At 68.8% G+C, this 54,992-nt stretch carries 56 protein-coding genes, 1 tRNA gene and 1 pseudogene (2 of these 58 running past the window's edge); 17 read left to right on the forward strand and 41 right to left on the reverse strand.

All coding sequences use genetic code 11. The features are described 5' to 3' along the window. A protein-coding gene (locus FMM06_RS07510) for an AAA family ATPase (RefSeq protein ID WP_144236653.1) crosses the window boundary here: on the reverse strand, positions 1-301 show its start. It extends 1,094 nt beyond the left edge of the window; 301 of the gene's 1,395 nt are visible here — the first part of the coding sequence; its start codon is at positions 299-301; the stop codon falls past the left edge of the window. 173 nt (positions 302-474) lie between these two features. Between FMM06_RS07510 and FMM06_RS07515 the strand changes: the two genes are divergently transcribed. The 6 genes from FMM06_RS07515 (at position 475) to epsI (ending at position 6,590) form a co-directional block, all read left to right on the forward strand. After that, a complete protein-coding gene (locus FMM06_RS07515) occupies positions 475-1,848 on the forward strand; it encodes an outer membrane beta-barrel protein (RefSeq protein ID WP_144236654.1) in 1,374 nt (457 codons plus the stop codon). Then, positions 1,848-2,621: an SLBB domain-containing protein gene (locus tag FMM06_RS07520; protein ID WP_144236655.1), complete on the forward strand. Its 774-nt coding sequence runs from the start codon at positions 1,848-1,850 to the stop codon at positions 2,619-2,621. The genes FMM06_RS07515 and FMM06_RS07520 overlap by 1 nt, the downstream gene beginning before the upstream one ends. Positions 2,622-2,717: 96 nt before the next feature. Further along, entirely contained in the window at positions 2,718-4,109 is a 1,392-nt protein-coding gene (locus tag FMM06_RS07525) for an exopolysaccharide biosynthesis protein EpsF (protein WP_144236656.1), read from the forward strand. Further along, positions 4,106-5,005, forward strand: coding sequence for a protein tyrosine kinase (locus FMM06_RS07530; protein ID WP_144236657.1), 900 nt, complete (start codon positions 4,106-4,108; stop codon positions 5,003-5,005). Before FMM06_RS07525 ends, FMM06_RS07530 begins: the two co-directional genes overlap by 4 nt. A gap of 2 nt (positions 5,006-5,007) precedes the next feature. After that, positions 5,008-5,901 carry an exosortase V gene (gene xrtV, locus FMM06_RS07535; RefSeq protein ID WP_144236658.1) on the forward strand — a complete coding sequence of 298 codons (894 nt, stop codon included), beginning with the start codon at positions 5,008-5,010 and terminating at the stop codon, positions 5,899-5,901. Further along, positions 5,898-6,590, forward strand: coding sequence for an exosortase-associated protein EpsI, V-type (gene epsI, locus FMM06_RS07540; protein WP_144236659.1), 693 nt, complete (start codon positions 5,898-5,900; stop codon positions 6,588-6,590). Before xrtV ends, epsI begins: the two co-directional genes overlap by 4 nt. Here the strand turns inward: epsI and FMM06_RS16740 are convergent. The 4 genes from FMM06_RS16740 to FMM06_RS07555 all read right to left on the reverse strand — a co-directional run bounded on the left by FMM06_RS16740 (position 6,587) and on the right by FMM06_RS07555 (position 9,600). After that, a complete protein-coding gene (locus FMM06_RS16740; protein WP_185965084.1) occupies positions 6,587-6,739 on the reverse strand; it encodes a hypothetical protein in 153 nt (50 codons plus the stop codon). The two genes, epsI and FMM06_RS16740, sit on opposite strands and share 4 nt — an antisense overlap. Before the next feature lie 138 nt (positions 6,740-6,877). Next, on the reverse strand, positions 6,878-7,642 hold the full coding sequence (gene truA, locus FMM06_RS07545; RefSeq protein WP_144236660.1) for a tRNA pseudouridine(38-40) synthase TruA: 765 nt from the start codon (positions 7,640-7,642) through the stop codon (positions 6,878-6,880). Beyond that, positions 7,639-8,544 (reverse strand): methionyl-tRNA formyltransferase, encoded by a 906-nt coding sequence (gene fmt, locus FMM06_RS07550; RefSeq protein ID WP_144236661.1) that lies wholly within the window; start codon positions 8,542-8,544, stop codon positions 7,639-7,641. Before fmt ends, truA begins: the two co-directional genes overlap by 4 nt. 9 nt (positions 8,545-8,553) lie before the next feature. Next, a complete protein-coding gene (locus FMM06_RS07555; RefSeq protein WP_144236662.1) occupies positions 8,554-9,600 on the reverse strand; it encodes a competence protein CoiA in 1,047 nt (348 codons plus the stop codon). Positions 9,601-9,664: 64 nt separating this feature from the next. Here FMM06_RS07555 and recR point away from each other — a divergent pair, with 64 nt between their 5' ends. Further along, the gene (gene recR / locus FMM06_RS07560) at positions 9,665-10,258 is read left to right on the forward strand and encodes a recombination mediator RecR (RefSeq protein WP_144236663.1); all 594 of its coding nucleotides are present in this window, start codon (positions 9,665-9,667) and stop codon (positions 10,256-10,258) included. Positions 10,259-10,289: 31 nt separating this feature from the next. Further along, positions 10,290-10,835 carry a peptide deformylase gene (gene def, locus FMM06_RS07565; RefSeq protein ID WP_144236664.1) on the forward strand — a complete coding sequence of 182 codons (546 nt, stop codon included), beginning with the start codon at positions 10,290-10,292 and terminating at the stop codon, positions 10,833-10,835. 3 nt (positions 10,836-10,838) lie between these two features. On the opposite strand, the gene FMM06_RS07570 is transcribed toward def, so the two are convergent. The 3 genes from FMM06_RS07570 to purF are packed head-to-tail and all read right to left on the reverse strand — an operon-like array spanning position 10,839 to position 13,325. Next, entirely contained in the window at positions 10,839-11,138 is a 300-nt protein-coding gene (locus FMM06_RS07570) for an alkylphosphonate utilization protein (protein WP_144236665.1), read from the reverse strand. Positions 11,139-11,141: 3 nt separating this feature from the next. Continuing rightward, positions 11,142-11,849, reverse strand: a complete 708-nt coding sequence (locus FMM06_RS07575; protein WP_144236666.1) for an SDR family NAD(P)-dependent oxidoreductase — start codon at positions 11,847-11,849, stop codon at positions 11,142-11,144. A gap of 18 nt (positions 11,850-11,867) precedes the next feature. Beyond that, positions 11,868-13,325: an amidophosphoribosyltransferase gene (purF, locus tag FMM06_RS07580; protein ID WP_144237135.1), complete on the reverse strand. Its 1,458-nt coding sequence runs from the start codon at positions 13,323-13,325 to the stop codon at positions 11,868-11,870. Positions 13,326-13,417: 92 nt separating this feature from the next. Between purF and hisI the strand changes: the two genes are divergently transcribed. Then, entirely contained in the window at positions 13,418-13,789 is a 372-nt protein-coding gene (gene hisI / locus FMM06_RS07585; protein ID WP_144236667.1) for a phosphoribosyl-AMP cyclohydrolase, read from the forward strand. On the opposite strand, the gene FMM06_RS07590 is transcribed toward hisI, so the two are convergent. From FMM06_RS07590 to FMM06_RS07630, 9 genes are all read right to left on the reverse strand, one after another. Next, on the reverse strand, positions 13,773-14,135 hold the full coding sequence (locus FMM06_RS07590; protein WP_144236668.1) for a VOC family protein: 363 nt from the start codon (positions 14,133-14,135) through the stop codon (positions 13,773-13,775). The genes hisI and FMM06_RS07590 overlap by 17 nt on opposite strands. A 10-nt stretch (positions 14,136-14,145) precedes the next feature. Next, the gene (locus FMM06_RS07595; protein ID WP_144236669.1) at positions 14,146-15,018 is read right to left on the reverse strand and encodes a DMT family transporter; all 873 of its coding nucleotides are present in this window, start codon (positions 15,016-15,018) and stop codon (positions 14,146-14,148) included. A 54-nt stretch (positions 15,019-15,072) separates the two neighbouring features. Then, positions 15,073-15,642: a hemerythrin domain-containing protein gene (locus tag FMM06_RS07600; protein WP_144236670.1), complete on the reverse strand. Its 570-nt coding sequence runs from the start codon at positions 15,640-15,642 to the stop codon at positions 15,073-15,075. A 74-nt stretch (positions 15,643-15,716) separates the two neighbouring features. Next, entirely contained in the window at positions 15,717-16,883 is a 1,167-nt protein-coding gene (locus FMM06_RS07605; RefSeq protein ID WP_144236671.1) for an isovaleryl-CoA dehydrogenase, read from the reverse strand. Then, complete coding sequence (locus FMM06_RS07610; RefSeq protein ID WP_144236672.1) at positions 16,880-17,293, reverse strand: hypothetical protein; 414 nt, start codon at positions 17,291-17,293, stop codon at positions 16,880-16,882. The genes FMM06_RS07605 and FMM06_RS07610 overlap by 4 nt, the downstream gene beginning before the upstream one ends. Continuing rightward, entirely contained in the window at positions 17,290-19,266 is a 1,977-nt protein-coding gene (locus FMM06_RS07615; RefSeq protein WP_144236673.1) for an acetyl/propionyl/methylcrotonyl-CoA carboxylase subunit alpha, read from the reverse strand. Before FMM06_RS07615 ends, FMM06_RS07610 begins: the two co-directional genes overlap by 4 nt. A 39-nt stretch (positions 19,267-19,305) precedes the next feature. Beyond that, positions 19,306-20,079: an enoyl-CoA hydratase-related protein gene (locus FMM06_RS07620; protein ID WP_144236674.1), complete on the reverse strand. Its 774-nt coding sequence runs from the start codon at positions 20,077-20,079 to the stop codon at positions 19,306-19,308. A gap of 5 nt (positions 20,080-20,084) precedes the next feature. Continuing rightward, a complete protein-coding gene (locus tag FMM06_RS07625; protein ID WP_144236675.1) occupies positions 20,085-21,668 on the reverse strand; it encodes a carboxyl transferase domain-containing protein in 1,584 nt (527 codons plus the stop codon). Between the two features lie 43 nt (positions 21,669-21,711). Then, entirely contained in the window at positions 21,712-22,494 is a 783-nt protein-coding gene (locus FMM06_RS07630) for a hypothetical protein (protein ID WP_144236676.1), read from the reverse strand. A 161-nt stretch (positions 22,495-22,655) separates the two neighbouring features. Here FMM06_RS07630 and rpmE point away from each other — a divergent pair, with 161 nt between their 5' ends. Further along, positions 22,656-22,889 carry a 50S ribosomal protein L31 gene (gene rpmE, locus FMM06_RS07635; protein WP_144236677.1) on the forward strand — a complete coding sequence of 78 codons (234 nt, stop codon included), beginning with the start codon at positions 22,656-22,658 and terminating at the stop codon, positions 22,887-22,889. Here rpmE and FMM06_RS07640 read toward each other — a convergent pair. Beyond that, entirely contained in the window at positions 22,886-24,436 is a 1,551-nt protein-coding gene (locus FMM06_RS07640; protein ID WP_144236678.1) for an AMP-binding protein, read from the reverse strand. The two genes, rpmE and FMM06_RS07640, sit on opposite strands and share 4 nt — an antisense overlap. A gap of 61 nt (positions 24,437-24,497) precedes the next feature. On the opposite strand from FMM06_RS07640, the gene FMM06_RS07645 reads away from it, so the two are divergent. Continuing rightward, on the forward strand, positions 24,498-25,454 hold the full coding sequence (locus FMM06_RS07645) for an alcohol dehydrogenase catalytic domain-containing protein (protein WP_144236679.1): 957 nt from the start codon (positions 24,498-24,500) through the stop codon (positions 25,452-25,454). Here the strand turns inward: FMM06_RS07645 and mazG are convergent. The 8 genes from mazG to FMM06_RS07675 all read right to left on the reverse strand — a co-directional run bounded on the left by mazG (position 25,451) and on the right by FMM06_RS07675 (position 32,243). Continuing rightward, a complete protein-coding gene (gene mazG, locus FMM06_RS17165; RefSeq protein WP_268900666.1) occupies positions 25,451-26,203 on the reverse strand; it encodes a nucleoside triphosphate pyrophosphohydrolase in 753 nt (250 codons plus the stop codon). The two genes, FMM06_RS07645 and mazG, sit on opposite strands and share 4 nt — an antisense overlap. After that, positions 26,200-26,787 carry a class I SAM-dependent methyltransferase gene (locus FMM06_RS17170; RefSeq protein ID WP_235889142.1) on the reverse strand — a complete coding sequence of 196 codons (588 nt, stop codon included), beginning with the start codon at positions 26,785-26,787 and terminating at the stop codon, positions 26,200-26,202. Before FMM06_RS17170 ends, mazG begins: the two co-directional genes overlap by 4 nt. An 85-nt stretch (positions 26,788-26,872) precedes the next feature. Then, complete coding sequence (locus tag FMM06_RS07655; RefSeq protein ID WP_144236681.1) at positions 26,873-28,252, reverse strand: M20/M25/M40 family metallo-hydrolase; 1,380 nt, start codon at positions 28,250-28,252, stop codon at positions 26,873-26,875. Positions 28,253-28,260: 8 nt separating this feature from the next. After that, positions 28,261-29,031: an MBL fold metallo-hydrolase gene (locus FMM06_RS16745; RefSeq protein WP_185965085.1), complete on the reverse strand. Its 771-nt coding sequence runs from the start codon at positions 29,029-29,031 to the stop codon at positions 28,261-28,263. Next, a complete protein-coding gene (locus FMM06_RS16750; protein WP_185965086.1) occupies positions 29,022-29,807 on the reverse strand; it encodes a TatD family hydrolase in 786 nt (261 codons plus the stop codon). The genes FMM06_RS16745 and FMM06_RS16750 overlap by 10 nt, the downstream gene beginning before the upstream one ends. An 8-nt stretch (positions 29,808-29,815) precedes the next feature. Then, positions 29,816-30,307, reverse strand: a complete 492-nt coding sequence (locus FMM06_RS07665; protein ID WP_144237137.1) for a GNAT family N-acetyltransferase — start codon at positions 30,305-30,307, stop codon at positions 29,816-29,818. Positions 30,308-30,354: 47 nt separating this feature from the next. Next, the gene (metG, locus tag FMM06_RS07670) at positions 30,355-31,869 is read right to left on the reverse strand and encodes a methionine--tRNA ligase (protein ID WP_144236682.1); all 1,515 of its coding nucleotides are present in this window, start codon (positions 31,867-31,869) and stop codon (positions 30,355-30,357) included. A gap of 77 nt (positions 31,870-31,946) precedes the next feature. Then, entirely contained in the window at positions 31,947-32,243 is a 297-nt protein-coding gene (locus tag FMM06_RS07675; RefSeq protein ID WP_144236683.1) for a hypothetical protein, read from the reverse strand. A gap of 127 nt (positions 32,244-32,370) precedes the next feature. On the opposite strand from FMM06_RS07675, the gene FMM06_RS07680 reads away from it, so the two are divergent. After that, a complete protein-coding gene (locus tag FMM06_RS07680; RefSeq protein WP_235889143.1) occupies positions 32,371-33,093 on the forward strand; it encodes a Crp/Fnr family transcriptional regulator in 723 nt (240 codons plus the stop codon). Here FMM06_RS07680 and FMM06_RS16755 read toward each other — a convergent pair. From FMM06_RS16755 to FMM06_RS07705, 6 genes are all read right to left on the reverse strand, one after another. Continuing rightward, positions 33,090-33,263, reverse strand: a complete 174-nt coding sequence (locus tag FMM06_RS16755; protein WP_185965087.1) for a hypothetical protein — start codon at positions 33,261-33,263, stop codon at positions 33,090-33,092. The genes FMM06_RS07680 and FMM06_RS16755 overlap by 4 nt on opposite strands. A gap of 90 nt (positions 33,264-33,353) precedes the next feature. Next, positions 33,354-34,370, reverse strand: a complete 1,017-nt coding sequence (locus FMM06_RS07685) for an AAA family ATPase (RefSeq protein ID WP_235889144.1) — start codon at positions 34,368-34,370, stop codon at positions 33,354-33,356. Further along, positions 34,370-35,074, reverse strand: coding sequence for a dTMP kinase (gene tmk, locus FMM06_RS07690; RefSeq protein ID WP_144236684.1), 705 nt, complete (start codon positions 35,072-35,074; stop codon positions 34,370-34,372). The genes FMM06_RS07685 and tmk overlap by 1 nt, the downstream gene beginning before the upstream one ends. Then, complete coding sequence (locus FMM06_RS07695) at positions 35,071-36,225, reverse strand: D-alanyl-D-alanine carboxypeptidase family protein (protein ID WP_144236685.1); 1,155 nt, start codon at positions 36,223-36,225, stop codon at positions 35,071-35,073. Before FMM06_RS07695 ends, tmk begins: the two co-directional genes overlap by 4 nt. Before the next feature lie 3 nt (positions 36,226-36,228). Then, positions 36,229-36,999: a septal ring lytic transglycosylase RlpA family protein gene (locus FMM06_RS07700; RefSeq protein ID WP_144236686.1), complete on the reverse strand. Its 771-nt coding sequence runs from the start codon at positions 36,997-36,999 to the stop codon at positions 36,229-36,231. Continuing rightward, positions 36,986-38,038: a lytic murein transglycosylase gene (locus FMM06_RS07705; protein ID WP_235889145.1), complete on the reverse strand. Its 1,053-nt coding sequence runs from the start codon at positions 38,036-38,038 to the stop codon at positions 36,986-36,988. The genes FMM06_RS07700 and FMM06_RS07705 overlap by 14 nt, the downstream gene beginning before the upstream one ends. A gap of 69 nt (positions 38,039-38,107) precedes the next feature. Here FMM06_RS07705 and FMM06_RS07710 point away from each other — a divergent pair. Further along, positions 38,108-38,197: transfer RNA gene (locus FMM06_RS07710), tRNA-Ser, on the forward strand. A 61-nt stretch (positions 38,198-38,258) separates the two neighbouring features. On the opposite strand, the gene FMM06_RS07715 is transcribed toward FMM06_RS07710, so the two are convergent. Further along, entirely contained in the window at positions 38,259-38,441 is a 183-nt protein-coding gene (locus FMM06_RS07715; RefSeq protein WP_207790254.1) for a CsbD family protein, read from the reverse strand. Between the two features lie 174 nt (positions 38,442-38,615). Between FMM06_RS07715 and FMM06_RS07720 the strand changes: the two genes are divergently transcribed. Beyond that, positions 38,616-42,347 carry an Ig-like domain-containing protein gene (locus FMM06_RS07720; RefSeq protein ID WP_144236687.1) on the forward strand — a complete coding sequence of 1,244 codons (3,732 nt, stop codon included), beginning with the start codon at positions 38,616-38,618 and terminating at the stop codon, positions 42,345-42,347. A gap of 36 nt (positions 42,348-42,383) precedes the next feature. On the opposite strand, the gene hflX is transcribed toward FMM06_RS07720, so the two are convergent. The 5 genes and pseudogenes from hflX to FMM06_RS07745 all read right to left on the reverse strand — a co-directional run bounded on the left by hflX (position 42,384) and on the right by FMM06_RS07745 (position 48,551). Beyond that, a complete protein-coding gene (gene hflX / locus FMM06_RS07725) occupies positions 42,384-43,700 on the reverse strand; it encodes a GTPase HflX (protein ID WP_407925189.1) in 1,317 nt (438 codons plus the stop codon). A gap of 20 nt (positions 43,701-43,720) precedes the next feature. Further along, positions 43,721-43,954: pseudogene (gene hfq, locus FMM06_RS07730) on the reverse strand (RNA chaperone Hfq); the annotation flags it as partial. A gap of 135 nt (positions 43,955-44,089) precedes the next feature. Continuing rightward, on the reverse strand, positions 44,090-44,854 hold the full coding sequence (locus FMM06_RS07735; protein WP_144236689.1) for a M15 family metallopeptidase: 765 nt from the start codon (positions 44,852-44,854) through the stop codon (positions 44,090-44,092). Between the two features lie 62 nt (positions 44,855-44,916). Beyond that, positions 44,917-46,311, reverse strand: a complete 1,395-nt coding sequence (gene ntrX, locus FMM06_RS07740) for a nitrogen assimilation response regulator NtrX (protein ID WP_144236690.1) — start codon at positions 46,309-46,311, stop codon at positions 44,917-44,919. A 2-nt stretch (positions 46,312-46,313) separates the two neighbouring features. Continuing rightward, positions 46,314-48,551, reverse strand: a complete 2,238-nt coding sequence (locus tag FMM06_RS07745) for a sensor histidine kinase (protein ID WP_144236691.1) — start codon at positions 48,549-48,551, stop codon at positions 46,314-46,316. A 346-nt stretch (positions 48,552-48,897) separates the two neighbouring features. On the opposite strand from FMM06_RS07745, the gene FMM06_RS07750 reads away from it, so the two are divergent. Then, the gene (locus FMM06_RS07750; protein WP_144236692.1) at positions 48,898-49,773 is read left to right on the forward strand and encodes a LysR substrate-binding domain-containing protein; all 876 of its coding nucleotides are present in this window, start codon (positions 48,898-48,900) and stop codon (positions 49,771-49,773) included. On the opposite strand, the gene ntrC is transcribed toward FMM06_RS07750, so the two are convergent. The 3 genes from ntrC to dusB are packed head-to-tail and all read right to left on the reverse strand — an operon-like array spanning position 49,770 to position 53,292. Then, on the reverse strand, positions 49,770-51,197 hold the full coding sequence (gene ntrC, locus FMM06_RS07755) for a nitrogen regulation protein NR(I) (RefSeq protein ID WP_144236693.1): 1,428 nt from the start codon (positions 51,195-51,197) through the stop codon (positions 49,770-49,772). The genes FMM06_RS07750 and ntrC overlap by 4 nt on opposite strands. Next, positions 51,194-52,288: a two-component system sensor histidine kinase NtrB gene (locus FMM06_RS07760; RefSeq protein WP_235889146.1), complete on the reverse strand. Its 1,095-nt coding sequence runs from the start codon at positions 52,286-52,288 to the stop codon at positions 51,194-51,196. The genes ntrC and FMM06_RS07760 overlap by 4 nt, the downstream gene beginning before the upstream one ends. Beyond that, positions 52,285-53,292 carry a tRNA dihydrouridine synthase DusB gene (dusB, locus tag FMM06_RS07765; RefSeq protein ID WP_144236694.1) on the reverse strand — a complete coding sequence of 336 codons (1,008 nt, stop codon included), beginning with the start codon at positions 53,290-53,292 and terminating at the stop codon, positions 52,285-52,287. Before dusB ends, FMM06_RS07760 begins: the two co-directional genes overlap by 4 nt. An 82-nt stretch (positions 53,293-53,374) precedes the next feature. Between dusB and FMM06_RS07770 the strand changes: the two genes are divergently transcribed. Beyond that, positions 53,375-54,514, forward strand: a complete 1,140-nt coding sequence (locus tag FMM06_RS07770) for a bifunctional 2-C-methyl-D-erythritol 4-phosphate cytidylyltransferase/2-C-methyl-D-erythritol 2,4-cyclodiphosphate synthase (RefSeq protein ID WP_144236695.1) — start codon at positions 53,375-53,377, stop codon at positions 54,512-54,514. Further along, positions 54,511-54,992, forward strand: the 5' portion of a protein-coding gene (locus FMM06_RS07775) for a hypothetical protein (RefSeq protein WP_144236696.1). It continues 25 nt past the right edge of the window; only the first 482 of its 507 coding nucleotides appear in the window; it begins with the start codon at positions 54,511-54,513; its stop codon lies beyond the right edge, outside the window. The genes FMM06_RS07770 and FMM06_RS07775 overlap by 4 nt, the downstream gene beginning before the upstream one ends.

The raw sequence follows: 54,992 nt of genomic DNA on the forward strand, positions 1-54,992 counted from the left end.
GCGCGATCACCGGCTGCGAGGCACCGAGTGCATCGCGCAGCGCCAGCCGCTTGCGCGCCAGGTTTGGATCGTCGCCGGTGCTCGCGACGTCGTCCGAGGCGGTGGCGGAGAAGCGCGGCAACTCGGGGCTGTCGTCGGTTTCGACCGGACCGCGCCACAGCGTATCGAGGAAGGCGGGGCGCTGGCGCAGGCGGGCATCGATCGTCGAGAAAGCGGGGGAGGGGCGCGTCGCCACCTCACCATCGTCGGTCGCGGTGTCGGCTTCCTGCCGGTCGCCACGTGACCAAAACTTCCAGCTCATGCATCGATTCCCTAGTGCCTACGGGGCTTCGTCGGCCTCTTGCCACGGCGATAACCCAAAAGACACGGCGAACGCCACAATAAAGCCCCGGCGGGGTTGCCGGTTGCCGCAGCGCTGCACGCCATGCTAGGCGGCAGGGGCTGGCAGTGTTGGCGTACAGGGCGGGAGCGGGCGTGACGAAAACCAAAGCATACGTGCGCGTCGCGACAATGCTGCTCGCCTGCGGGCTGACGGCTCCGGCGGTCGCACAACGTGCTGCGGGCGACGACGATCCGATCATCAACACCGCAGCACCGGCGACCGACGGGATCGGCTCGGTACTCGGCGGCGTCGGCGGGATCCTGCTGCGGGGCCTGAGCATCAGTGCCCAGCTGCAGACGACGTACGACGGCGATATCCGCCGGCTCGGCGAAGGCCTGCGCGACGACGACGACGAGCTCGCGGATTTCCGCATCTCGCCGTCGGTCAAGGTGTCGAACGTGATGTCGGTCGGCCGGCAGCAGCTTTACGTCGAGGGCGAGTACGGGCGCGACTTCTACGTCCGCAATACCGATCTCAACCGCGACCGCTACGGCATCGCCGGCGGGATCAACGCGCAGGCCGGCAGCTTCTGCAAGGGCAATCTCGCGGGCTATTTCCGCAGCCGGCAGCAGCTCAACTCGGAAGCGACGATCGGCATCAGCAATCTGGTCGAGACGACCAATTTCTCCGCGAGCGCGAACTGCCAGCGCCCGGTCGGCATCGGCTTCGGCCTCAGCGCCTCGCACAACAAGCAGGACAACAAGGACCTGGCGCGCGAGTTCTTCGATTCCAGGTCGAACACGATCGGCGGTAACGTCAGCTATTCGCGGCCGCTGCTGGGCACCTTCAGCCTGGGCGGCAGCTATTCCGACGTCAAATATCCCAGCCGCTCGCAGATCATCGGCGGGACCTTCTTCGCGCCGATTACGTCGGACGATGGCGTCGGCATCTATTCGGGCAATCTCAGCTATCGGCGCTCCATCGGGCCGCGGCTGACCGTCAACATCGGTGGCTCCTACTTCGTCGCCAAGTCCAAGCCGCGAGACGTGTTCCTGCAGGTCATCTCGCCCACCCAGGGCTTCATCCTGCAGCCCCAGCGTCGCGAGAATTTCAGCGGCGCCGGCTATATCTTCGGCCTTGCCTATCGGCCCGGCGCGCGCCTGACCATCGACGTGTCGGCCGCGCGCGACATCAGCGAATCGTCGAACGTCGGTGCGCTGTTCACCGTGCGGGACAATTTCGGCGTCGATCTCGGCTACCGGGTCGGGCCGTCGATCACTGCGGGGATCGGTGCAACCTTCGACGTCCGGCGCTATCGCAACCCGTTCTCGTCGCCTGAAGAGATCCAGCCGCGCGTCCGTGACGACATCGGCCGCGTATACGGCCGGGTGACCTACGCGCCGCGACGCCTGTTCAACGTGGACTTCGAACTCGCGCACCAGCGGCGTAATTCGAATCCGTCGATCTATGATTATGCAAGCACCTCCGCGGCGTTGACGCTGCGGGTGAATTTCGGGAGAGGTTGATGCGCCGTCTGATGCTATTCATCGCTGCGTTGTTTGCGGTGGCGACGTCGCCCGCCGCGGCGCAGACGACGCGCGGCTATGTGCTGGGTGTCGACGATGCGATCGTGGTGTCGGTCTATGGCCAGCCCGACGCCGGCACGACGCAGCGCATCAAGGCCGACGGGTCGATCGTCGTGCCGCTGATCGGCAAGGTCGAAGCGGCCGGCGAGACGGTGCTCAGCCTCGCCTCGACGATCGAGAAGAAGTTCGTCGCGGGCGGGTTCTTCAAGGCGCCCGTCGTCAACGTCGAGATCGGCACCTACGTCAGCCGCACCGTCAACGTCGCGGGCAAGATCACGCAGCCGGGCGTCTACCCGCTCGACCGCACCTACCGCGTGCTCGAGGTCCTGCTGAAGGCCGGCTGGGTCAAGGATGCGGGCGCGAACTACGTCTATCTGCGCCGCGCCGACGGCAAGGAGCAGCGTCTCGAGACCGAGGCACTGGTTCGCGGCAGCGCCGACAAGGACCCCGTCCTCGCGCCGGGCGACACGCTGTACGTTCCCGATGCCGACATGTTCTACGTCTATGGCCAGATCAACCGCCCGGGGACCTTCCCGGTGCTGCCGGGGATGTCGGTGCGGCAGGCGATTGCGATCGCCGGTGGCGTGACCGCCTCGGGATCGGACCGCAAGGTCGGTCTCTACCGTGCCGGCGCGAAGGAGAAGGATGAGGTCGATCTCGATCAACCCATTCAAAAGAATGACGTTATCGTCGTGAAAGAACGCCTGTTCTGATAATGTTACGGGCGGGGTGACGACGCCCCGCTTGCCGTGTATGCGCGCTGTTCCTGAACGACTGGCCCTGCGGGGCGGCACCGGAGACGTGAAGCGATGAGTTTCATCCAGTTCCTGCGGATCCTGATGGCCCGACGGTGGATCATCCTGGGGACGCTGGTGGGCTGCACGGTGCTGGCGCTCGCAGTGGCGTCGCGCCTGCCCGAGCGCTACCCCGCCAAGACCCGCGTCATGCTCGACGTCATCAAGCCCGACCCCGTCACCGGTGCGGTCATCGCGACGCAGTTCGTCCGCGGCTACACCAGGACGCAGATCGAGCTGATCCAGGACTATCGCGTCGCGGGCGACGTGGTCGACCGGCGCGGCGACGCGACAAAGCCGAGCGTCATCGCGATGTGGCAGGACGAGACCGGCGGCGCCATCGACATCCGCCGCTGGCTCGCCGAGCGCATCATCAAGCACACCGACGCCAACCTGGTCGAGGGCAGCAACATCCTCGAGATCAGCTACGAGGCGCCGAACCCCGAGGTGGCGCGCAGCGTCGTCGGGATGATCCGCGACGCCTATATCGATGCGTCGCTGCGTTTCCGGACCGATTCCGCGGGCCGTACCGCCGACTGGTATCGTCAGCAGGCCGACAAGGCGCAGCTGGCACTGGTCGCTGCCGAGACCGCAAAGTCGAACTTCGAGCGCGCCAACGGCCTCGTCATGGGTGCCGGCGGCGTCGATGCCGAGACCACCAAGCTGCAGGGCCTGCAGGCGGCGCTGCTGACCGCACGTGGTGCGGCGGGCCAGCAGGAGGTCAGCGCATTGCAGACCGCCGATACCTCGGGCATGGTCTCCAACCTCAAGATGCAGCTCGCCACCGCTGAGGACCAGCTCCAGCAGGCGGGCGAGCGGCTCGGCACGTCGCATCCGACCTATCAGGCGCTGGTTCAGCGCCGGCAGCTGCTGCAGCGCCAGCTGGCGACCGAGACCGCCGCGGCGCGCTCGAGCGGCGGCGGCGGTGCCGCAGCGTCGCGTCGCTCGATCGCCGAGCTCGATGCCGAGTATCGCGCGCAGAAGGCGCTGGTGCTGGGCATGAAGGACAAGCTCGACCAGCTCGGTGCGCTCCAGCGCGAAGTCGAGCTGCGCCGGTCGCAGTACGAGAAGGCGGCGGCGCGCACCGCCGACCTGAAGCTCGAGGCCGACGTCAACGAGACCGGCCTGGTGCCGCTCGGCGATCCGGTCGGCACGGGCACGCCGTCCTTCCCCAACATGCCGCTGATCGCCACGATGGCGGTGGCGGGGGGCCTAGTCCTCGGGCTCATCCTCGCGATCGGTGTCGAGCTTCTCGGCCGTCGCGTGCGCGGCAGTGAGGATCTTGCAGCCGCGGCGCGCGTGCCGGTGCTGGCGGTGATCGCGGGCAATCGCCCGTCACCCATACGCGAGTGGTTTAGACGCCGGTTGTCGCGGAACAGCGACGTCGGCATGGTGCCCGCACAATGAGCGGCCCCGATCTCAACACGACCGCCGATGCCACGCGCGTCGACGACGGCACCCTCGACGCCGATGCGCCGATCCGCGACGCTCTCCAGCGTCTCGGCCTGCTGACCGACGAGGAAGTCGCACGCGTCGCCGAGCACCAGGCCGAGCGTGGCCTCGACTTCGACCAGGCAGCGATCGAGCTCGGCTTCATCGGTCCCGACGAGCTCGACAGGGCGCGTGAGCAGCTGATCAACAGCCTCGCGCTGCAGTCGGGCGACCGGCGCGACGTGTCGGACGAGCTGATCGTCATCAGCGACCCGCAGGGCGTCAAGGCCGAGGCGATCCGCCTGTTGCGGACCCAGGTCATCGCGCAGCACATCAAGCCCGGCCGCCGCGCGCTCACCATGATCGCGCCGGTCGAAGGTGCGGGCTGCAGCTATCTGACCGCGAACCTCGCCGCCGCTCTGTCGCAGATCGGTACCAAGACGCTGCTCGTCGACGCCAACATGCGCAGCCCGCGCATCGACCAGATCTTCGGTATCGATCCCGGCGCGCCGGGCCTGTCGAGCTATCTGACGCTGGCTGCGGCGCGCCCTGAGCGTGTCGTCCACGCCAATGTGCTGCCCAACCTGTCGGTGATGACCGCCGGTCCGCCGGTGCAGCGTCCGCAGGAGTTGCTGTCGAGCACGCGCTTCCGCGACGGCATGAACATGCTGCTGCGCGAATACGACATCGCGCTGTTCGACACCCCGCCGGCGAACACCAGCGCCGACGCGCTCACCGTCGCTGCGGCAGTCGGGCACTGCATGATCGTCGCGCGCCGCAACGCGACCTTCGTCAGCGATGTCGCGACGCTTGCCGACCAGCTGAAGGCGGCACGCTGCGCGATCATCGGATCGGTTCTGAGCGAGTTCTGACCATGGCGACGCTCGCATCTTCGCCACCGGCGGTTCGCTGGCCACAGGTCGCGGCGCGGCACTGGGTGCTGCTGCTCGGTCTCGCGGGCGTCATCATCCCGTCGATCCTGTCGCTCGGCGCCGGCCCCTGGTCCGAGGAATCGGGCGTCCATGGTCCGCTCGTCGTGGCCACGGGGATCTGGCTGGTCATCCGCCGCATGCCGCAGATCCGCGCGCTGGCGGAGCCCGGCAGCCTGCCGCTGGCGCTCGGCGTCCTGGTCCCGGCAATCCTGCTCTACATCTTCGGCCGCGCGTATGACTTCATCAGCGTCGAAATCGGCGCGCTGCTGCTCGCGCTGCTGGCGGTCGCCTATGCCTATGTCGGGCCGAAGGTGCTGCGCCTGATGTGGTTCCCGATCTTCTATCTCGGCTTCGTCATTCCGCTGCCGGGCTGGGTGCTCGATCAGGTCACTGCGCCGCTCAAGCTGTTCGTGTCTGAGTTCGTCACCGGCGGCCTGTCGCTGGCCGGCTATCCGATCGCCCGGGTCGGCGTGACGATCTATGTCGCGCAGTACCAGCTGCTCGTCGAGGATGCGTGCGCGGGCCTGAACTCGCTGATCAGCCTCGCCGCGATCGGGCTGTTCTACGTCTACATCCTACGCAACACCAACTGGCGCTATGCCATGCTGCTGCTCGCGCTGGTGATCCCGATCGCGATCCTGGCGAACTGCGTACGCGTCACGATGCTCGTGCTGCTGACCTATTATTACGGCGACGCGGTGGCGCAGGGCTTCTTGCACGAATTCGCCGGCATGGTGACCTTCACCTCGGCACTGCTCTTCCTGTTCCTGGTCGATGCGCTGCTGACGCCGGTCCGCAACTGGCTGGCGCGACCCGGCGACGAGGCCATGACATGATCGCACGTCGCGACGTCCTGTTCGGCGGTGGCCTGCTGGTCGCGGCGGGCGCTGCGGCGGCGCTGACGCCGCGCAAGAACGTCGTGCTGCTGCCCGCCGGGCGCGAGCTTGAATCGATGATCCCGAAGACGATCGGCAGCTGGCAGGCGGTTCCGTCCGACCTGTTCGTGCTGCCGAAGACCGAGGGCTCGCTCGCCGACAAGCTGTACAACCAGACGGTGACCCGTCTGTATGAATCGCCGACCGCGCTGCCGGTGATGCTGGTGATGGCGTACGGCAGCATCCAGAACGACGCGCTGCAGCTGCACCGGCCGGAGACCTGCTATGCGGCGGTCGGGTTTCAGATCAGCAGTTCGCGCGTCGACGCCATCGATGTCGGCGGCCGCGCCAAGGTGCCGGTCCGCGAGCTGACCGCGACCGCCGAGCGGCGTATCGAGCCGATCATCTACTGGACGCGGATCGGTGACTCGCTGCCGACGTCGGGGCGCGAGCAGCGCGTCTCGAAACTCGAGCAGCAGTTCGAGGGGATCATCCCCGACGGCATTCTGGTGCGCATGTCGACCGTCGCCGAGCCCGACGAAGCGACCTTCGCGGCACTTCGCGGCTTCGCCTCGGCAATGCTGACCGCCGTTGCGCCCGCGGACCGCGCCGTCCTCGTCGGCACGACGATCAGCGGGCGTCTTCGCTAACCTTCGGGATTTGCGGCAATCGCGGCCTGCGCGACCGGCGGGCCGGCGATCAGGTAGAGCGACGTCGCGCCCGCGACGATGCCGAACGCCAGTCCGAGCAGCCAGATCAGGGCGCCACGTGGCAGGGGAGGGCGGGTCGATCCGCGCAAGGCCGTTCTCCGGATGCGGACGATGCCGCCGCCCCGCGCGACGCCTTCGATCGACCCATCAAATGTTAAGCAAATGCCGTGCCAAACATTTTGCGCCGCGCAAGTTGTTGATTTTTAATGATTGCTGCAGCCGCGCTGTCACGAAGTTGTAAGATCTTCCGACAGGTCGTAGCGCGCGGCGACGAAGGTCAGCCCATCGGGTGGAGCGTTGAAACCCAATGCGTTACGGTCGCGCGCCGCGAGGGCGGCCGCCAGGTCGTCGCTGCTCCACTTGCCCGCGCCGACGAGCTTCAGGCAGCCGACCATCGACCGCACCTGATGATGCAGGAACGAGCGCGCGGCGGCGGCCACGACGATGCGGTCGCCGCTGCGCTCGACACTCAGCCGGTCGAGCGTCCGCACCGGGCTGCTCGCTTGGCAGTGGACGCTGCGGAAGGTCGTGAAGTCGTGCCGCCCGACGAGATGCTGCGCGGCGTCGTGCATCGCGGCGGCGTCGAGCGGTGAGGCGACGTGCCAGGCAAGCCCGCGGTCGACCGTCAGCGGCGCGCGGCGGTTGACGATCAGGTAGCGGTAGCGGCGCTCGATACAGTCGAAGCGCGCGTGGAAATCGGACGCCGCGACCGTGCAGGCCGTCACCGCAACCGGGGCAGGGCGGACGAGCGCGTTGATCGCCGCCATCAGGCGCACGGGCGCGATGTCGCGCGCGATGTCGACGTGGGCGACCATCGCCGCCGCATGCACGCCCGCGTCGGTCCGACCGGCGCCGTGGACTGCCGCGGTCTCGCCGGTGACCGCGAGCAGCGCCGCCTCGATCGCGCCCTGCACGCTGTCGCCGCGCGCCTGCCGCTGCCAGCCGACGAAGGGCCGGCCGTCATATTCGATCGTCAGCCGGAAGCGCGTCACGCCAATTGCGTCCCCGTGAGGATCGGCCAGCCGTTGAGCAGGTCGCGCACCGCCATCGCGGGCTTGCCGGCGCGCTGGACGCGAATAGGGCGAAGGGCCCCCGTGCCACAGGCGATGGTCAGCCGGTCGTCGAGGACCGTGCCCGGCACGGCATTGCCCGCGACGACCTCGGCGGCGAGCAGCTTGACGCGCTCGCCGTGCGCCTCGAACCACGCCCCCGGCGCCGGGTCGAAGGCGCGCACTGCGCGTTCGAGGTCGGTGGCGGTGCGCGTCCAGTCGAGGCGCGCCTCGGCCTTGTCGATCTTGTGGGCATAGGTGACGCCCTCGTCGGGTTGCGGCACCGCGGTCAGCGCGTCGAGATCGCGCAGCACGTCGACCATCAGTGCCGCGCCCATCCCGCCGAGCTCGCCAGTGAGCACGCCCGCCGACTTGCCGGACACCGGTGTCACCGCGGCGCGCCACATCGGGCCGGTGTCGAGGCCACGCTCCATCTGCATGATCGTGACACCGGTTTCCGCGTCGCCCGCGAGGATCGCCCGCTGGATCGGCGCGGCCCCGCGCCAGCGCGGCAACAGCGAGGCATGGACGTTGAGGCACCCGCGCACCGGCGCATCGAGGATCGCCTGCGGCAGGATCAGCCCATAGGCGGCAACGACCACCGCATCGAGGCCGAGCGCGGCGAAATCCTCGCGGTCGGCGGGCTCGCGGAAATTGACCGGGGTGCGAACGGCTAGTCCCAGTGCCTCTGCGCGCAGATGGACTGCCGATTCCTGCACCGCCTTGCCGCGCTGCGCCGGGCGCGGCGGCTGGGTGTAGACGGCCACGACGTCGTGCCCCGCCGCGACGAGCGCGTCGAGTACCGGCACCGCGAAGGGCGGCGTTCCCATGAAAGCGAGGCGCATGGCCCGGGGCTAGACGAGCGCGCGCGGCGGCGCAACGCGCGAGGCCGGATGCGCAGCAACGACTGTCCAGACTGGGTCGAACTCACCGCGACTGACAATTGTCGCGGCGATCCCCGGCGTGATGGAAATGTCGAAACCTCTGATCTGGGAAGAATCAGCGCGGGCGGCATTCACAAAGAATGCACCGAGGATGCGATCGCAACGGACGCAGCCGTTGCTCAGATAGCTCGCCTCGGAGGCACTGCTGAAGCGGCGCTTCAGTCTGCCGCGTTGCGGATCCTCCGGCAGTGCGGACAACAGCACTTCGCGTAATTCGGGCTCGGATGTGAGGTCTTCGAGCGAGAAGCTGCAGCAGTTGTCGCCGAGGACGATATCGAATCCCGTCACAACGCGGGTCAGGGCTTCGCAATCTCGATCCCAGCATTCAAGTACAGCGCCAAAGGCTCGAACACGCGCGGTCGACCCGGCCGGAATGCCGAACTTGAGTCGTCGATCAAAAGCCGCGGCAAGGACCTCGACGATTGGTAGATCGAGGGCTGTGAAGCCCTTCGCCACGCTGCCCGCAACTCGTACCGCCGGCAGGTCGGCGCTGACCGGAAAGCGTCGCTGGCGGAAAAGCCACAGCCCGCGCACGCCCGCGGCTGCGTATTGCGCCTGGCGCCGCAGCGTCTCGGCATCGTCCTGCGGCGACCATTGCACCTCGACCGCGACGCGTGCGCGGCCGCGCGTTGCCAATACATCGGCGCGCCAGGTGCCATCATCGGCGGCGACCTCGGTCTCGGCGTGCCAGCCGTGCGCGCGGGCGGCGTCGACGGCGATCTGCTTGAGCGCCAGGTGCTCGGGGCTTTCGTCGCCCGTCGTGCAGCCGCCGCGGCCGACATGCGCGAAGAACTGCAGGCCGAGCGCCGAGCGCTTCAGGCTAACGCGCGCGCCGCAGCACGGCATGCCGAGATGCCGCCGCGCGCGGTTGTCGGCGGCAAGCGCCGTCCAGGCATCGGGCGGGACAGCAAAGGCGTGGACGTCGGCACCGGTATCGTCGAGGCAGCGGAGCGGCATCGCCGCCTATCGTGCCGCGCTGCCCCGGTTGCCGCAAGCCGCGCCGACGGCCATATCTCTGCCCATGTCTTCCGAAATCGATGCCCTGACGCAGGCGCTGGCGCGGCTTCCCGGCCTGGGGCCGCGCTCGGCGCGGCGTGCGGTGCTGCACCTGCTCAAGCGCCGCGAGACTGCGCTGGTGCCGCTCGTCGCGGCGCTGCAGGCGGTCGCGGCGGGGCTGGCGACGTGCGAGATCTGCGGCAACGTCGATACGCGCAACCCGTGCGGCATTTGCACCGACCCGCGCCGCGACGTGTCGACCCTATGCGTAGTGGAGGAGGTCGCCGACCTCTGGGCGCTCGACCGGTCGCGGCTGTTCCCCGGGCGCTACCATGTCCTCGGCGGGCGGCTGTCGGCGCTCGACGGGGTGGGGCCCGACAAATTGAGCATCGACGCGCTGCTCGGCCGCGTTGCGGAAGGCGGCATCGACGAGGTCGTGTTGGCGATGAACGCGACGCTGGAGGGGCAGACGACGATGCACTATGTCGCCGACCGGCTGGCGGGGCAGGGGGTACAGGTGATGCAGCTCGCGCACGGCATGCCGGTGGGCGGTGAGATGGATTATCTAGACGAGGGCACGCTGGCGCAGGCGCTGCGCGCGCGGAGACCGGTTACTTGAGTCATCGGCCGCGCCGCACTATCTGACGTCCATGGCAATTCGCGGCATCATCGAAGCACCCGACCCGTACCTGCGGACGATCTCCAAGCCCGTCGAGGGGGTTAGCGACAGCACGCGCGCGCTCGTCGCCGACATGTTCGAGACGATGTACGCCGCCCCCGGCATCGGCCTCGCGGCGATCCAGGTCGGCGTGCCCGAGCGCATCCTGGTCATCGACCTGCAGCGTCCCGACACCGAGGCTGCAGCCGAAGGCGAGGAGCCGCCCGTGCTGCGCGAGCCGCGGGTCTTCATCAACCCCGAGATCCTGTGGGAATCGGACGATGTCAGCAGCTACAACGAGGGCTGCCTGTCGGTCCCCGAGCTCTACGGCGATGTCGACCGCCCGGCGCGCGTGCGCGTCAAGTGGCTCGACCTCGACGGGGCAAGCCAGGAGGCCGAGCTCGACGGGCTGATGGCGACCTGTTTCCAGCACGAGATGGATCACCTCGACGGCGTGCTGTTCTACGACCATCTGTCGAAGCTGAAGCGCGACATGATCGTCAAGAAGCTTGTGAAGGCGCAGAAGCGCGCCGCCTGATCGCTAGCGTTTGCGGACGAACTCGGCACGCAGGACAAGGCCCGAGATGCCCTCGAACCGGCAATCGATTTCCTGCGTATCCCCGGTCAAGCGGATCGACTTGATGACCGTGCCGCGCTTGAGCGTCTGACCGGCGCCCTTGACGGTCAAGTCCTTGATCAACGTGACCTGATCGCCGTCGGCAAGGACAGCGCCCGCCGAATCGCGAACGACGACTTCGCTGGCCTGCCGGCGCGCCGCGATCGCCGTCCCGGACAGCCACTCGCCGCTTTCCTCATCGTAGACATAGTCGTCGTCCGACATGGCTCAGCCTTGCAGATCGATGCGTGCACCGCTGGCGAAATCGGCGGCTAGCGATGCGACGATCGCCTCGGCGACCACGGCCGGCGACTTGAGCGTCGCCGCATCCTCGCCCGGGAAGGCGCGCGCGCGCATGGCGGTGGCGGTGGCACGGGGGTTTAGGATGGCGACCCGCACGTTGCTGACACCTGCGACCTCCTCGCCGTAGGTCAGGACCAGCGTATCGAGCGCCGCCTTGGTCGCCGCATAGGGCCCCCAATAGGCGCGCGGCGCGGTTGCGACGGTCGAGGTCAGGGTAAGCAGCCGCCCCGCGTCGCTGGCGCGCAGCAGCGGGTCGAAGGCGCGCATCAAGCGCATCCCGGCGGTCATGTTGAGCGCGACGACCTGATCCCATTCCTTCAGGTCGATGTGCGGCACCGGCGTCAGGCTGCCGAGCGTCGCGGCGTTGATGACCAGGATATCGAGCTTGCCCCAGCGCGCCGCGAGCGCCGCCGCCAGCCGGTCGATGGCGTCGAAGTCGCGCAGGTCGAGCGGCGCGATCGTCGCCTTGCCGCCGCTCGCGTGTATCCGGTCCTCGACCTCGATCAGCGCGGCCTCGGTGCGCGCGGTCAGCACGACATGCGCGCCCGCGGCCGCCAAAGCTTCGGCCGTTGCCGCGCCAATGCCGCGGCTTGCCCCGGTGACGAGGGCGAGTTTGCCGTTCAGGTCCATCATTATTCCAAGGGGAGGGGGTTAGATCATCCGCTCCGACAGCATCGACAGCTGGTCGGGCACCTCGAGGTCCTCCTGGTCGGTCAGGCGGGTCGGGTAGTCGCCGGTGAAGCAGGCGTCGCAATATTGCGGGGCGTCGTCGAGGCGGATTTCCTCGCCGACGGCGCGGTACAGGCCATCGGTCGAGACGAATGCCAGGCTGTCGACCTTGATGTACTCGCGCATCCGCTCGACATCCATGTTCGCCGCGAGCAGCTTCGACCGCGCCGGCGTATCGACACCGTAGTAGCAGCTGTGGCGCGTCGGCGGCGACGCGATGCGCATGTGCACCTCGGCGGCGCCGGCATCGCGCATCATCTGGACGATCTTCAGGCTGGTCGTGCCGCGCACGATCGAATCGTCGATCAGCACGATGCGCTTGCCGTCGATCATCGCGCGATTGGCATTGTGCTTGAGCTTGACGCCGAGGTTGCGGATCTGGTCGCCGGGCTGGATGAAAGTCCGCCCGACATAGTGCGAGCGGATGATGCCGAGTTCGAACGGCAGGCCGCTCTCCTGCGCATAGCCGATCGCTGCCGGCACGCCCGAATCGGGTACCGGCACGATCATGTCGACGTCGGCCGGGGCCTCGCGTGCCAGCTCGGCACCGATGCGCTTGCGGACCTGATAGACGCTCGACCCGTCGACGACCGAATCGGGGCGGCTGAAATAGACGTGCTCGAAGATGCACGGACGCGGGCGGACGATGCCGAACGGACGCAGCGAGCGCAGGCCGCGCGCGGTGATGACAATCAGCTCGCCGGGCTCGACGGCGCGCAGGAAAGTCGCGCCGACGACGTCGAGCGCCACGGTCTCCGACGCGAGAATGTACGAATCGCCGAGGCGGCCAAGGACCAGCGGCCGCACGCCGAGCGGATCGCGGCAGGCGATCATGCCCTCGCCGGTCAGGCAGAGCAGCGAGTAGGCGCCCTCGACCTGCTTCAGCGCGTCGATGAACCGGTCGAGCAGGGTGCGATAGGTGCTGGTGGCGACGAGGTGGATGATCACCTCGGTATCGCTCGTCGACTGAAAGATCGAGCCGCGGCGCACCAGCTCGCGGCGCAGTTTGACCGCGTTCGAGATATTGCCGTTGTGCGCAATCGCGAAGCCGCCCGACGACAGTTCGGCGTACAGAGGCTGGACGTTGCGCAGCGCGGTCTCGCCGGTCGTGGCATAGCGGTTGTGGCCGATGGCGATCTTGCCCTTCAGCTGGCGGATCACCTCGTCCGAATCGAAGTTGCCGGCGACATGACCCATCGCGCGGTGGGTGTGGAAATCGCTGCCGTCGAAGGTGGTGATGCCCGCCGCCTCCTGCCCGCGATGCTGGAGCGCGTGCAGCCCCAGCGCGGTCAGCGCCGCCGCCCCTTCGGCGCCGTAGACGCCGATGACCCCGCACTCCTCGTGCAGATGGTCTTGTTCCCAGGGATCGGTGGTCAGCATGGCGTCCATGGGACTCCTCGCGCAGCGGCTTGAGCGGGCATATAGGGGGGGCGGGGCCGGTTGTCGCCCCCGATATGCAGCGGAAGTGTCACATGAGCGATAGCGCGCGCGAGACCGCCACGCGTCTCGACCCGAAATGGGACGAGCGCGGCCTGATCCAGGCGGTTGCGGTCGACGCCGCGTCGGGTGCGGTGCTGATGGTCGCGCACATGGACCCGGCCGCACTGGCGGCGACGCTGGCGACGGGGGAGGCGCATTACTGGTCGCGCAGCCGGCAGGAGGTCTGGCACAAGGGCGGCACGTCGGGGAACGTCCAGCGGGTGCGCGAAGTGACGATCGACTGCGACCAGGACGCCGTGGTGCTGCGCGTCGAACCGGCAGGCCCGGCGTGCCACACGGGCGCCCCGACGTGCTTCTACCGTGTCGTCGAGGCCGACGGGGCGCTGGTCAGAACGCGCCCTTAGCTTCCCACAGCTCGACTTTGTAGCCGTCGCAGTCGCGGATCCACGCGAACTTGCCATAGCTCTCGTCGAGCGGTTCGCCGACCAGCTCGACGCCCTTGGCGCGAAGGTCGACGAGCAGCGCGTCGAGATCGTCGACGGTCAGGTTGAGCATGAAGGGCTGGTCGCCCGGGCCGAAATAGTCGGTGGTCGCCTTGAACGGGCTCCAGATCGCCTGCGCCGCCGAGACGGTGAAGGTGCAGCCGAACTCGTCGACCGCCATGCCCAGATGCTCGGCGTACCACGCCCGCGTCGCGGCGGGGTCCGCCACCTTGAAGAACGTGCCGCCGATGCCGGTTACCTTTGCCATGCCCGGCAGGCTAGGCGACCGGGACGATGCCGTCCACCTTGCGCGAGCTGCGCGCGGCAAGGAGGCAGGCACTCGCGATGATCGCCGCGCCGAGCCAGACCTGCGGCCGCACGCCCTCGTCGAAGAGCAGCCAGCCGAACAAAGCGGCCCAGAACAGCGCGGTGAACTCGAGGACGCCGAGCACCTGCACCTCGACCTCGGCATAGGCCCGCGCCAGCAACTGGATGCCGAGATTGCCGAACAACCCGGCAGCGGCGAACCACCCCCAGCTCTCCACCGCCGGAAACGGTTCGCCGACGGCGAACGGCGCGAGCAGGGCGAGCGGGATGAGCGATCCGCTTAGCGTCAGCCGCGTCGCGCCGTCGAGCGCGGCGCGCGAACGCATCGCGATTGCCGACAGCGCATAGGTGAGCGACGCCGCAAGGATCGCCGCGAGCGCGGGCAGGCGCTCACCAGAGAACGACGGGGCCCCCTGCACGGTCACCATGACGCCGACAAAGCCGAGCGCCGCGGCGCCAAGTACGGGCCCCCGCATCTTCTCGCCGATGAACAACTGCGCCAGCGGCGGGATCATCAGCGGCGCGGTGAACGACAATGTGATCGCCTCGGCCAGCGGCAGGCGGTGGATCGCGTAGAAGAACAGGGTTGCGGTCAGCGCGATCAGCACGCCGCGAACCAGATGCGGGACCAGCATCTCGCGCGTGAAGGGCGGGCGCCCCTGCCATTGCCAGACCGCGAGAGCGAAGACCGTGCCCGTCGCGTACCGCCCAAAAACGACGAGCAACAGCGCATGGCCGAGCGTCAAATGCTTGACCGCCGCGTCGAGCGCACAGAGCGCGGCGACACCGCCGGCAGCCTGCAAATAGGGAAGGGCGCGCGACACGCCGGGCGATTAGCCCGTCGTGCGCGCGCCCGCTACCCCTTGCAGGGAGGTTCGTTACGCGACCTTGAAGCCTTCGCGGTTCATGCGGTTGGTCAGCTTGCGGTTCTCTTCATCGCTCAGCTTGGCACGCAGCGCCGGGAAGACCTCGTCCTCTTCCTTGCGCACGTGCGCCTCGATGTCGGCCTTCAGCTCGGCGACGCGCGCCAGCCATGACGGCGACGACTTGTCGATCTGCTCGAGATCGTAAAGGCCTTGCTTGACCTCGGCATTATGCTCATGGCCCAGCTCGTCGGCCGATGCGGCGTCGCCCAGGGCACGAAGCGCGCAATAGATCACGTCCTCCTCCTGGATAGCGTGCTTGCCGAGCGCATGCTGCAGCTGAAGCAGCAGCGTCGCGCGCTTCTTGACGTCCTCGGTGGTGGTGGCCTCCATCAGCTCGATGATGCCCATCGCCATCTTGTGCTCGGCCTTCAGACCTTCGAACCAGTCGCCAGCGGCGTAGGTAACGGCCTGCACCGCTGCCTTGCGCCCGACGCTGGCGAGCAGGCCGAGGCCGAAGCCAGCGGCGCCGGCAATCAGGATGCCGCTATTGTCGTTCGACGGGACTTTATACTGGGTAGCCATGGTGTTGCTCCGGCATGTGGATGATGCCGGGCACAGCGGGTGGAAGCGTCAGCGGTTCCTGTTGCGAAGCACTCTCACGCGGTCTCGGTAAACATCTCGCGGCCGATCAGGAAACGGCGGATTTCGGACGTTCCGGCGCCGATCTCGTACAGCTTGGCGTCGCGCAACAGTCGGCCGGTCGGATAGTCGTTGATGTAACCGTTGCCGCCAAGTGCCTGGATTGCCTCGAGCGCCATCCACGTAGCCTTCTCGGCGGCATAGAGGATGCAGCCCGCGGCATCCTTGCGCGCCGTCTCGCCACGGTCGCACGCCTGAGCGACGGCATAGACGTACGCCTTGGCGGTCGACAGCGCGACGTACATGTCCGCAAGCTTCCCCTGCATCAGCTGGAACTCGCCGATCGGCTGGCCGAACTGGGTGCGCTCGTGGACGTAGGGGACGACGACGTCGAGGCACGCCTGCATGATGCCGAGCGGGCCGCCCGCCAGCACGACGCGCTCGTAATCGAGCCCCGACATCAGCACCTGCACGCCGCGCCCGACCTCGCCGAGCACGTTGTCGGCGGGCACTTCGCAATCCTCGAACACCAGTTCGCAGGTGTCGGAGCCGCGCATGCCAAGCTTGTCGAGCTTGGGCGCGGTCGAGAAGCCCTTCATGCCGCGCTCGATCAGGAAGGCGGTGATGCCCTTTGGTCCCGCCGCGGGGTCGGTCTTCCCGTACACCACCAGCGTCTCGGCGTGCGGCCCGTTGGTGATCCAGAACTTCGATCCGTTCAGGACGAAGGCGTCGTTGCCGCGGCGGTCGGCACGCAGTTTCATCGACACGACGTCGGAGCCCGCGCCGCTTTCGGACATCGCGAGGCTGCCGACATGTTCGCCGCTGATCAGCCCGGGCAGGTACTTCGCCTTCTGCGCCGCGGTACCCCAGCGCGCGATCTGGTTGATGCACAGGTTCGAATGCGCGCCCCAGGCAAGCCCGACGCTGGCCGAGGCACGGCTGATTTCTTCGACCGCGATAACGTGCGCAAGATAGCCGAGGCCCGCGCCGCCGTCGGCCTCGGGCACGGTGATGCCGTGCAGGCCCAGGTCGCCGATCTTGGCCCACAGGTCGCGTGGGAATTCATTGTTGCGGTCGATGTCGGCGGCGCGCGGTGCGATCTCGGCGGCGGCGAAGGCGCGGACGCTGTCGCGCAGCATCTCGATCGTCTCGCCATGATCGAACTTCAACGAACTCAGGGTCATGTAAGGGCTTCCTCGCCATCGGGCAGAAGTTTGCGGCTTGCGACGATCCGCCCGTGCTTCGACAGCGGGCCGTCGACGGTGACGTGGGCGCGGCGGATTTCCTCGAACACAGGCGCGATGCCGGCATAGCCGCGGCGGTCGGGGTAGCCCACGATGACCACCACGTTCCAGTCGCCCGGATCGGCGGCGACGTGCAGGGCATAGCCGGTCATCAGCCCGCGCTGCACGGACTTCGCATCCATCGCGAACCAGTTGGCGCGGATGAACTTCGCAAGGCTGGTCGGGTCTTCGCCGATCGACTTGAGGAAGGTCCATTCGAAGATCCGCGCCGGTGCCACAGCCGTCGCGGCGGCGGCCGACATCGGCAGCAGCGCGGCGCCGGCGGTCAGGACACCGCGCCGCGTCGTCATGCGTCGATCTCGACCAGCAAGGTCCCGTCGGCGACCTGGTCGCCCTCGGCGACGTGCACCGCGGCGATGGTGCCCGCGACCCGCGCGACGAGGCGGTGCTCCATCTTCATCGCCTCGAGCACGAGCAGACGGTCGCCGACCGCGACGCTGGCACCGACCGCGACATCGAGCGCGAGGACGCGGCCGGGCATCGGCGCGGTGATGCGCGCGTCGCTGGCCAGCCCCTTGGCGTCGGCGGCGGGCGGACGCGTCGACAGCTGTGCGACCTTGCCGTCGAGACGGACCTCGATGCTCGTCCCGGCGATCAGCACCGCCGCACGGACCAGCCGCCCGTCGAGATCGGCTTCGAAGGTCAGGTCGTTGATCCAGCGCCCGCCCGCGACCCGCGCCTCGCCGAGCCCCGCAACGCGCGTCTGCGCACCCTCGGCGGACAGCATCAGCGCGTGGTGTGTCTCGCCGACGAACAGATCGAGACCACGCTCGGCGCTCAGGTTCACCCGAAAGCCGCCGAAGCGTTCGAACATCGTTGCCGGCGCCCGCGCGGCAGTGGGCGTGGTCAGCGCCAGCGCCGCGATCGTCACCATGTCGTCGTCGACGTCGGTCGCGGGCACCAGTGCCTCGGCATGACGCGCGATGAAGCCGGTATCGACCGCGCCGGCGCGGAACGCCGGATGGCCGACGAGGCGCGCGAGGAACGCCCGGTTCGACTTGACGCCCTCGACGACGCAGCCGTCGAGCCCCGCAATCAGCCGGTCGATCGCCTCCTCGCGGGTCGCGCCGCAGCCGATCACCTTGGCGATCATCGGATCGTAGTTGACGGTGATCTCGCTGCCGGTCTCGACTCCGCTGTCGATGCGCACGCCGGGCAGGGTGGGGAAGCGCAGGCGGGTCAGCGTGCCCGTCGACGGCAGAAAGCCGCCCTCGGCATCCTCGGCATACAGCCGCGCCTCGACCGCATAGCCGGTCGCGGCAATCGCCTCCTGGTTCGCGGGCAGCATCTCGCCGCGAGCGATGCGCAGCTGCCACTCGACGAGGTCGAAGCCGGTGATCGCCTCGGTCACCGGATGTTCGACCTGAAGACGCGTGTTCATCTCCATGAAATAGAACGCCGGGTCGCCGTGCTTGTCGACATTGTCGAGGTCGAGGATAAACTCGATCGTGCCCGCACCCTCGTAGCGGATCGCGGTCGCAGCGGCGACGGCGGCGATGCCGAGCGTGTGACGCAGCCGGTCGCTCAAGCCCGGGGCAGGTGCCTCCTCGATGACCTTCTGGTGGCGGCGCTGCAGCGAGCAGTCGCGCTCGAACAGGTGCACGACGTTGCCCGCGCGATCGGCGAAGACCTGCACCTCGACATGGCGCGGCCGGGCGATCAGCTTCTCGAGCATGACGCCGTCATTGCCGAACGACTGCGCACCTTCACGCTGGCAGCTGAGCAGGTTCTCGGCGAACGACGCGGCATCGGCGACCGAGCGCATGCCCTTGCCGCCACCGCCCGCCACCGCTTTGATCAGCAGCGGAAAGCCGATCTGCGCAGCGGCACGCTCGAGCCGCACGAGGCTTTGGTCGTTGCCCTGATAACCCGGCGTGATCGGCACGCCCGCCTTCTTCATCGCTGCCTTCGCCGAGTCCTTCAACCCCATGATTTCCATGGCGGCGACCGGCGGCCCGACCCAGGTCAGTTCAGCCAACCGGACAGCGCGCGCGAAGTCGGCATTCTCCGACAGGAAGCCATAGCCGGGGTGGATCGCGTCCGCCCCCGTGCGCCGCGCCGCGTCGAGCAGCTTGGCTGGATCGAGATAGGACTCGCGCGCCGGCGCCGCACCGATATGGACGGCCTGCGTCGCTTCACGGACGTGCGGCGCTTGCCGGTCGGCATCCGAATAGACCGCGACGGTGGCGATCCCCATCCGATCGGCGGTGCGAATGATCCGCCGCGCGATCTCCCCGCGATTGGCGATGAGCAGTTTCTTCATGGCGCGCTTCATGCCCCGCTTGGGCCGCGAAGGCTAGGGTCAGTCGGCCCAGCCGGGTCTGCGCTTCTCGATGAATGCCGCCAGCCCCTCGCGGCCCTCGTCGGACGCGCGGCGGGCGGCGATGCGCGTGGCGGTGTCGGCGCGCAAGGCGGGGGTGATGGGTTGTCCGGACAAATCAGCGATCAGCCGCTTGGCATCGGCGATGCCGTCCGGGGCGCCCAGGTGCAGTGCGTCGAGCCATGCGGCGATATGCGCCTCGGGCTCGTCGGTCTGGACATGCGCGAGACCCATGGTGACCGCTGCCTCGGCGCCGAAATCCTCGGCGGTCAGGAACCAGCGCCGCGCCGCGCTCGCGCCGATCTTGGCGAGCACGAACGGGCCGATCGTTGCGGGGATCAGGCCGAGGCGGACCTCCGACAGGCGGAATTTGACGTTCGGCCGCGCGATGACAAGGTCGGCGCAGGCGATCAGCCCGACGCCGCCGCCGAACACGAAGCCGTGCGCGACCGCGATCACGGGCTTGGCGCAGCTATCGATGGCGGCGAGCATGTCCGACAGGCGTAGCGCGTCGGCGTGGTTTTCGGCCTGCGACAGGTTGGCGGAGGCGCGCATCCATGTCGCGTCGGCACCGGCGCAGAAGCTCGGGCCATTGCCGGTCAGCACGACGGCGCGCACCGCCGGGTCGCCGCTCGCGTCGTCGAAGGCGGCGGTCAGCTCGGCGATCGTCGCGGCGTCGAAGGCGTTGTGCTTGTCGGGGCGGTTCAGCGCGATACGGCGCGTGGCCGAGGCGTCGGTCGAGATGTCGAGGGCCATGCGGCTTACATCCTGAATGTGCCGAAGCGCGTCTCCGGGATCGGCTGCTGGAGTGCCGCGGCGAGGCTGAGTGCCAGCACGGCGCGGGTGTCGGCGGGGTCGATGACGCCGTCATCCCACAGGCGCGCGCTGGCGTGATAGGGATGGCCCTCGCGCTCGTAGCGGTCGCGGATCGGCGCCTTGAACGCCTCCTCCTCGGCGGCCGACTTGAAGCCGCCCGACTTGACCGTCGCGAGCACCGATGCCGCCTGCTCGCCGCCCATCACGCTGATCCGCGCATTGGGCCACATCCACAGGAAGCGGGGCGAATAGGCCCGCCCGCACATGCCGTAATTGCCCGCGCCGAAGCTGCCGCCGATGACCACCGTCAGCTTGGGCACCGCGGCGCAGGCGACGGCGGTGACCATCTTGGCGCCATGTTTTGCAATGCCTTCGTTCTCGTACTTCCGGCCGACCATGAAGCCCGAGATGTTCTGCAGGAACAGCAGCGGCACCTTCCGAGCGCATGCCAGTTCGATGAAATGCGCCCCCTTCAGCGCGCTTTCGGAGAACAGGATGCCGTTGTTGGCGACGATCGCCACGGGCATGCCCTCGATCGCCGCGAAGCCGGTGACCAGCGTCTCGCCGTACAGCGGCTTGAACTCGTGGAACTCGGACCCGTCGACGAGGCGCGCGATGATCTCGCGGACGTCGTGGGGCTGGCGCGTGTCGGTCGGGATCAGCGCGTGCAGGTCGCTCGCCGGAAAGCGCGGCGGACGCGCTTCGGCAAGCGGTGCGGCGGCGCGCGCGGGCAAAGTGGCGACGATGCTGCGCGCGATGTCGAGGGCGTGCGCGTCGTCGTCCGCCAGATGATCGACGACCCCCGAGAGGCGCGCATGCACGTCGCCGCCGCCCAGATCCTCGGCCGCGACTTCCTCGCCCGTCGCCGCCTTGACCAGTGGCGGGCCGGCCAGGAAGATCGTGCCCTGCTCGCGCACGATGATGCTCTCGTCCGACATGGCGGGCACGTACGCCCCGCCGGCGGTGCAGCTGCCCATGACGACGGCAATCTGCGCAATGCCTTGCGCGCTCATGTTCGCCTGGTTGTAGAAGATGCGGCCGAAGTGATCGCGGTCCGGAAAGACCTCGTCCTGGCGCGGCAGGTTGGCGCCGCCGCTGTCGACCAGATAGATGCAGGGCAGGGCGTTCTGTGCCGCAACCTCCTGCGCGCGCAGGTGCTTCTTGACCGTCAGCGGGTAATAGCTGCCACCCTTCACCGTCGGGTCGTTGGCGACGATCACGCACGTCCGCCCCGCGACCTGGCCCACACCCGCGATCATCCCGGCTGCGGGAACATCGTCCTCATAGACACCGTGCGCCGCGAGCTGCCCGATCTCGAGGAACGCGGTGCCTGAATCGCACAGCCGCTCTACGCGCTGGCGGGGCAGCAGCTTGCCGCGCGCGACGTGCCGGGCGCGCGATGCCTCGGGCCCGCCGAGCGACACCTTGCCGACGACCTCTCGAAGGTTGGCGACGAGGGCCGCCATCGCGGCGGCGTTGCGCCGCGTATCGGCGGAGGCGAGGAGCGGCGTCCCGATGAATGTCGACATGCGGCGGCTATACGCAGCCGCCCCCGCACACTCAACTGCGCCGCTATTGACGCTTGAGCAGATAGGTCGTCGTCGTGCCCTGCTTGCGGTTCTCGCTGGTCACCCTGATCGTCTTGCCGTCGGGCAGGGCATTGTAGGTGTAGATGTTGATCACCTCGCCGGCGCGCGTATCGGTTTCCACGACCGTTCGGTCGTCGACCTTGCGCACCGCCGCCATGACGTTCGACGGATCGCCGACCACCGGCACCGGCTTGCCGCCGAGCGGCGCGTCGAAGCTGTATCCTGCCGGAGTCTTCATCGCGAAGCTCGTGGGGGTCAGCGTCAGCATCATGGTCAGCGCGGCGTCGGAGACGTTGCTGACCTTGGTCGTGCGCCACGATCCCGACGCGGCGTGCGCCCCGGCGGGGGCGGGCGCGACGCGAACCTGGGTGTTCGTGCCCTTGATGGTCTTGCCGTCGGGGCCGACGTCGGTCCACTCGATAGTCTGCGATTTTCCATCGGCGGAGACGCGGGTCAGCGAGGTGTACGCGACCTTGCCCTTGCCCCTGTCCGTTTCCGCGACGGTGCGCGCATCGACGAGCTTGACCGAGGCCTCGTCGAGATAGGGATGGTTGGCGACCGGATGGAAGGCGCCGTCGGTCTTGACCTTGAATACGGGCACGCACGAACTGCACAGATAGGTGCCGTCCTTGATCAGGATGACATCGGGCTTCGTGGGCAGCTTGGCGCTGCTGGTGTCGCCCTTCCACGTGCCGTCGAAGGGACTCGCGGCAAGCGCCGGGGCAGCGACCGCAAATGCCAGACTTGCCAGTGCAATCAATCTCATACCCGTTGCTCCCATGGTTCGAGTCGTTACGGGGGCAGCCTATGGTGAGGTCCACGGCGGGTCAATCGCGGCCGCAACTTGCTTCGCACGTCCGCGCCGTGTAAGCGCGCCGCTCTTCGAAGGCTGGTCGGAACCAGCCATTAGCGAGCAGGAACACGACCATGAAGCAGGGCATCCACCCCGACTATCACGCCATCACGATCCAGATGACTGACGGCACCACCTACGAGACGCGCTCGACGTGGGGCAAGCCGGGCGACAAGATGACCCTTGACATCGATCCTTCGGTCCACCCCGCCTGGACGGGCGGCAAGGGCACGATGCTCGACGCCGGCGGTCAGGTCGCGCGCTTCAACAAGCGTTTCGCCGGCCTCAGCATGGCGAAAAAGGCCTAAGCAGCCATTTCCTTCGCGCGCACGTAATCGGCCTTGCCGTTCGGCGCGCGGGGGACCTTCTCGACGAAGACGATGCGCTTGGGGGCTTTGTAGGCCGCCAGCTGCGCGCGGACGTGCGCGATGAGCTCGTCGGCGTCGGCGGCACGCCCCTCGACGACCGCCGTCACCGACTGGCCCCATTTCTCGTCCGAGACCCCGAACACCAGCGCGTCGTCGACCGCCGCGTGGGTCTTGAGCGTCTCTTCGACCTCCTCGGGGAAGATCTTCTCGCCGCCCGAGTTGATGCACTGGCTGCCGCGGCCCAGCAGGGTCAGCGTGCCGTCGGCCTCGATCGTTGCCCAGTCGCCGGGGATCGACCAGCGGCGGCCGTCATACTCGACGAAGGTCGCGGCGCTCTTGACCGGATCCTTGTAGTAGCCGCGCGGGATCAGCCCCGAGCGCGCGACGCGGCCGGCCACGCCCGATCCCGGGACGACGGGGCGCATGTCCTCGTCGAGGACGAGCGTGTCGGGATCGGTCATAAAGCGCGTCGCGGAACCCGCATTGGCGCCGGTCTGCACCGCGACGCCCATGCCCAGGCTCTCCGACGAACTGAACGCGTCGATGGTGATCAGCTGCGGATTGTGGCGCAGCAGCCCCGCCTTGACCTCGGGCGACCACATCGTGCCGCTCGAGATGATCGTGCGCAGCGACGTGATCGACCCCGCACCCTCGTCGAGCGCCTTGAGCAGCGGACGCGCGAAGGCATCGCCGACGATGACCGCATAGTCGGGCGCATGCGCCGCGCACAGGTCGAGCGCCTCGAGCGGATGATAGCCCGCCGAGGGCAGGGTGAGCACCGTGCCGCCGCGCGCCAGCGTATAGACCGCGACGAGAAAGCCCGAGCCGTGCATTAGCGGCGGCAGGATCAGGCTCCGCAGCACGCCCGTACCGGCGCGGACATTGTCCAGCAGCGCATCGAGCGTCGGCGTCGGTGGCTCGCCGTGCATCGTCGACCCGCCGCCGCCCATCAGCTGCCACATAGCCGCCTGGTCCCACATCACGCCCTTGGGCACGCCGGTGGTACCGCCGGTGTAGATGAACAGCAGGTCGTCGCCGCTGTAGTCCTGCGGGGGCAGTGCCACGTCTGTAGTTGCCGCTGCCTCGTACGCCGGCCCGACGACGAGCTTCAGGCGCAGCTTGGGCAGGTCGAGCGTGTCGATGACTGGGGCGAATTCAGGGTCGAGGACGAGCACCGCGGCGTCGCTGTTGTCGAGGATATACTCCAGCTCGGTCGCGCCGTAGCGGTAGTTGACGTTGACGTGGACCATCCGCGCCTTGAACGCCGCGACCGTAGCTTCGAGATAGGCGGGGCCGTTGCGCGCCAGGATCGCGACCTTGTCGCCGGGGCCCGCACCGCTCGCCAGGAAAGCGGCCGCCAGCGCATCGGTGCGCCGGTCGAAGTCGGCCCAGCTGGTCACCGACGCGCCGTGGATCAGCGCCGGCCGGTCGGGCGGCACGGCGGCCTTCAGCGCGGTGAAGATGCGGCCAAAGCTCCAGTCGGTCATAGCAATGTCTCTCCCCGTGCCCGTGATAGCGCGGACGCGGGCGAGCGGGTAGGGTGAGCCGATGCGCGCCGCCATCTGTCATTTCCTCGCCGAAGACCGCTCAGGCCTGCGCGTCGAGACCGGCTGGGCCGAGCCGCCCGCGCCGGGGGCGGGCGAGGTGACCGTCGCGATGACGCACGCAGGGCTGAACTTTCCCGACCTGCTGATGCTGTCGGGCGGCTACCAGTTCCGCCCCGACCTGCCGTTCGTGCCCGGCGTCGAGGGGGCAGGGCATATCGTCGCCGTCGGCGAGGACGTATCGGGCGAGCTGATCGGCGAGCGTGTCGTCGTCGGCACGCGCAGCGGGTGCCTCGCCGAGCGGCTGACCTTGCCGCTGGGCGCGGTGCGGTCGGTGCCGGGCGGGCTGCACGATGCGGCTGCCGCGGGGTTCACCGTCGCGGCGCTGACGGCGTGGGTAGGTCTCGTCGAGCGTGGGCGGCTGGTCGCTGGTGAACGCGTGCTGGTCTGCGGCGCAGGCGGCGGCATGGGCTGGGCCGCGGTGCAATTGGTGCTGGCGCGCGAGGGTCACGCGGTCGCGGCGACCAGCGATCCGGCGAAGGGCGACCTGCTGTGCGCGCTGGGGGCGGAGGTCGTCATCGTCGACCGCGCCGCGCCGGCGTTCGAGCTGCGCAACATCGACATCGTCTTCGATCCCGTCGGCGGCGCACTGACCCTACCCGCGATGCGGATGCTGCGCTGGGGCGGACGGCACCTGATGATCGGCTTCGCCGGCGGCGACATCCCGCGCCTGCCGCTCAACCGCCTGCTGCTCAAGGGGATCGAGGTCGTCGGGGTGCGCGCCGGAGAGGCCGGGCGGCAGGACGCCGGGGCAGGGGCCGCGCATATCCGCGCGATCGACGCGCTGGCGGACCGGATGACCCCGCACGTCGGGTTGACGGTGGCGCTGGAGGATGTGGGCGAGGCATTTGCGGCGATGGCGGCCGGGCGGGTGACGGGCAAGGCGGTTGTGGCGTTCTAGGTCCGCTCGTCGGCCTTCGCCGAGGCCCACAGCGCCTCCTTGGCATCGAGATCGAGGCCGGCGAACGCATCGCCCGCTGACGCCTCCATCGCGCGGAAACGCCGTTCAAATTTGGCATTCGCCGCACGCAGCGCAGCCTCGGGGTCGATCTCGTGCTTACGGAGGTAGTTGACGGCAGCGAACAGCAGGTCGCCGGCTTCCTCGGTGCGGTGTTCGGGGGTCGCAGCGGCGTCGAATTCCGCCAGTTCCTCGACGATTTTGGCGCGGGCGCCGCCGGCGTCGGGCCAGTCGAAGCCGGTGCGGGCGGCGCGGCGCTGCAGCTTGTCGGCACGCAGCAGTGCGGGCAGGGCGAGGGCCACGCCGTCGAGCGCGCCGTCGCGCCGCTTCTCCTGCGCTTTCAACGACTCCCAGGTCAGTTCCTGAGAAATCGCATCAGCATCGGGGGTAGCCTCGGCGAAGACGTGCGGGTGACGGCGGACCATCTTGTCGACGATCGCCGCGACCACGTCTGGCAGGGCGAACAGGCCCGCCTCCTCGGCAATGCGGGCGTGAAACACGACCTGGAGAAGCAGGTCGCCGAGTTCGTCCTTGAGTTCGGCCATGTCGCCGTCGGCGATCGCCTGCGCGACTTCGTAAGCCTCTTCGATCGTGTAGGGCGCGATCGTCGCGAAGTTCTGTGCGACGTCCCATGGGCAGCCGATCTCGGGATCGCGCAGCCGCGCCATCAACGCGACGAGCGGCTCGATCACGGCAGCCGTGTGATTTTGTAGACCGACGCCGGGGGCAGGTTGATCATCGCGCCGCCGACGCGCTTTGCGGTCAGGCCGAGGCGGTCGAGGATCGGGCGCTTGACCGGGCAGACCGGGCCATAGGTGAACTGGAAGAACGCCGCACCGTCGCGCAGATGGTGGAAGGCACCGTGCAGGATCAGCATGACGACGCGCGGCGGCATGGCGAGCACCGGCAGCCCGCTGACCACCGCGCCGGCCTTTTCGCCGCCGAACAGCTCGACCTTGGCGAGGCGCGTCGCGTCCATCGCCAGCACCGTCGCGCGCGGCAGGCGGTAGCGCAGCAGGTGGACGAAGTTCTCGCCCATCTCGATCAGCGCGAGCCGGTCCTCGGGCACGCCGCGCGCCAGCAGCGCGTCGGTGAAGGATCCGGTGCCGGGGCCGAGTTCGATGACCGGCGCCGACGCGGCGTCGATCTCGCGCGTCATCATCGCCGCCAGCGCCTTGCCCGACGGCGCGACGCTCGCGACGCGCAACGGGTCGCTCAGCCATTCGCGCAGGAACGCGCCGCCGTCGGATTTGCGGGGAGGGTGCAGCGCGGTCACGGCAACCTCATGCCACCGGCTGGCGCCCACCGCCAGCCGCAACTGCAAATCCGATAATATATATTATGTTAAATCGTATCCGGGTTTATGGTTGCGTGGCAGCGGCGGCTCGTGCGAACGATACGTTGCTCGTCGCCGCGATCCACGTCGTCACGGCGTAGGCCGCGACGTTCTGGTCGAGCAGCTTCGCGTCGATCTTGTCGAGCGTGTCATCCGGCGTGTGGTGCAGGTCGAAATAGTCGGTGCCGTCCTGCTGGAGCGTCAGCGTGCCCACACCCTTCGCCGCGAGCGGCCCGACGTCGGGCCCGCCGGATGCGCTGTTGTCGGACGACGGCGTGATGCCGAGCGGCGCGAGCAGCGCCTGCATGCGCTTGACCAGCGGTAAAGCTTCGGGCGCGACGCGCGACTTGAGCGTCGTCACGCGACCCCCGCCAAAGTCGGATTCGGCGGCGAGCGCGATCGACCCCGGCGGATTTGCCGCGGCATAGGCGGCAGCGCCGTACAGGCCGGGCTCCTCGGCACCCCACAGGACAACGCGGACGGTCCGGCGCGGCTTCGGCGCGTGGTCCATGATCAGCTTGGCGGCCGCCACGGTGATCGCGACGCCGGCGCCGTCGTCGACCGCACCCGTGCCGTGGTCCCAGCTGTCGAGATGCCCGCCGATGACCACCGCGCCGGCGCCCGGATCAGTTCCGACGACCTCCCCCACGACGTTGCCCGACTGCGCCGTGCCCGCCAGCCGCGGGGTCAGCACGAGGCGCAGGCGAACCGGCCCCTTGGCCAGCAGCCGGTTCAGCTGGTCGCTGTCGTTGAGCGACAGCGCCGCCGCCGCGATCGGCGTCTGGCCCGCGGCCCAGTTCGTGCCCCCGGTGTGCGGGTGACGGTGGTAACCGGTGCCCAGCGAGCGGATCAGCACCGCCGCGGCACCCTTCGACGCCGCCAGCGACGGACCCGAGCGCCGCGCCGCGCCGAATGCGCCGTAGGACGAGCCGTCCATGGTCCGCAGCATCTTGTGGTCGATGAAGGCGATCTTGCCGGCCAGGCTGCCCGCCGGCGCGGCCTCGAGATCGGCATAGGTGGCGAAGCGCACGACGTCGGCCTCGAGCCCGTTCGCGGGCGTCGCGCCGCTGCGGCCGAGTGCCGTCACGGCGAGCGGCTGGGCGTTGGCGCCGAGCACCGCTGCAGTCTCGATGCCGCGCACCCAGACCGGCATATCGAAGGGTTCGACGCGGACATTCTTGAAGCCCAGCGCCTTGAGCTTGGCGACCGCCCAGATGCGCGCGCGGGCCTCGTCGGGGGTGCCGGCGAGACGCGGCCCGATCTCGGTGGTCAGGCTCTCGACCAGGGCATAGGCGCCCGACCCTGCCATGGCGCGATCGCGCAAGGACGCCGCGACCGTGTCGGGATCCGCGGCGACGGCCGGACCGGCGAGGACAAGGGCGAGCAGGCAGGTGTGGCGGATCATCAACAACCTCAGATATCTATCGTCATGCCGTCATAGCCGGGTTCGACGCCCGGCGGCAGGAGGGCGGCGAGCGGCGCATAATCCATGGAATTGTCCATGTGGGTCAGCACGGCGCGCGCCGGTGCGAAGCGCGCGATCCAACCGAGCGTCTGGTCGAGGTGGCTGTGCGTCGGGTGCGGCTTGCGGCGCAGTGCGTCGACAACCCACAGGTCGAGGCCTTCGAGCTGCGGCACGGTGTCGGGCAGGATTTTGACGTCGGTCGAATAGGCCATGGCGCGGCCGTCATGCTCGAAACGGAAACCCAGGCTGTCGATGTTACCGTGGTTCTGCGCGTAGTGGGTGATGCGCAGCGGCCCGACCTTCAGTACCTCGGGCAGCAGATGCGCGGTCGCCGTCGCGGGGTAGAAATTCGTGCCAGCGAAGACATAGCCGAAGCGCGCCTTCAGCACGTCCCAAGTCGCCTGACCGGCATAGCAATCAACGGGTTTGCTGCGATTGTGAAAAACCTGTCTTAAGTCGTCGATGCCGTGAGCGTGGTCGGCGTGGTCGTGCGTGTAAAGCACCGCATCGAGGTCGCCGACGCCCGCATCGATCAGCTGGACGCGAAGGTCGGGACCGGTGTCGACGAGGACGCGCGTGCCGTCGGCCTCGACGAGGATCGAGACGCGGCGGCGGCGGTTGCGCGGGTTCGTCGGGTCGCAGTCGCCCCAGTCACCATTCGGCCCGCCGATGCGCGGCACGCCGCTCGACGTGCCGCAGCCGAGGATGGTCACGCGCACGGGCGCGTCGCCTTGCCGAACAGAGCGAAGAAATTGTCGGTGGTGGAGGCGGCGAGGGCATCCGCCCCCTCCCCGCGCAGCCCAGCCACGAAGGCGGCAGTGTGCGCGACGAACGCCGGCTCGCACGTCTTGCCGCGCATCGGTACCGGCGCGAGGAACGGCGCATCGGTCTCGACGAGCAACCGGTCGCCGGGCACTAGCGCCGCGCTCGCCTGCAGGTCGCGCGCATTCTTGAAAGTCACGATCCCTGACAGCGAGATGTAGAAACCCAGCGCAAGTGCTTCTTCGGCAAAGGCCTGGCTCGCGGTGAAGCAGTGAATTACCCCGCCGAACCGACCCTGCCCCATCTCGTCGCGCAGGATCTCCAGCGTATCGTCCTCGGCATCGCGCGTGTGGACGATCAGCGGCAGGCCAGTGGCGCGTGCCGCGTGGATATGGCTGCGAAAGCTCGCGCGCTGGCGGTCGCGGTCGCTGTGATCGTAGAAATAGTCGAGGCCCGTCTCGCCGATGCCGATCACGCGAGCGTGTGCCGCCGCGTCGATCAGGCGCTGGGCGTCGATGTCGGGATGCGCGTCGGCCTCGTGCGGGTGGATGCCGACCGTCGCCCAGATGTCGGTCTCGGCATCGGCAAGCGCGATCACCTCGTCCCATTCGGACTGGCGCGTGCTGATCCCCAGCATCGTGCCGACACCCGCGACGCGCGCGCGGGCGATGACGCCCGGCTGATCCTCGCGCAGGCCCTTGTAGTTGAGATGGCAGTGCGAATCGACGAGCATGCCCTGCCCTAGCCGCCGCCCGCGATGCCCGCCAGCGCCTTGCGCATGCGCAGCAGGGGCACCGGCACCGCGCCGTTGGTGTCGTCGAAGCGCTCGACGACCGCATAGCCCTCGGCGGCATAGAGCGGCTCACCCGCCAGCGTCGCCACAAGTTCGGCCGCGTGGAAGCCCGCCGCGACGGCGCGCGCCTCGCACGCCCGCAGCACCGCACGGCCGAGTCCGCGGCGTGCGAAATCGGGGTCGGTGTACATCGCGCGGATGCGCGTCGCCTCGGTGTCGGGGTCGAGCAGGCGCGCATCGCGCCCCGGCGAATGGTCGCCGCCATAGCTGGTGGCGCGCTTGCTCCAGCCGCCGCCCGCGACGATCCGCCCGTCGATCTCCGCGACGACATAGCTGCCGTCGGCGATCAGCTGCGTGTCGAGGCCCATCATCGTCGCGCTCGCCGCGACCTGCGCGCCATCGAGATAGGCCACCTGAAGCTCGGCGATCGCCCGCGCCATGACGTTGCGCAGTGCCGGCAGGTCGGCCTCGGTCGCCGTGCGCAGGATCACCCCTCGACCCAGCGCGGGAACACCCCGCCCGGCACCGGCAGCGGGGTTCCCGGCGCGACGGGCGTATCGAACGCCGCGAAGTCGCGTGCGTCGGCTGCTACGCCGAGCTGATCGAGCAGCCGCCCGGCACTCTCCGGGATCACCGGCTGCACGAGCAGCGCGATGCGGCGCGTCGCGTCGAGTGTCGCCGCCAGCACGCCGGCGCGCTTCGCCGGTTCGTCCTTGAGGCCCCAGGGTGCTGCATCGGCGAAATAGCCGTTGGCGGCGCTGACCATCGCCATAACGCTCTCGAGGCCGCGGTGGAGCGCGAGGGCATCCATGTGCTCGAAATAAGCGCGGGTGTGTTGGATCATCGCGTCGCGGAGCGCCGGGGCGTCGCCCTCCCCCGCCGGCATGACGCCGCCGTCCTTCGCGACCATCGCCAGCGCGCGCTGCGCCAGATTGCCGATGCCGTTCGCCAGGTCGGCGTTGGCGCGCTCGGCGATCGCGCCTTCGGAATAGCTGCCGTCGTCGCCGAACGCGACGTCGCGGACCAGAAACCAGCGCAGCCGGTCGACCCCGAAGGCATCGGCCAGCGCGATGGGATCGACGACGTTGCCGAGCGACTTCGACATCTTCTCACCGCGGTTCAGCACATGGCCGTGGCCGAACACCCCCTTGGGCAGGTCGACGCCCGCCGCCATCAGGAAGGCGGGCCAATACACCGCGTGGAAGCGCACTACGTCCTTGCCGATGACGTGCAGGTCGGCTGGCCAGTATGGCGCATCGCCCGGCCAGCCGGCACCCGCGAGGTAATTCACCAGCGCGTCGACCCAGACGTACATGACATGGCCCGGCGCACCCGGCACCGGCACGCCCCAGTCGAAGCTGGTCCGCGACATCGACAGGTCGTTCAGCCCGCCGCCGACGAAGGCGCGCATCTCGTTCAGCGACCGTGACGGGCGCACGAAGCCGGGCTGGTCATCGTACAGCTTCAGCAGGCGGTCCTGATAGGCCGAGAGGCGGAAGAACCAGCTGTCCTCGACCGTCCATTCGACCGGCGTGCCTTGCGGCGACAGGCGGATCCCCTGCCCGCTCGCGTCGACCGCGTCTATCAGCTCGCCCTCGTCGTAATAGGCCTCGTCGCGCACCGAGTACCAGCCTTCGTAGCGGTCCTCGTACAGGTCGCCGTTCGCCGCCATGCGCCGCCACAGCTCCTGCGCGGCAGCGATATTGTCGGGGTCGGTGGTGCGGATGAAACGGTCGTTGGAGATGTTGAGCCGCGCCGTCATGCCGGTGAAGGCGGTGACCTGGGTGTCGACATAGGCCTTGGGGGCGACGCCGGCGGCCTTGGCGGCCTGCGAAATCTTCAGGCCATGCTCGTCGGTGCCGGTCAGGAAGCGCACGTCCCTGCCCCGCAGCCGCTGGTAGCGCGCGATGACATCGGTCGTCACCGCCTCATAGGCATGCCCCATGTGCGGGCGGCCGTTGGGGTAGGAGATCGCGGTGGTGATGTAGAAGCGGTCGGTCATCGGCGTGGAATGCGGGAGAATGCGCGGCGCGGCAATGCTCGTTTACGCGAGGCGCCGGCGTTCGTCCGGATGACGCTTTACGCAGCGAAGGTCGGCGCAGCGACGTCGTTGGCGCGGAAGGTTTCGGAAATGCTTTCGAGCAGGACCAGCGACTGCTTCATGCGCTTCTTGGACTCGCCCGCGGCTTCGGCAACCTCCACTTTCACCTCGGCAGCGGTACGCACGACTTCGAGCGCTTGGGCGTTGAACAGGACGCCGGCCTCGACCAGCATGTGCAGCGTGCTTTCGGCGAGCAGCAGTGCCGCCTGTCCGTGCGCATCGGGCTCCAGGTGAGCGAGGGCGTCACGTACGTCGGCCGATGACGATTCAGCCATAGTAGTCCCTTACATGAAAAAGAATTATCGCTGACGCAGACTATATCCGGGTGATATAACAAACTGGACGCTCGCGGCTTGATACAAGTCAAGTTGTTGACGCGGCAGATTGGTTACTGGTTCATCCATGCCTAACGCCCTCCTCGAAAAGCTCCGCGGATTCACGGCGATGCCGCCCGAACTGGCGGGGAAGCTGACGGCGCTGCTCAGCAAACCACGCGATATTCCAGCCCGGCAGGACCTGATGACCGAGGGCGACGCACCTGCCGCGATGGTCGTCATGCTGGAGGGCTGGGCCTGCCGTTACAATATCCTGCCCGAGGGGACCCGGCAGATCAGCGCCTTCCTGATGCCCGGCGACTGCTGCGACCTGCACGTCTCGGTGCTGACCGAGATGGATCACAGCATCGCGACGCTCACGCCGGCGAAGGTCGCGCATATCCAGCGCGACGAGCTCAACGACCTGCTCGATGCCGAGCCGGCGTTGATGCGCGCCTTCTGGTGGATGCAGCTGGTCAATGAATCCGTGATGCGCGCCTGGATCGTTAGCATGGGGCGGCGCGACAGCCTGCAACGCGTCGGCCACCTGATGCTCGAACTCTACGCGCGTGCCACTGCCATCGGGCTGGTCAGGGATGACAGACTAGTGATGCCGCTGACGCAGATCGTCATCGGCGACGCGCTTGGCCTGACGCCGGTACACGTCAATCGCGTGCTGCGCCGCCTGCGCGAGGAAGGCGTCATGGAAATCCAGGGTGGCACGCTGACCATCGCCGACAGCGCCAAGCTGGCGCGCGTCACCGGCTTCGACGACAGCTACCTGCACCGCCGGCTGAAGCGCGCCGCCTAGGCTCGTTCGGCGAAGGCCTGATTGCGAGAGGCGCAGACCTGCCGCAGCCGGTCGCGATAGGCCTGGGCGAACTGCTGGTGTGCATTGCGGGCGCGTTCGTCCTGCGCAATCTCGGCAAGGCGCGCCGCTTCGGCAGCACGAGCCTCGTAATAGCTCTCCAAATCCGTCATGGCAGCTCCCCCGCGGCAAAATTGACCCTGACTGATCAATGGGGCGATTCGTCGCGGGATTTATTAATCCGCATCAATGCGATGCAGAGATTATTTGGCGCGGGCGCCCGCTACCAACGTCGCCAGCTCGAAGGCCACCGTCTGCGGGTCGAGCGCCAGCGCCACCGCCGACGCCGCGAGTGCATTCGCCGCCTCCCACGCCGCCAGCGTCCGCGCCAGCGCACCGCCGTGCTGCGTCCGTGCGGCGCGTGCCAGATGCGCCGGTGCGAGGTCGAGGAACGCCTCGTAGCGCGGCGTCGCGGCCTTCAGTGCAAGCGACCGCGACAGGCTGAGCGCAACGCCCGTGGCGGCGCCCGGCGGGGCCGCAGCAAGTTCGTCGAGCGTCCGCGTCAATGCCGCGATACCGCTGTCGGCATAGCGCAGCGCGCGGCCCGGCGCGCCGTCGGCGACCGCGACCAGCGCGGCCAGGTCCTCGGCCGACAGGTCGGGCGCGGCGCGGCGCAGGACGATCGCGGTGTCGGTATCGTTCAGCGGCTGGAACGCCAGGCGGCGGCAGCGCGACCGCAGGGTCGGCAACAGGCGGCCGGGCGCGTGGCTGACGCACAGGAACAGGGTGCCAGGCGGTGGCTCCTCGAGGTATTTCAGCAGCGCATTGGCGGCGTTGCGGTTCATGTCGTCGATCGCGTCGATGATGACGACGCGCCACGCACCGAGCGCCGGCGTGGTCCGCAGGCATTCGTTCAGCGGCGGCTCGAACTTTGAATCCTTGCGGCGCACGATCTGGTCGATCGCGATCTCCTTGCGCAGCTTGGCGTCCGACGCCTTGACGTTGGGATTGACCACCCGCTCGACGAGGCGGAAGTCGAGGTGGCTGCCCGCCGCGAGCAGTGCCGCGGTCGGATGCTCGGGGCTCAGCTCGAAATCGTCACCCGAGGGGGCGAGCGGGTGGGGAGGTGCGCTGCGCGCCAGCACCCAGGCGGCGGCCTCGCGCGCGAACACGCCCTTGCCGATCCCCGGCGGCCCGGTCAGCAGCCACGCATGCGGCATGACGCCGGTGTCGAAGGCCGTGCGGAACGCCGTGACCTGGGCGCCGTGGCCGGTCAGCATCAGTCGTCGCCGGTATCGACGTGCATGCCGCGCCCCGCAGGCGTTTCGGGCGGCGCGCGGTAGCCGTCGTCGTGCGGGGCATGAGACTGGCACAGCAGCTCGACCGCCGCCCAGACCGCCGCCTCGACAGCATCGGCATCGCCGGTCGAGTCGACGATGCGGCAGCGCGCCGGCTCGTCCGCAGCGATCTGCAGGAAGCCGGCACGTACACGGCCGTGGAAACCGGTGTCATGCGCCTCGAACCGCCCCGCTCCACCGCGCGACCTGGCGCGCTCCAGCCCTTCGGCGAAGGGCAGGTCGAGTAGCACGGTCAGGTCGGGCCACAGGTCGGCGGCAGCGATATGGTGCAGGCTGCGCAAGGCGGAGTCCGCGAGGCCCTTGCCTGCCCCTTGATAGGCAAGGGTCGAATCGACGAAGCGGTCGCAGATCACCCAGTCGCCGCGCTCCAGCGCCGGGCGGATCAGCCGCTCGACGTGGTCGGCGCGCGCGGCGTTGATCAGGCACGCCTCCGCCGCGACGCTCCAGCGGTCGGGGGCGCCATCGACGAACAGGGCGCGGACGGCCTCAGCACCCTCGCTGCCGCCGGGCTCCCGCGTCGTTACCACCGTGATGCCCTGCCCGCGCAGGCGCTCGGCGAGGCGCAGCGCCTGCGTCGACTTGCCTGCCCCCTCGCCGCCTTCCAGCGTGATGAACTTGCCGCTCACTTGCCCAGCACGAGGGCCCGGAACGCCGGTCCGATGCGCCCGAAGAAGCCCGCCTCGGCAACGTCCTCGGTCGCGACCAGAGTAGTGCGCGTCGCGGGCATCCCGGGCACGGTGACGACCATCGTCGCGACCGGCTGGCCGCGCTTGATCGGCGCCTTGATCGGCCCGTCGTAAACGATCTTGACGACGCGCTCGCCCGCGAAGCCGCGCGGCACGGTGACCTTCAGGTCGACAGCACCGGCGATGCCGACGTCCTTCGCCGACCCCATCCACACCGGCGCACGCTCGACGATCTTGCCCGCGGGGGCGATCGTCTGCTGCGTCCAGGCGCGGAAGCCCCACTCCATAAACGCCACCGACTGCGCGATGCGCTCGTTGAACGACTTGAGCCCGGCGATGACCATCACCAGCCGCCGCCCGTCCTGCACCGCCGAGCCAGTGAAGCCGTAGCCCGCCTCCTCGGTATGCCCGGTCTTCAGGCCATCGGCGCCCGCGACGCGGCCGAGCAGCGGGTTGCGGTTGGGCTGGGTGATCGACGCGCCCTCGCCCAACGTCTTGCCCCAGCTGAACTGCTGCACCGGGTAGAAGCGCCGGTACAACCCCGGGAATTCGGCGATGGTGCGCTCGGCGATGATCGCCAGGTCGCGCGGCGTGACGCGCTCGTTGGGGTCGGGCCAGCCGTTGGTGTTGGCGAAGCGCGAGCCCGTCAGGCCGATGCGCTTGGCGGTCGCATTCATCAGCGCGACATACTGCTCCTCGGTGCCCGCCAGCCCCTCGGCAAGCACGACGCAGGCGTCGTTGCCCGACAGGGTGATGATGCCCTGCAGCAGGTCGGCGACGGTGACCTCCTCGTTCGGCGACAGGAACATCGTCGAGCCTTGCGAGTGCCACTTCTTCCAGGTCTCGGGCCGCACGCGGATCTTCTGGGTCAGCTTGGCATCGCCCTTCCGCAGCATGTCGAAGGCGACGTAGACGCTCATCATCTTGCCCATCGACGCGGGCGGGATCGGCGTGTTCTCGCCCTTGGCGAACAGCACGGCGCCGTTCGACATGTCCTTCATGTAGGCATAGGGCGCGGGCGTCGTGAACGTCGGGAGCTGCGCGGCAGCGGCGGCGGGCAACAGGGCGATGGCGGCGGCAAGCAGACGCATGGATCAGGGGACTCCGGGTGTGACTAGACGTGCCTCGCCATAGCCCGCACCCCGCACCCGCGCCAGCGTCGAAGCGGCCTGTTCGGGCGAGAACGGGCCGAGCCGGATGCGCGTCAGCCCGGCCGGCAGGCGCTCGGTGACGACGGGCCCGAAATCCGCGAGAAATTGCGCTAGCCACGCAGCGCGCCCGGCATCGGACAGCGCCGCAACCTGAACGAAAACCGTGCCCGCCGGGGCACCCGGAATCGCCACCGTGGTCACCGGAACCTCGACCGGCGCGGGCGCCGGCAAGAGTGTCGGCGGCGCGAGGGCGGCAACCGTCGCCTCGCCCGGGAACACGCGCCGCACCCGCACGCGCGCCAAGCCGGGCTTGTCGACGCCGAGCAGCTGCGCCGACTTGCGCGACAGGTCGATGATCCGCCCGTCGACGAACGGCCCGCGGTCGTTGATCCTCACCGTCAGCACGCGGCCGTTGTCGAGATTTGCAACCTCGACGAAGCTCGGCATCGGCAGCGTCTTGTGCGCGGCGGTCAGCCCGTCCTGGTCGTAGCGTTCGCCGTTGGCGGTGCTCAGTCCGTGGAAGGTCGGCCCGTACCACGACGCGACACCCGTCGCGTCATAGGCGCGGTCGTCGGCCGGGTAGTAGGTCTTGCCGAACACGACATAGGGCTTGCCGATCTTGACCCCCGCGACGCGCGGCGGCGGCTTGGGCGTCGACGCGCACGCCGCGAGCAGTACCGCAAGCGCGCCGGCTGCAAGCCTACTTGAGCGCATCGCCGAGCAGCGCCACCGACAGCGCGTAGAAGTTCGAGCAATTGTAATCGAGCAGGCGGCGGTAGTTGCCGAAGGTCAGGTAGGCCGCCCCGCCCGGCCCGTCGGGCTCGACCAACGTCGCCAGCGTGTTGTCGGCCGGCCAGGGGTTGCCGTCGGCGCGGGTCAGGCCGAGCTTCTTCCATTCGCTCAGGGGGACCCAGCGGCTGTGCTTGGCGAGCACGCGCACGCACTCGCGCGGCTGGACGAGATCGCGGACCCGCTCACGGTCGAAGTCGGCGGGCAACTGAACGGCGACCCCCCACCCCAGCCCGCGCTGCCACCCGGCGCGCTTCAGATAGTTGGCGATCGACGCCGCGGTATCGTCGCCCGATTCCCAGATGTCGGCGACGCCGTCGCCGTCGCCGTCGACCGCGGAGGCGACGAAGCTGCTGGGCAGGAACTGCGGCTGCCCCATCGCGCCCGCCCACGATCCCTTCATCCGCTCGCGCGTCGCGAGCCCCTTGTCGAGCATGGTCAGCGCCGCGGTCAGCTCGCGCTCGAACAACTCACGCCGCCGTCCGTCGTAGGCCAGGCTGGCAAGGCTGCGCAAAACGTCGAAGTTGCCGGTGACCGCGCCGTAGCTCGACTCCATCCCCCAGATGCCGAGCACTATCGACGCCGGCACGCCGGTCGCGGCTTCCAGCTCGGCCAGCTTCGCCGCATGCCGCTCGCGCGCTGCCCGTCCGCGCGCCTCGCGCACCGGCTCGAGGCGCTTGCTCAAATAATCGCTGAACAAGGTCGCGACGCCGCTGTCGTCGGGCTGGTTGCGGTCGAGCGCGACGACGCGCGGTGAGAAATGCAGCCCCGTAAATGCCGCGTCGAGCGTCTCGGGCCGGATCCCGCGCGCCTGCGCAGAGGCGCGATAGGTCGACAGCCATGCCTCGAACCCGCTCTCGGCGGTCGCGTCGACGACCTCCTCTTCGGGAACGGGTTCGGGGGCGAGGACCTGCGCCGACAGCGGGGCAGCGAACAGGAGGGGGAAAGCCAGGAGAAATTTCACGGCCGCGCCTCTGCCACAGCCGCCCGCCACTTGCACCCCTTAGCGTTACGCGCGACATGGCGACCACGCGGAGCGGTGGCCGAGTGGTTTAAGGCAGCGGTCTTGAAAACCGCCGTGGGGGCGACCTCACCGTGGGTTCGAATCCCACCTGCTCCGCCACACAAAAAAACTGCCGCCCCATGGGGACGGCAGCCTCTTCGATCATCTGCGCTGACGCAGACTAGATGTGATCGCCCGTCGCGCCTTCGACATCGCCCTTGATGTACTGCGCTTCGCCCTTCTTCTCCTGAAGTTCGCCTTCGCGCTTCAGGCTGGCGTCATTGGTCAGATCGCCGACGCCCTGCTTGATGTTGCCGATGGCCTCGTTGGTCATGCCCTTAACGTTCTCGGTAAACTCACCCACGCAACTCTCCCTCGTCTGAAGGCATCGACCGGGCGGTCGTGCTGATCCATTAACCCAGATCAACCCCGGGCGTTCCATGCGCGAAACTTCGGTGCGGTCATCATCGCGCCTGTCACAGCGCCGTCATTCGACGTAACTAAGGCCTGTTCACAGTTCACTAATCAGGGGCGTCCAATGACCACGACCGCGTTCAGCCTTGCCGGCGGCAATTTCTCCCAGGATTGGAGCAACATCGGGCTGATCACGGCCAACGACGTGTGGAGCGGCGTGCCGAGCATCGTCGGCTATCTGGGCAATGGCATCACGAGCTCGACGGGGGTCGATCCGCGCACCCTGACCGCCGCGACGCTGGGCGACGTCGACGTCATCGCCAACCAGACCAACACGACGATCAACAACGGCGGCGTCGCCGAGTTCGAGATCGCCAATCCGGTCGTTGCCCTGCAGGGGTCGGGCACCGCAAACGCGCCGTCGCTGGTCATCTATCTCGACGCGACGGGCCGCGAGAACTTGAACTTCAGCGTCAATATCCGCGACGTCGATGGCGGCAATGCCGATAATTCGATCCAGCAGGTCAATGTCCAGTACCGCCTCGGCGACAGCGGCGTGTGGACCAACCTGCCGGGCGGCTACATCGCCGACGCGACGACCGGCCCGAACGCCTCCACGCTGATCACCGCGCTCAACATCGCGCTGCCCGGCGACACCGCCAACGCGCCGCTCGTCGAGATCCGCATCATGACGACGAACGCGGCAGGTAACGACGAGTGGGTCGGCATCGACGACATCCTCGTCACCTCGACGCCTCAGGGTGCCGACACCGTCGCACCGCAGCTCGCCGCGTCGAATCCGACGACGCCGTCGGACAATGCCGTGGCGGTCGACGGTAACGTCAACCTGACGATCCGCTTCAACGAGGCGGTCAAGGCCGGCACCGGCAGCATCACGATCAGCGACGGCGGCAGCGACATCCGCGTCATCGACGTGACCGACACGACGCAGGTCAGCTTCAGCGGCTCGGTGCTGACGATCAACCCGGCCGCCGACCTGCTCGCCGGGCGCACGTACGACGTCACCTTCGGCAGCGGCGTGGTGCTCGACACCGCCAACAATGCGTTCGCGGGCATCGCGCAGGACGCCTTCGACTTCACCGTCTTCGATGCGTCGGCGATCCTGACGATCGGCGCGATCCAGGGCCTGGGCCACACCAGCGCCTATGCCGGCACGCGCGTCGTCACCGAGGGCGTCGTCACTGCGGTCGACACCAACGGCTTCTACATCCAGTCGGCCGATGGTGCCGGCGACGGCGACGTCCGCACGTCGGACGGCATTTTCGTGTTCACGAGCAGCGCGCCGACGGTCACTGCAGGCCAGCTGATCCGGGTCGACGGCAACGTCACCGAGTTCCGCCCCGGCACCGCGCCCGACAACGCCACCAACCTGACGATCACCGAGATCGTCGCGCCGACGGTCACCGTGCTCGGCACCGGCACCGCCACCGCCGTGCTGATCGGCACCGGCGGCCGCACCCCGCCGACGAGCGTCATCGATGACGACAATTTCAGCAGCTACGACGTCACCACCGACGGCATCGACTTCTACGAGTCACTGGAGGGACAGCTGGTCCGGATCGACAACCCGATGGTCGTCGGCCCCACCAACAACTTCCGCGAGACCTTCGTCGTCGTGTCCGACGGCGCCGGCGCGACGGGCATTTCGGAGCGCGGCGGCATCACTCTGTCGGCGGGCGACAACAACCCCGAGCGCATCCAGCTCGACGACGACACCGGCCTCTTCACGGGCTTCACCGGCAACTACACGATCGGCGACAAGCTGAGCGCGGTCACCGGCATCGTCAACTACGGCTTCGGCAGCTACGAAGTGCTGGTCACGCAGGCGGTGACCTTCCGCGAGGACGTGTCGCTCGGCCGCGAGCAGACCACGCTGGTTGGCGACGCCAGCCACCTGACGCTCGCCAGCTTCAACGTCGAGAACCTCGACCCGACCGACCCGCAGGAGAAGTTCGACCTGCTGGCGCTCGAGATCACCAGCGGGCTGAAGAATCCGGACATCATCGGCGTCCAGGAAATCCAGGATGCCGACGGTGCCGGCAACGGCGGCAACTTCTCGGGCGCGGCGACCGCCGCTAAGCTGATCGCCGCGATCAGCGCCGCGGGCGGGCCGACGTACAGCTATGTCGAGGTCGCGCCGACCGCGAACAACACCACCGGCGGCGAGCCGAACGGCAACATTCGCAACGGCTATCTCTACAACGATGCGCGCGTCGATTACGTCGAGGGCAGCGCCACGCTGCTCAACGACTCCGCCTTTAACGGCAGCCGCAAGCCGCTGATCGCCGACTTCACGTTCAACGGCCAGACGGTGACCCTGGTCAACATCCACAGCACCTCGCGCGGCGGGTCGGATCCGTTCTTCGGTAGCGTCCAGCCGCCCGCGCAGGCCGGCGAGACGGCGCGCAATGCGCAGGGTGCGGCGGTCAAGGCCTTCACCGACGGCGTGCTGGCGGCCGATCCGGGCGCGCGCCTCGCCGTGCTGGGCGATGCCAACGGCTATTATTTCGAGCAGTCGCTGAGCCAGCTGACCGCCGACGGCAAGCTTACCAACCTCTACTCGCTGCTGCCGGTCGAGGAGCGCTACTCGTACCTGTTCGAGGGCAATCTCCAGGCGTTCGACAACATCATCGTGTCCAACGCGCTGCTCGGCGGCGCGCAGTTCGATGTCGTGCACGAGAATTCGGAGCAGCTCGAGGCCGCCCAGCCGACCGACCATGACCAGCCGGTCGCCCGCCTACTGATCGCCGCGCCGAACACTGCGCCGGTCGCGGTCGCCGACGCGGTATCGGTTGCCGAGGATGCGTCGACCACCAATCTCGTGTCGCTGCTGCTGGCCAACGACGGCGACGTCGACTTCCCGGCGGGCGACTCGCTGACCATCGTCTCGGTCGGCACCAGCGCGACGCAGGGCAGCGTGCAGTTCGACCAGGCGACGCAGAGCCTGATCTACGTCGCCGATGCGGCCGCCTTCGACGCGTTGAACGCCGGCCAGACCGCCTCCGATACCTTCACCTACACGGTGCGCGACGAGGGCGGGCTGGAGAGCACGGCGACGGTCACGGTGACCGTGAACGGCGTCGACAACGACCCGATCATCGGCACGAACGGCGCCGATACGATCAACGGCACGGCGTTCGACGACCAGATCTTCGGGCTCGGCGGCGCCGACACGCTGCGCGGGCTCGGCGGTAACGACTATATCGACGGCGGCACCGGTCTCGACATCATCCAGGGCGGCGCGGGCAACAACATACTGCTGGGCGGCGAAGGCAACGACATCTTCGCGGGTGAAGCCACTCAGGGTGTCCACACGATCGACGGCAACGGCGGCGTCGACCTGTTCATGATCAACTCGTCCGGCGAGAAGGTCGTTGTCGACCTGCAGGCGGGCACGGTGACCGGCGGTTACGCCACCGGTTCGACGCTCGCATCGGTCGAGATGGCTCAGGCCGTGTCGCAGCTTGCCTCGCAGGTCGAAATCTACGGCAGCAGCATGGCCAACGTGGCGATCGGCGGCCGCGGCAACGATGTCCTCGATGGCCGCGGGGGCAACGACAAGCTGCTCGGCGGTCTCGGGGCCGACGTGCTGACCGGCGGCGCGGGCAACGACGTTTTCGTCTTCCGCATCGGCGATGCGCAGGGCGAAACCATCACCGACTTCGACGGCCGGGGCAACGCGGTCGGCGACACGCTGAGCTTCGAAGGCTTCGGCCCGGGCGCCTTCCTGACCAACGTCGGGACGGAATGGACGGTCCACTACGGCGCAAAGGTCGAGACCTTCACGCTGGTCGGCGTCACGAGCCTCGCCGCGAACGACGTCGTCTTCGGCTGATCGGCAGCGACCCCCGCGGCACCCGCCGCGGGGGTGTTACAGCGCGTCGAAGCGCGCCTTGACCTCGTCGGGCATGCGGACCTGCAGGACGACGGCGTCGTCCTCGTCGCGCCGCCCGACGACCTCGCCATGCTGGTGAAGCCACGCGGCACGGCGGCCGTCGCCCTGGCTCAGCCGGATTGCATGGACGCGCTGCGACGCCTGCAGCGTGCGGCTGATCAGGTGGGTCAGTTCATCGATGCCTTCCCCGTCGAGCGCCGAAACCGCGACCGCCGCATCGCCCGCGCCCGACAGGAGCGCGGCGCGCTGATCGGGTTCGAGCAGGTCGATCTTGTTGAGCGCAGTGATGATCGGGATCGCGATCTCGCCGTCGATCACGCCAAGGTCGCGCAGCACCGCCTCGACATCGCCGGCCTGCGCCGCGCTGTCGGGATGCGCGAGATCGCGGACATGGACGATGACGTCGGCCTCGAGCACCTCCTCCAGCGTCGCGCGGAAGGCGGCGACGAGCTGCGTCGGCAGTGACGACACGAAGCCGACGGTGTCTGAGACGATCGCCTTGTCGATCCCCGGCAGGGCGACCGCGCGCATCGTCGGGTCGAGCGTCGCAAACAGCAAATTCTCGGCCATAACCGTCGCGCCGGTCAGGCGGTTGAACAGCGTCGACTTGCCGGCATTGGTATAGCCGACCAGCGCAACGACCGGATACGGCGCCTTCTGCCGCCGCGCGCGGTGCAGGCCGCGTGTGCGCTTGACGTCTTCGAGGTCGCCTTTGAGCTTCGCCATGCGGTCGCGGATCTGCCGCCTGTCGGCCTCGATCTGCGTCTCGCCGGGGCCGCCCAAGAAGCCGAAGCCGCCGCGCTGCCGCTCGAGGTGGGTCCATGACCGAACCAGCCGGCTCGCCTGGTAGCTGAGGTGCGCGAGTTCGACCTGCAACGCACCTTCGGCGGTCGACGCGCGCTCGCCGAAGATCTCGAGGATCAGACCGGTGCGGTCGATGACCTTGGTCTTGAGTTCCTTCTCGAGGTTGCGCTGCTGAATCGGCGAGACGATGCCGTCGATCACCACCAGCTCGGCCTCGGTCGCCGCCACGTTTGCGGCCATGCGCTCGACCTGGCCCTTGCCGAACAACAGCCCGACCGACGCCTTGCGGATGCGGATGACCTCTTCGTGCACGACGTCGAGATAGATCGCGCGCGCCAGTCCGCTCGCCTCGGCGAGCCGCGCCTCGGGGTCGCGCGCCTCCCGGCCCTGCCCATCCTTGTGCGGCAGGACGACGACGGTGCGCGCACCGAAGCGCAGGCCCCGCTGGGCATCGAAGCCCGGTTGCGGGGCGTGGGTTTCAATCGTCAAGCGGGGTCAGCCTCGTCTTCCAGCTTCTCGGCATCGAACAACTGCACCGGCGACGCCGGCATCACGGTCGAGATCGCATGCTTGTAGACAAGCTGCGAATGCCCGTCGCGGCGCAGCAGCACCGAGAAATTGTCGAACCAGGTGATGACGCCCTGCAGCTTGACGCCGTTGACCAGAAACATCGTCACCGGGGTGCGCGTCTTACGCACGGCGTTGAGAAAAGTGTCTTGCAGGCTGTTGGCTTTTTCCGCCATGTCTCTTGTCCTTCTTGGCGGACTGCTCTGGCCCGCATGCTCGCAACCGTTGCCCGGCGTGGCGTGCCCGCTGCTGCGGACACAGCAAACCTAGGCACGCCGTTGCGGGTCGGCAAGGCGTACAACCCCAAGTCGTTACATGAAGGTCCCGAAAACCCCGCGCTGGCGTGCGGCCGCCGCCTTGGCGGGCAGGAACTCCCAGTGCCAGGGCTCGCTGCTGACGGTGCGGATGAAGCCGTGGGCGGTGGCATTGCCCTTCAGCCACTCGTAATCGCGGTTTCCGTCGCCGGGTTTGACGTCGAGGTCGAAGGCGATGCCGCTCTGGTGGTTCGACTTGCCGGGGGCGGCGGCGAGGTTGAAGCCCGCGAGGCCCCGCTTGTGCCCGTCGAACAGGTGCTGCTGCTCTGCGAAGGTGCGGAAGCCACTGTTCAGCCCGATCGACCGGCCGGCGGCGCGTGCGGCGGTGCACAGCGCGACGAAGGGCGCGCTGCTGTCCCTGGCGATGAATTCCAGCTCGCCCTTGGTGCCGACCACCCGCACCAGCGTCACCTGGCCGAGAAACACGCCCTTGCTCCACGCGGCATTCGGCCCGAAGCGGTTGCCGTTGGGCGGCGGGATTTCGCCGAGCGTCTCGGACAGGAACTTGCCGTGCAGATTGCCCGCCGAAGTCCAGCCGATCAGGGCGCCGGCAGTATCGGCGACCTCGACGAACAGGCTGACCGACTTGGCCCCGGTCGGCACGGCCTTGACCGTGCGCACCTCTACCTTGCTGCCATTGGGAATGGACCTGGGTCGGCCGTTGGCGCCAACGACGAACGTATCGAGGGCCGTGCCGACACGGAGGAGAGCGTCGTCGTTGTCGACCGTGAAGGGCCGGCCAAGATAGCTTTCACTCGCCATTGCGTCCTCCGTCGTTACGGGGACGATAGCAGGTTCCTCAGACCCTTGCGACGGGTCCGAAACTATTCGACGACGTCGACGTCTTCCTCGCCGTCGCCGACGCCGAGTGCCTTCAGCTTCCGGTGGAGCGCCGAGCGCTCCATGCCGATGAACGCTGCGGTGCGCGAGATATTGCCGGAGAAGCGTCGGATCTGCGCGCGCAGGTATTCGCGCTCAAACGCCTCGCGCGCCTCGCGCAGCGGCGTGCCCATGATCGAGCGCACCGCCTGGCCGGGCACCAGCTTCGACGGCTCGTTGGTCACTTCCTGGGGCAGCATGTCGATGTCGATGCGCGCCAGCCGCTCGGGGGATGCGAGGATCAGCGTGCGCTCGACGACGTTCCGCAGCTGGCGGACATTGCCCGGCCAGTTGTAGGTCTGCAGCGCGGCGACCGCGTCGTCGGACAACGACGGCGTCGCGACGCGGCGCTCGGCGGCATAGCGCGCGAGGAAATACATCACGAGCTCGGCGATATCCTCGCGCCGCTCGGTCAGCGACGGCAGGCGCACGGGCACGACGTTGAGGCGGTAATACAGGTCCTCGCGGAAGCGCCCCTCGACGATTTCGGCGGCGAGGTCGCGCGACGTCGCGCTGACGACGCGGACGTCGACCTTGACCCAGCGCGAGCCGCCGATGCGCTGGAAATTCTGCTCGGTCAGCACGCGCAGGATCTTCGCCTGCGTCGGCATCGGCATGTCGGCGACTTCGTCCAAGAACAGCGTGCCGCCATGCGCCTGCTCGAACAGGCCCGAGCGAACGACATGGCCGCCCTCCTCCTGCCCGAACAACTCCTCCTCGACCCGGTCGGGCGTCATCCGCGCCGCGCTCACCACGACGAAGGGCGCCGACGCACGTGGCGACCATTGGTGGAGCAGTCGCGCGGCAATCTCCTTGCCCGCACCCGCTGCACCGGTGATCAGCACGCGGCTGCCGGTGGCGGCGACGCGCTTGATCGTCGCGCGGACGCCGTTGATGACCGCCGAACTGCCGGTAAGCTCGGTTTCGACCCCGACGCGCTCGCGCAGCTCCTCGTTTTCGCGGCGCAGCCGGTCGGTCTGCGTCGCACGCTCGACGACGAGCAGCAGCTGCTCGGCGCGGAACGGCTTTTCGATGAAGTCGTACGCCCCGCGCTTGATCGCCGCGACCGCGGTCTCGATGTTGCCGTGGCCCGAGATGACGACGACGGGCAAAGTCGGGTCGCGGCGCTTGACCTCCTCGAGCAACTCGATGCCGTCGAGGCGCGAGCCCTGCAGCCAGATGTCGAGCACCAGCAGTGACGGGCGGCGTTCGGCCAGTGCGGCGAGCGCGGAATCGCTATCGTGCGCGGTGCGGGTGCCATAGCCCTCGTCGCCGAGCACGCCCGCGATCAGGTCGCGGATGTCGGCCTCGTCGTCGACCACCAGAATATCGAGTGCCATGCCTATCCTTGTGCTGCGCGCGGTTCGGCGACGTCGAGGTCGACGGCGCGCGTGTCGAAGCTGAGCCGCGCGACGGTGCCGCCACCGGGCGCATCGCTGAGGTCGAGCGTGCCGCCGTGTTCCTGCGCGATCTTCTTAACGATCGCGAGGCCGAGGCCGGTGCCCTTCAGCCGCGTCGTGACATAGGGCTCGGTCAGCCGGTCGCGCGCCTCGGGCAGGCCGCAACCGTTGTCGGTGACACGGATGGCGACGCGCTCGCCGCTCGCCTCGATCGCCAGCGAAATCAGGCCCTGCACCGAATTATCGGGTCGCGCTGCAATGGCTTCGGCGGCGTTCTTGATCAGATTCATCAGCGCCTGACCGATCTGGCGGCGGTCGCAGACAAGCTCGGGCAGCTGCGCCGGCAGCACCAGCCCGAAGCGGATGCCCGGGTAGGCGACCTCCTGCAGGAACACCGCTTGCTTGGCGATCTCGGCGAGGTTCTCGGGCCGGAACTCGGGCTTGGGCATCTGCGCGAAGCTGCTGAACTCGTCGACCATGCGGCGGAGATCGCCGACCTGGCGGACGATCGTGCCGGTCAGTGATGCGAACGTCTCCGGATCCTCGACGATCTGCTTCGCATACTTGCGCTGCAGCCGCTCGGCCGACAGCTGGATCGGGGTCAGCGGGTTCTTGATCTCGTGCGCGATGCGCCGCGCGACATCGGCCCAGGCGGCGCGGCGCTGATCCGCCAGCTGCGCCGAGATGTCGTCGAAGGTCAGCACATAGCTGCGTGCGCCCGCGCGCTCCGCTGCGATACGGACGCTGAGGGTCTGCGGCTCGGCGCCGCGGACAATGGTCACCTGCCCCGCCGCGATCCCCTGTGCCGCCGCCTCGTCGAGCAGGGTCGCGAGTTCGGGCACGGCTTCGGCGAGCGGCCGCCCGGCCAGTGCACCCTCGCTGGTCTCCAGCAGTTCGGCGGCGCTGCGGTTGGCGAGCTTGATGACGCCGCCGCCGTCGATCGAGATGACGCCCGCCGACACGCCCGACAGCACGGTCTCGGTGAACTGCCGTCGCTGCTCGGCCGAAGCGTTGGCGCTGACCAGCGCCTGCTGCTGCGCCTTCAGTTGCCCGGTCATCCGATTGAAGGCGCGCGCCAGCGTGCTGATCTCGTCGCCCGCACCGCGCACCGCGACCCGCGCATCGAGGTCGCCAGCGCCGACGCGCTCGGCCGCATGCGCGAGCTTGGCGATCGGCGTGACGAGGCGGTTCGCCAGCCACAGCGCGAACCAGATCGCCGCCGCGAGGATCAGCAGCGAGACGACCATCAGCATGATGTTGAAGCGCCATTTCAGCGCGCGGCTGCGGTCGGTCAGCGCCTTGTAGTCGGTCAGCGCGGTGCGCGTCCGCGCGACCTGCGCAAGCACCTGCGGGTCGACCTTGCGGCTGACATAGACATAGCGTTCGAGGACCGGGTCGATGCGCACCACCGCCTCGACGCGGTCGACCGCGCTGTCGACGACCCGCACCTCGCCGACGCGTGCGCCGGTCAGGTCGAGCCGCGCGATGCGCGCCGACAGCGGCTTCTCGTCCATGTTGACCCGCGCGAAGATCGGCCGCTCGGTGCCGCGCGAGGCGAACACCGCCGCCTCGGTCAGGTTGCGCGTCTTGACCTGGAAGACCAGGCCTTCGCGGAACACCGGCGTGCCGATGCCGTAATCGCGCGCGTAATTGTTGATGTCCCCCGCCATCGCGTCGATGTCCTCGACGATGCGGCGCTTGTTGTCGGCGACATAGGCCTGCGCAACCTGATCGGCATTGTCGAGAACGGTGCGGGCATTGTCCGAAAACCAGAACTGCGTGCCGAACTGGAACAGCAGCGACGCGAAGATCACGACGAGCAGGGTCGGGACCGCGGCGATCGCGGCGAACAGACCCACGAGGCGGATGTGCAGCTGCGCTCCCGCCGTGCCCTTCCGCCGGTTGGTCAGCAGGATCGCGACGCGACGCGCGATCAGCGTGATCAGCGCCATCAGCGGCACGAGATTGGCGACGAGCAGCAGCGTGACGAGCGGCGGCGAGAAGCCGGGACCGCGTTCGCCGGTCAGGATCGCATAGCTGCCGAACCCGAGCAGCACGACCAGTGCAGCGACGGCGAGTTCGAGGCGCGGGTAAAGGTCGACGCGGCTGACCCAACGGTTGAAGCGCCGCCGCTGATTGCGCCAGCGGCCCGGGGCCGGAAGGGTCGCGCCGTCTGCCATCCCCCCTGTCTTAGCCTAGTAGCGTGGCAAAAGGAACACAGTCGTTGCGCCCGCGCGACGATAATTGTTAGGATCGGCCTATGGCGTCGCAGGGGATCGTGTCGCTTCGCCCGCCGGGCACCCCGGCAAAGCGGGCTTCGGCGGCGCGAGCCTGACCCGAACCGCTCCCGCCGCTGCGGACACGAGACGCGACCAACCGTTACCGTGGTCCGCCCAAAATCGTGTGGCTTGATGGTCGAGGATCATCGCCGAAGTCTCCTGTTCGCGGGTCACCCTGCGCGCCGGAGCCACCGCCGCGCCAACCAAAGTGTCGACGGCTGCCATAAGCACAGCTTATGATCGAGTAATGCGCCGCCTGCCGCCTCTCGCCGCCGTCCGCGTCTTCGAGGCCGCCGCACGCCACGGCAATTTCATCACCGCCGCCGCCGAGCTGGGAATGACGCAAGCGGCCGTGAGCTATCAGATCCGCATGCTCGAGGAGCGGCTCGGCGTGCGTCTGTTCGATCGTGAGCGCGGGCGCGTCGTGGCTACCCCGGCGGCGCGCCGCGCGGCGGGGCTGGTCAGCACGGCGTTCGACGGGATCGCCGATGCGTTCGCGAGCGTCCGTGCGGACGACGATGCGGTGCTGCGCATCAGCTGCGCCAACACCTTTGCGATCAAGTGGCTGGCCCCGCACATCGGTGCGTTCCAGTTGCGTCATCCCGACCTCGCGGTGAGGATCGATGCCAACGATGCCGTGGTCGACTTTGCGCGCGACGATGCCGATGTCGGCGTGCGCGCCGGTGCCACGCTCGCACCCGGCCTGCACGGAGACGCGCTGTTCGACGTGCGGTTCACGCCGATGGCCTCCCCCGAATTTCTCGCCGCCCATCCACTCGCCGATCCCGCCGACCTGCAGACCGTGCCGCGCCTGACCCCCGAGGATGACTGGTGGCCCCTGTGGCTGGCCTGCGCCGGGGTCGAGGCGGCAGTCCCGGTCACGGGCGGTCTGCGTCTCGACTCGCAGGTCGTCGAGGCCAACGCCGCGATGGCGGGCGCGGGGGTTGCGCTGCTCAATCCCGAACTGTGGCGACGCGAACTCGATGAGGGGCGGCTGTTCGCGCCGTTCGCGCAAGTCGCCACCAACGGCTGGCGCTTCTGGCTCGTCTGCGCGGCAGCACGGCGCAACGTGCCGAAGATCCGCGCATTCCGCGAATGGCTTCTGGGCGAACTTGGCCGCTAAAGACGCCGCGCGGCGCTGGCGTCGAGCTTGTGATCGCCCAGCATCTTGCGCAGCGTATTGCGGTTGATGCCGAGCAGCTTTGCCGCGCGGATCTGGTTGCCACGCGTCGCGCTGAGCGCCTGGGTCAGCAGCGGGCGTTCGACCTCCGCCAAGATGCGGTCGTACAGCCCGTCGGGGGGCAGGTCGTCGCCGAAGATCGCGAAATAATCGGCGAGATGCGCCGCGACCGACGCCGCGAGGCCGCCATTGGTCGCCGGCAGCGCGACGGTGCCGGGACCGCGCAATTCGGCGGCGACGTCGCTCGCGTCGATCCGCTCGGCACTGGTCAGCGCAGCAAGGCGGCGCATCAGGTTTTCGAGCTCGCGGACATTGCCCGGCCAGGCGTGCAGGCCGAGCACCTCGATCGCCCCGGCATCGAGCGCCTTGCGCGGCAGGCCGTCGGCGGCGGCGCGGTCGAGGAAGTGGCGCGCGAGGATCGCGATGTCGCCGCCACGCTCGCGCAGCGCGGGAAGATGCAGCGGCACGACGTTCAAACGATAGAATAAGTCCTCGCGAAACTGGCCGCCTGCGATGCGCTTGGCGAGGTCCTGGTTGGTCGCCGAGATGATCCGCACGTCGGCACGGATCGTCCGGTTGCCACCGACCGTGGTGAAGTCCCCCGACTGGAGAACGCGCAGCAGGCGCGTCTGTGCGTCCGCAGGCATGTCGCCGATCTCGTCGAGGAACAGCGTACCGCCCTGCGCCTGCTCGAAGCGCCCGGTGACGCGCGCCGCGGCGCCTGTGAACGCGCCACGCTCATGGCCGAACAGCTCGGTCTCGATCAGTTCGCGCGGGATTGCCGCCATGTTGAGCGCGACGAACGGCCCAGCGCGGCGCGGGCCCAGGTCGTGCAGCGCGCGCGCCACCAGCTCCTTGCCGGTGCCCGACTCCCCCAGGATCATCACGCTGAGGTCGGTCGGCACGACGCGCGCGATGATGCGATACACCGCCTGCATCGCCGGCGAGCGGCCGATCAGCGGCAGGTCGTCGCCCGGCAACACGGCGGCCTCGGGCACATGGCCGCTCGCCGCCAGCGCGCTCGCGACGGCGCGGGCGAGCGCATCGATGTCGAACGGTTTGGGCAGATAGTCGAACGCCCCCTGCTCGGTGGCGCGCACCGCGGTGCTCAGCGTGTTCTGCGCGCTCATCACGATCACCGGCAGGCCGGGACGGCGCGCGAGCAGGCGCGGGATCGCGTCGAGACCGTCGGCATCGGGCAGGATGACGTCGGTAACAACGACGTCGCCCTCGCCCGCATCGACCAGTGCCCACAACGCCGCGACCGAGTCGCAGGTCTTCACGACATGGCCCGCGCGGGTCAGCGCCTGGCGCACGACGGTGCGGATCGCTGCGTCGTCGTCGGCGACGAGAATGGTCGCGGTCACTTGGCCACCGGCAGCAGGACGCGGAACACCGTGCGATCGTTCTCGCGGCCGTATTCGACGATGCCGCCGTGATCGCCGACAATCTTGGCGACGAGCGCCAGCCCCAGGCCGCGGCCGCCGGGCTTGCTGGTCACGAACGGATCGAACAGATGGTCGGCGATGTCGCGCGGCGCGCCGGGACCGGTGTCGATCACGCACACCTCGATGGGCAGCGACACCTTGCGCGGCGATCCCGGCGTGGCGACGAACAGCCCATGGCGGAAGGCCGTGGTCAGCTGGATCTTGCCTTGCGAACCAGCGGCTTCGACGGCGTTCTTGAGCAGGTTTAGGAAGACCTGGACGAGGCTGTCGCGGTGCGCCGCGACCAGCGGCAGCGAGGGGTCATAGGCCTCGGCGATGCGGACGCCGCGGGCGAAACCCTGCTCGGCGAGCTTGCGGACATGGCCGAGCACGGCGTGGATGTTCTCGGGCGCGTGCGGCAGCGCGCGGGTGTCGGTGAAGCCCTCCATGCGGTCGACGAGGTCGCGGATGCGGTCGACCTCGACGCAGATCAGGTCGGTCAGCTCGGCGGTGTCGGGGTCGGCGCCCTGCGCGATCAACTGCGCGGCCCCCTTTATCCCCGACAGCGGGTTCTTGATCTCGTGCGCCAGCATCGCCGCGACCCCGGTCGCCGAGCGTGCCGCGCCGCGGTGCACCGCCTGCCGCTCGACGAGCGACGCCACCGACCGGGTCTGCAGCGTCAGCACCAGCGCCCCCGGCGCGTCCGCCAGCGGCGCGATCAGCAGGTCGGCGCGCACCGTGCGCGCGCCGGGAAAGCCGATCTCGACATCGAAGGCGCTGTGCCGCCCGCCCTGCGCACGGGCGTGCACCAGCAGATCCGCGACCGCCGCGTCGTCGACCGTCAGCCCGGCCAAGCCGCGATCCGCGAGCATCGCCGCGCTGGTGTTGAGCATGCTCTCCGCCGCCGGATTGACGAGCAGCGGCAGGTCCATCGCATCGAGCGCGACGACGGGCACCGGCAGCGCCGTGACAAGGTCGAGCGACGGCGCTGGCGGTATCGGGCGCAGCCGGCGCAGCGCAGCGAGGCTCACGCGGCGAGGCTCAGCGGTGCATCGATCAGCGGGGCGTAGAACGCCTCCAGCATGTCGAGCACCGTCGCGGCGCTCGCCTGCTGGTTGACGGCGTTGCGGAACTCGGCCGAGCCGGTCAGCCCCTTGGTGTACCAGCCGAGGTGCTTGCGCGCCATATTGACCCCGATCTCGTTGCCGTAAAGGTCGAGCATCGCGCGGTAATGCTCGACGATCACGGCATATTGTTCAGCGAGGCTGGGGTCGGCGAGGCGGCGGCCCTGCGTCAGCCACGCGATCGCCTGGCCCAGCAGCCACGGCTTTCCGTACGCGCCGCGTCCGATCATCACGCCGTCGGCACCCGACTGGTCGAGTGCCGCATCGACGTCGTCCAAGGTGCAGATATCGCCGTTGACGATCACCGGCAGGCGCACCGCGTCCTTGACCTTGCGGACGAACGCCCAGTCGGCACTGCCCTTGTAGAGCTGGCACCGCGTCCGCCCATGAACGACGATCAGCTGGATGCCCAGATCCTCTGCGATGCGCGCGAGTTCGGGGGCGTTGAGGCTCGAATGATCCCAGCCCATGCGCATCTTGAGCGTCACCGGCACGTCGACCGCCTTGACCGTCGCCTCGATCAGGCGCGCCGCGAGCGGCAGGTCGCGCATCAACGCCGACCCCGCGTCGCCGTTGACGACCTTCTTGACCGGGCAGCCCATGTTGATGTCGATGATCGCCGCGCCGCGGTCGGCATTGAGCTTCGCCGCCTCGGCCATGACCTCCGGGTCGCAGCCCGCGAGCTGCATCGACACCGGCTCCTCGCTCGGGTGCCACGCGCATTTCTGGATCGACTGGCGCGTTTCGCGGACCATCGCCTGGCTCGCGATCATCTCGGTGACCGTCAGCCCGGCGCCGTAGCGCTTGACGATGGTGCGGAACGGCAGGTCGGTCACGCCAGTCATCGGCGCGAGCAGCACCGGCTGCGCGATGGTCAGCGGACCGATCTGGATGGGGCCGAAGTTCTTCACGTCGAATTGCCTAAATTACAGGCAGCGAGCCATGCCGGATTTGCCCCTGTTCGGCAAGTCGCGCGCGGGCTAAGCGCGGCCCATGACAGTCCATGGCCTGATCGTCGCCGCCGGCCGCGGCCACCGCGCGGGCGAGGGCCTGCCCAAGCAGTATCGCCGGATCGGCGGCAAGCCAGTGCTGCGCCATGCCGTCGAAGGGCTGCGGGGGGTTGTTGATGCGGTGTCGGTCGTGATCCACCCCGACGACGCCGCGCTGTACGCCGACGCCGTCGCGGGCCTCGATCTCAGACCTTGGGCAGCGGGCGGCGCGACGCGGCAGGAGTCGGTGCGGCTGGGGCTCGAGGCGCTGGCGGGCGATACCCCCGCGCGGGTGCTGATCCACGACGCGGCGCGCGCCTTCATGCCGGGCGAAGCGATGCGGCGGGTGGTTACCGCGCTCGACCACGCACCGGGGGCGTGCCCTGCCCTGCCCGTCACTGATTCCCTGCGCAGCGGCGGCACTCACGTCGAGGGCGAGGTGTCGCGCGACGGCCTGCACCGCGTGCAGACCCCGCAGGGGTTCGACTATGCCGCAATCCGCGCCGCGCACGGCAGCGCGCCCGCCGGCTGCACCGACGATGTCGCGGTGGCGCGCGCCGCCGGCCTCGCGGTGGCGCTCGTCCCCGGCGACGAGCGCGGCTTCAAGTTGACCACGCCCGAGGATTTCGTGCGGGCCGAGGCGATGATCGGCGGCGTGTCGCGCTCGGCTCAGGGCTACGACGTCCACCGCTTCGGCCCCGGCGACCATGTCTGGCTGTGCGGCGTCCAGATTCCCCACAGCCACGGCCTGATCGGCCACAGCGACGCCGACGCCGGGCTGCACGCGCTGACCGACGCACTGCTCAGCACGATCGGGGCGGGCGACATCGGCGACCATTTCCCGCCGAGCGATCCGCAATGGCGGGGGGCGTCATCTGACCGCTTCCTCGTCCATGCCGCACAACTGATCGCCGCGCGCGGCGGGATCATCGATCATGTCGACGTCACGCTGATCTGCGAGGCACCCAAGATCGGGCCGCACCGGGCCGCAATGCGCGCGCGGCTGGCGGAACTTCTCGGGCTCGCCAGCGATCAGGTCAGCGTCAAGGCGACGACGACCGAGGGGCTCGGCTTCACCGGCCGGCGCGAGGGCCTTGCGGCATCGGCGATGGCGACGGTGCGGGTTGCGAGGAGTTCGGCATGAAGATCCTGATTGGCGCCGTGGTCGCTGCCGCGCTGGCCCTGCCCTCGGCGGCTTCGGCGATCTGCTTCACCCGGCCCCAGATGCGCGCCGTCGCCGCCGTCGCTGCGGGCCCGCTGGTCGCCAACGTCGTGGCACGCTGCGCGAGCTTCCCCGGCGGCGCCCCCAACCTGACCGCGGCGCGCCCGTCGCTCGCGGGGCGTTTCCGCGGCGAGGCGGCTGCGGCCGCCGCGATCGTCGCGCCGGCGATTTCGCAGCTGCTCGGCCAGCCCGAGACCGACCCGCAGCGCCTCGTCGCCGCGGTCACGCCCTTCCTCGACCTGATGCTCAGCACGCAGGTCGCCAAGCTCGGCGAGCGCACCTGCCGCAACATCGACGACATGGCCGTCGCGGTGCTGCCGCTCAGCGACCGGCAGGTCGTGGATATCTTGGGGGCGGCGCTGGTCGCCGGCGCGCGCGACCGCCCGTCGCTGCAATTCTC

Source organism: Glacieibacterium frigidum, assembly GCF_007097155.1.
Taxonomy (GTDB): domain Bacteria; phylum Pseudomonadota; class Alphaproteobacteria; order Sphingomonadales; family Sphingomonadaceae; genus Glacieibacterium; species Glacieibacterium frigidum.

What these genes read in the sequence shown, in the direction of transcription:
- FMM06_RS07520 (WP_144236655.1), top strand. Translation starts at nt 1,848, where the DNA reads ATGCGCCGTCTGATGCTATTCATCGCTGCGTTGTTTGCGGTGGCGACG.
- FMM06_RS07525 (WP_144236656.1), top strand. Translation starts at nt 2,718, where the DNA reads ATGAGTTTCATCCAGTTCCTGCGGATCCTGATGGCCCGACGGTGGATC.
- FMM06_RS07530 (WP_144236657.1), top strand. Translation starts at nt 4,106, where the DNA reads ATGAGCGGCCCCGATCTCAACACGACCGCCGATGCCACGCGCGTCGAC.
- xrtV (WP_144236658.1), top strand. Translation starts at nt 5,008, where the DNA reads ATGGCGACGCTCGCATCTTCGCCACCGGCGGTTCGCTGGCCACAGGTC.
- epsI (WP_144236659.1), top strand. Translation starts at nt 5,898, where the DNA reads ATGATCGCACGTCGCGACGTCCTGTTCGGCGGTGGCCTGCTGGTCGCG.
- fmt (WP_144236661.1), bottom strand. Translation starts at nt 8,544, where the DNA reads ATGCGCCTCGCTTTCATGGGAACGCCGCCCTTCGCGGTGCCGGTACTC.
- FMM06_RS07555 (WP_144236662.1), bottom strand. Translation starts at nt 9,600, where the DNA reads ATGCCGCTCCGCTGCCTCGACGATACCGGTGCCGACGTCCACGCCTTT.
- recR (WP_144236663.1), top strand. Translation starts at nt 9,665, where the DNA reads ATGTCTTCCGAAATCGATGCCCTGACGCAGGCGCTGGCGCGGCTTCCC.
- def (WP_144236664.1), top strand. Translation starts at nt 10,290, where the DNA reads ATGGCAATTCGCGGCATCATCGAAGCACCCGACCCGTACCTGCGGACG.
- FMM06_RS07570 (WP_144236665.1), bottom strand. Translation starts at nt 11,138, where the DNA reads ATGTCGGACGACGACTATGTCTACGATGAGGAAAGCGGCGAGTGGCTG.
- FMM06_RS07575 (WP_144236666.1), bottom strand. Translation starts at nt 11,849, where the DNA reads ATGATGGACCTGAACGGCAAACTCGCCCTCGTCACCGGGGCAAGCCGC.
- purF (WP_144237135.1), bottom strand. Translation starts at nt 13,325, where the DNA reads ATGCTGACCACCGATCCCTGGGAACAAGACCATCTGCACGAGGAGTGC.
- hisI (WP_144236667.1), top strand. Translation starts at nt 13,418, where the DNA reads ATGAGCGATAGCGCGCGCGAGACCGCCACGCGTCTCGACCCGAAATGG.
- FMM06_RS07590 (WP_144236668.1), bottom strand. Translation starts at nt 14,135, where the DNA reads ATGGCAAAGGTAACCGGCATCGGCGGCACGTTCTTCAAGGTGGCGGAC.
- FMM06_RS07600 (WP_144236670.1), bottom strand. Translation starts at nt 15,642, where the DNA reads ATGGCTACCCAGTATAAAGTCCCGTCGAACGACAATAGCGGCATCCTG.
- FMM06_RS07605 (WP_144236671.1), bottom strand. Translation starts at nt 16,883, where the DNA reads ATGACCCTGAGTTCGTTGAAGTTCGATCATGGCGAGACGATCGAGATG.
- FMM06_RS07610 (WP_144236672.1), bottom strand. Translation starts at nt 17,293, where the DNA reads ATGACGACGCGGCGCGGTGTCCTGACCGCCGGCGCCGCGCTGCTGCCG.
- FMM06_RS07615 (WP_144236673.1), bottom strand. Translation starts at nt 19,266, where the DNA reads ATGAAGAAACTGCTCATCGCCAATCGCGGGGAGATCGCGCGGCGGATC.
- FMM06_RS07620 (WP_144236674.1), bottom strand. Translation starts at nt 20,079, where the DNA reads ATGGCCCTCGACATCTCGACCGACGCCTCGGCCACGCGCCGTATCGCG.
- FMM06_RS07625 (WP_144236675.1), bottom strand. Translation starts at nt 21,668, where the DNA reads ATGTCGACATTCATCGGGACGCCGCTCCTCGCCTCCGCCGATACGCGG.
- FMM06_RS07630 (WP_144236676.1), bottom strand. Translation starts at nt 22,494, where the DNA reads ATGAGATTGATTGCACTGGCAAGTCTGGCATTTGCGGTCGCTGCCCCG.
- rpmE (WP_144236677.1), top strand. Translation starts at nt 22,656, where the DNA reads ATGAAGCAGGGCATCCACCCCGACTATCACGCCATCACGATCCAGATG.
- FMM06_RS07640 (WP_144236678.1), bottom strand. Translation starts at nt 24,436, where the DNA reads ATGACCGACTGGAGCTTTGGCCGCATCTTCACCGCGCTGAAGGCCGCC.
- FMM06_RS07645 (WP_144236679.1), top strand. Translation starts at nt 24,498, where the DNA reads ATGCGCGCCGCCATCTGTCATTTCCTCGCCGAAGACCGCTCAGGCCTG.
- FMM06_RS07655 (WP_144236681.1), bottom strand. Translation starts at nt 28,252, where the DNA reads ATGATCCGCCACACCTGCCTGCTCGCCCTTGTCCTCGCCGGTCCGGCC.
- FMM06_RS16750 (WP_185965086.1), bottom strand. Translation starts at nt 29,807, where the DNA reads ATGCTCGTCGATTCGCACTGCCATCTCAACTACAAGGGCCTGCGCGAG.
- FMM06_RS07665 (WP_144237137.1), bottom strand. Translation starts at nt 30,307, where the DNA reads ATGGCGCGGGCGATCGCCGAGCTTCAGGTGGCCTATCTCGATGGCGCG.
- metG (WP_144236682.1), bottom strand. Translation starts at nt 31,869, where the DNA reads ATGACCGACCGCTTCTACATCACCACCGCGATCTCCTACCCCAACGGC.
- FMM06_RS07675 (WP_144236683.1), bottom strand. Translation starts at nt 32,243, where the DNA reads ATGGCTGAATCGTCATCGGCCGACGTACGTGACGCCCTCGCTCACCTG.
- FMM06_RS07680 (WP_235889143.1), top strand. Translation starts at nt 32,371, where the DNA reads ATGCCTAACGCCCTCCTCGAAAAGCTCCGCGGATTCACGGCGATGCCG.
- FMM06_RS16755 (WP_185965087.1), bottom strand. Translation starts at nt 33,263, where the DNA reads ATGACGGATTTGGAGAGCTATTACGAGGCTCGTGCTGCCGAAGCGGCG.
- FMM06_RS07685 (WP_235889144.1), bottom strand. Translation starts at nt 34,370, where the DNA reads ATGCTGACCGGCCACGGCGCCCAGGTCACGGCGTTCCGCACGGCCTTC.
- FMM06_RS07695 (WP_144236685.1), bottom strand. Translation starts at nt 36,225, where the DNA reads ATGCGTCTGCTTGCCGCCGCCATCGCCCTGTTGCCCGCCGCCGCTGCC.
- FMM06_RS07700 (WP_144236686.1), bottom strand. Translation starts at nt 36,999, where the DNA reads ATGCGCTCAAGTAGGCTTGCAGCCGGCGCGCTTGCGGTACTGCTCGCG.
- FMM06_RS07720 (WP_144236687.1), top strand. Translation starts at nt 38,616, where the DNA reads ATGACCACGACCGCGTTCAGCCTTGCCGGCGGCAATTTCTCCCAGGAT.
- FMM06_RS07735 (WP_144236689.1), bottom strand. Translation starts at nt 44,854, where the DNA reads ATGGCGAGTGAAAGCTATCTTGGCCGGCCCTTCACGGTCGACAACGAC.
- ntrX (WP_144236690.1), bottom strand. Translation starts at nt 46,311, where the DNA reads ATGGCACTCGATATTCTGGTGGTCGACGACGAGGCCGACATCCGCGAC.
- FMM06_RS07745 (WP_144236691.1), bottom strand. Translation starts at nt 48,551, where the DNA reads ATGGCAGACGGCGCGACCCTTCCGGCCCCGGGCCGCTGGCGCAATCAG.
- FMM06_RS07750 (WP_144236692.1), top strand. Translation starts at nt 48,898, where the DNA reads ATGCGCCGCCTGCCGCCTCTCGCCGCCGTCCGCGTCTTCGAGGCCGCC.
- FMM06_RS07770 (WP_144236695.1), top strand. Translation starts at nt 53,375, where the DNA reads ATGACAGTCCATGGCCTGATCGTCGCCGCCGGCCGCGGCCACCGCGCG.